51 protein-coding genes (2 of these 51 only partly in view) are annotated in these 57,671 nt (G+C 49.3%); 33 read left to right on the top strand and 18 right to left on the bottom strand.

All coding sequences use genetic code 11. The annotated features are described in order from the left end of the window. The 3 genes from J0A67_RS18445 to J0A67_RS18455 form a co-directional block, all read left to right on the top strand. A protein-coding gene (locus J0A67_RS18445; protein ID WP_206570869.1) for a heme exporter protein CcmB crosses the window boundary here: on the top strand, positions 1-406 show its 3' portion. 260 nt of this gene lie to the left of the window's left edge; only the last 406 of its 666 coding nucleotides appear in the window; the start codon falls outside the window, past its left edge; its stop codon occupies positions 404-406. A gap of 187 nt (positions 407-593) precedes the next feature. Continuing rightward, the gene (locus J0A67_RS18450) at positions 594-1,358 is read left to right on the top strand and encodes an SDR family NAD(P)-dependent oxidoreductase (RefSeq protein ID WP_206570870.1); all 765 of its coding nucleotides are present in this window, start codon (positions 594-596) and stop codon (positions 1,356-1,358) included. Beyond that, on the top strand, positions 1,355-2,104 hold the full coding sequence (locus tag J0A67_RS18455) for a M15 family metallopeptidase (RefSeq protein ID WP_206570871.1): 750 nt from the start codon (positions 1,355-1,357) through the stop codon (positions 2,102-2,104). Before J0A67_RS18450 ends, J0A67_RS18455 begins: the two co-directional genes overlap by 4 nt. A gap of 17 nt (positions 2,105-2,121) precedes the next feature. Here J0A67_RS18455 and J0A67_RS18460 read toward each other — a convergent pair whose 3' ends face one another. From J0A67_RS18460 to J0A67_RS18470, 3 genes are all read right to left on the bottom strand, one after another. Next, a complete protein-coding gene (locus J0A67_RS18460) occupies positions 2,122-3,276 on the bottom strand; it encodes a threonine synthase (protein ID WP_206570872.1) in 1,155 nt (384 codons plus the stop codon). A 52-nt stretch (positions 3,277-3,328) separates the two neighbouring features. After that, positions 3,329-4,234 carry a LysR substrate-binding domain-containing protein gene (locus J0A67_RS18465; RefSeq protein ID WP_206570873.1) on the bottom strand — a complete coding sequence of 302 codons (906 nt, stop codon included), beginning with the start codon at positions 4,232-4,234 and terminating at the stop codon, positions 3,329-3,331. A 168-nt stretch (positions 4,235-4,402) separates the two neighbouring features. Next, positions 4,403-6,784: a TonB-dependent receptor gene (locus tag J0A67_RS18470; protein WP_206570874.1), complete on the bottom strand. Its 2,382-nt coding sequence runs from the start codon at positions 6,782-6,784 to the stop codon at positions 4,403-4,405. 323 nt (positions 6,785-7,107) lie between these two features. On the opposite strand from J0A67_RS18470, the gene J0A67_RS18475 reads away from it, so the two are divergent. The 4 genes from J0A67_RS18475 (at position 7,108) to J0A67_RS18490 (ending at position 10,559) form a co-directional block, all read left to right on the top strand. Then, on the top strand, positions 7,108-7,845 hold the full coding sequence (locus J0A67_RS18475; RefSeq protein ID WP_206570875.1) for a ThuA domain-containing protein: 738 nt from the start codon (positions 7,108-7,110) through the stop codon (positions 7,843-7,845). An 85-nt stretch (positions 7,846-7,930) separates the two neighbouring features. Then, positions 7,931-8,512, top strand: a complete 582-nt coding sequence (locus J0A67_RS18480; RefSeq protein ID WP_206570876.1) for a NifU family protein — start codon at positions 7,931-7,933, stop codon at positions 8,510-8,512. 14 nt (positions 8,513-8,526) lie between these two features. Continuing rightward, the gene (locus J0A67_RS18485; protein WP_206570877.1) at positions 8,527-9,603 is read left to right on the top strand and encodes a DUF3810 domain-containing protein; all 1,077 of its coding nucleotides are present in this window, start codon (positions 8,527-8,529) and stop codon (positions 9,601-9,603) included. A gap of 56 nt (positions 9,604-9,659) precedes the next feature. Continuing rightward, positions 9,660-10,559 carry a hypothetical protein gene (locus tag J0A67_RS18490; protein ID WP_206570878.1) on the top strand — a complete coding sequence of 300 codons (900 nt, stop codon included), beginning with the start codon at positions 9,660-9,662 and terminating at the stop codon, positions 10,557-10,559. Between the two features lie 5 nt (positions 10,560-10,564). On the opposite strand, the gene J0A67_RS18495 is transcribed toward J0A67_RS18490, so the two are convergent. Next, positions 10,565-11,464 carry a DMT family transporter gene (locus tag J0A67_RS18495; RefSeq protein WP_206570879.1) on the bottom strand — a complete coding sequence of 300 codons (900 nt, stop codon included), beginning with the start codon at positions 11,462-11,464 and terminating at the stop codon, positions 10,565-10,567. Positions 11,465-11,564: 100 nt separating this feature from the next. Then, positions 11,565-12,560 carry a tRNA dihydrouridine synthase DusB gene (gene dusB / locus J0A67_RS18500; RefSeq protein ID WP_206570880.1) on the bottom strand — a complete coding sequence of 332 codons (996 nt, stop codon included), beginning with the start codon at positions 12,558-12,560 and terminating at the stop codon, positions 11,565-11,567. Positions 12,561-12,598: 38 nt separating this feature from the next. Here dusB and J0A67_RS18505 point away from each other — a divergent pair, with 38 nt between their 5' ends. From J0A67_RS18505 to J0A67_RS18525, 5 genes are all read left to right on the top strand, one after another. Next, positions 12,599-13,552: a CPBP family intramembrane glutamic endopeptidase gene (locus J0A67_RS18505; protein WP_206570881.1), complete on the top strand. Its 954-nt coding sequence runs from the start codon at positions 12,599-12,601 to the stop codon at positions 13,550-13,552. Next, positions 13,527-13,739 (top strand): putative signal transducing protein, encoded by a 213-nt coding sequence (locus J0A67_RS18510; protein ID WP_206570882.1) that lies wholly within the window; start codon positions 13,527-13,529, stop codon positions 13,737-13,739. Before J0A67_RS18505 ends, J0A67_RS18510 begins: the two co-directional genes overlap by 26 nt. Beyond that, positions 13,717-14,556, top strand: a complete 840-nt coding sequence (locus tag J0A67_RS18515) for a phosphatidate cytidylyltransferase (protein ID WP_206570883.1) — start codon at positions 13,717-13,719, stop codon at positions 14,554-14,556. The genes J0A67_RS18510 and J0A67_RS18515 overlap by 23 nt, the downstream gene beginning before the upstream one ends. A 72-nt stretch (positions 14,557-14,628) precedes the next feature. Beyond that, positions 14,629-15,906: a Glu/Leu/Phe/Val family dehydrogenase gene (locus J0A67_RS18520; protein ID WP_206570884.1), complete on the top strand. Its 1,278-nt coding sequence runs from the start codon at positions 14,629-14,631 to the stop codon at positions 15,904-15,906. Between the two features lie 76 nt (positions 15,907-15,982). Continuing rightward, a complete protein-coding gene (locus tag J0A67_RS18525) occupies positions 15,983-16,645 on the top strand; it encodes a phosphatidylserine decarboxylase family protein (RefSeq protein ID WP_206571039.1) in 663 nt (220 codons plus the stop codon). Between the two features lie 192 nt (positions 16,646-16,837). Here J0A67_RS18525 and J0A67_RS18530 read toward each other — a convergent pair whose 3' ends face one another. Next, entirely contained in the window at positions 16,838-20,347 is a 3,510-nt protein-coding gene (locus J0A67_RS18530) for a CRTAC1 family protein (RefSeq protein WP_206570885.1), read from the bottom strand. A gap of 282 nt (positions 20,348-20,629) precedes the next feature. Between J0A67_RS18530 and J0A67_RS18535 the strand changes: the two genes are divergently transcribed. After that, positions 20,630-23,689, top strand: a complete 3,060-nt coding sequence (locus J0A67_RS18535) for a SusC/RagA family TonB-linked outer membrane protein (protein ID WP_206570886.1) — start codon at positions 20,630-20,632, stop codon at positions 23,687-23,689. Between the two features lie 18 nt (positions 23,690-23,707). Next, positions 23,708-25,216 (top strand): RagB/SusD family nutrient uptake outer membrane protein, encoded by a 1,509-nt coding sequence (locus J0A67_RS18540; protein WP_206570887.1) that lies wholly within the window; start codon positions 23,708-23,710, stop codon positions 25,214-25,216. 76 nt (positions 25,217-25,292) lie between these two features. On the opposite strand, the gene J0A67_RS18545 is transcribed toward J0A67_RS18540, so the two are convergent. Both J0A67_RS18545 and J0A67_RS18550 read right to left on the bottom strand, forming a co-directional pair. Continuing rightward, entirely contained in the window at positions 25,293-25,532 is a 240-nt protein-coding gene (locus J0A67_RS18545; protein ID WP_206570888.1) for a VF530 family protein, read from the bottom strand. A 107-nt stretch (positions 25,533-25,639) separates the two neighbouring features. Then, entirely contained in the window at positions 25,640-26,026 is a 387-nt protein-coding gene (locus J0A67_RS18550; protein WP_206570889.1) for a VOC family protein, read from the bottom strand. A 66-nt stretch (positions 26,027-26,092) separates the two neighbouring features. Here J0A67_RS18550 and J0A67_RS18555 point away from each other — a divergent pair, with 66 nt between their 5' ends. Further along, complete coding sequence (locus J0A67_RS18555) at positions 26,093-27,238, top strand: DUF4221 family protein (protein ID WP_206570890.1); 1,146 nt, start codon at positions 26,093-26,095, stop codon at positions 27,236-27,238. Positions 27,239-27,269: 31 nt separating this feature from the next. Here the strand turns inward: J0A67_RS18555 and J0A67_RS18560 are convergent, their stop codons facing one another. From J0A67_RS18560 to J0A67_RS18575, 4 genes are all read right to left on the bottom strand, one after another. Further along, positions 27,270-28,211 carry a TIM barrel protein gene (locus tag J0A67_RS18560; RefSeq protein ID WP_206570891.1) on the bottom strand — a complete coding sequence of 314 codons (942 nt, stop codon included), beginning with the start codon at positions 28,209-28,211 and terminating at the stop codon, positions 27,270-27,272. A 375-nt stretch (positions 28,212-28,586) separates the two neighbouring features. After that, entirely contained in the window at positions 28,587-29,213 is a 627-nt protein-coding gene (locus tag J0A67_RS18565; RefSeq protein WP_206570892.1) for a hypothetical protein, read from the bottom strand. Positions 29,214-29,447: 234 nt separating this feature from the next. Continuing rightward, the gene (locus tag J0A67_RS18570) at positions 29,448-30,071 is read right to left on the bottom strand and encodes a hypothetical protein (protein ID WP_206570893.1); all 624 of its coding nucleotides are present in this window, start codon (positions 30,069-30,071) and stop codon (positions 29,448-29,450) included. A 66-nt stretch (positions 30,072-30,137) separates the two neighbouring features. Beyond that, on the bottom strand, positions 30,138-30,962 hold the full coding sequence (locus J0A67_RS18575; protein ID WP_206570894.1) for a Gfo/Idh/MocA family protein: 825 nt from the start codon (positions 30,960-30,962) through the stop codon (positions 30,138-30,140). A gap of 138 nt (positions 30,963-31,100) precedes the next feature. On the opposite strand from J0A67_RS18575, the gene J0A67_RS18580 reads away from it, so the two are divergent. The 7 genes from J0A67_RS18580 to J0A67_RS18605 all read left to right on the top strand — a co-directional run bounded on the left by J0A67_RS18580 (position 31,101) and on the right by J0A67_RS18605 (position 39,717). Next, a complete protein-coding gene (locus J0A67_RS18580; RefSeq protein ID WP_206570895.1) occupies positions 31,101-32,732 on the top strand; it encodes a sulfatase family protein in 1,632 nt (543 codons plus the stop codon). 334 nt (positions 32,733-33,066) lie between these two features. Continuing rightward, positions 33,067-33,810 carry an alpha/beta hydrolase gene (locus J0A67_RS23110; RefSeq protein WP_241265251.1) on the top strand — a complete coding sequence of 248 codons (744 nt, stop codon included), beginning with the start codon at positions 33,067-33,069 and terminating at the stop codon, positions 33,808-33,810. A 9-nt stretch (positions 33,811-33,819) separates the two neighbouring features. Further along, on the top strand, positions 33,820-34,245 hold the full coding sequence (locus J0A67_RS23115; protein WP_241265252.1) for a hypothetical protein: 426 nt from the start codon (positions 33,820-33,822) through the stop codon (positions 34,243-34,245). Between the two features lie 31 nt (positions 34,246-34,276). Further along, on the top strand, positions 34,277-35,239 hold the full coding sequence (locus tag J0A67_RS18590) for a metallophosphoesterase family protein (RefSeq protein WP_206570896.1): 963 nt from the start codon (positions 34,277-34,279) through the stop codon (positions 35,237-35,239). Positions 35,240-35,330: 91 nt separating this feature from the next. Further along, positions 35,331-36,149 (top strand): DUF3316 domain-containing protein, encoded by an 819-nt coding sequence (locus J0A67_RS18595; protein WP_206570897.1) that lies wholly within the window; start codon positions 35,331-35,333, stop codon positions 36,147-36,149. Continuing rightward, positions 36,146-37,156, top strand: a complete 1,011-nt coding sequence (locus J0A67_RS18600; RefSeq protein ID WP_206570898.1) for a S41 family peptidase — start codon at positions 36,146-36,148, stop codon at positions 37,154-37,156. The genes J0A67_RS18595 and J0A67_RS18600 overlap by 4 nt, the downstream gene beginning before the upstream one ends. 284 nt (positions 37,157-37,440) lie before the next feature. Further along, the gene (locus tag J0A67_RS18605; RefSeq protein WP_206570899.1) at positions 37,441-39,717 is read left to right on the top strand and encodes a ligand-binding sensor domain-containing protein; all 2,277 of its coding nucleotides are present in this window, start codon (positions 37,441-37,443) and stop codon (positions 39,715-39,717) included. Positions 39,718-39,747: 30 nt separating this feature from the next. Here J0A67_RS18605 and J0A67_RS18610 read toward each other — a convergent pair whose 3' ends face one another. From J0A67_RS18610 to J0A67_RS18620, 3 genes are read right to left on the bottom strand one after another with little or no spacing between them, the layout of a single operon-like run. Next, positions 39,748-40,698, bottom strand: a complete 951-nt coding sequence (locus J0A67_RS18610; protein WP_206570900.1) for an alpha/beta fold hydrolase — start codon at positions 40,696-40,698, stop codon at positions 39,748-39,750. 9 nt (positions 40,699-40,707) lie between these two features. Next, the gene (locus J0A67_RS18615; protein WP_206570901.1) at positions 40,708-42,228 is read right to left on the bottom strand and encodes a sulfatase family protein; all 1,521 of its coding nucleotides are present in this window, start codon (positions 42,226-42,228) and stop codon (positions 40,708-40,710) included. Positions 42,229-42,287: 59 nt separating this feature from the next. Further along, positions 42,288-43,091, bottom strand: a complete 804-nt coding sequence (locus J0A67_RS18620; RefSeq protein WP_206570902.1) for a GH25 family lysozyme — start codon at positions 43,089-43,091, stop codon at positions 42,288-42,290. Between the two features lie 121 nt (positions 43,092-43,212). Between J0A67_RS18620 and J0A67_RS18625 the strand changes: the two genes are divergently transcribed. From J0A67_RS18625 to J0A67_RS18635, 3 genes are all read left to right on the top strand, one after another. Continuing rightward, positions 43,213-44,304, top strand: a complete 1,092-nt coding sequence (locus tag J0A67_RS18625) for a hypothetical protein (protein ID WP_206570903.1) — start codon at positions 43,213-43,215, stop codon at positions 44,302-44,304. A gap of 23 nt (positions 44,305-44,327) precedes the next feature. After that, positions 44,328-44,465, top strand: a complete 138-nt coding sequence (locus J0A67_RS18630) for a hypothetical protein (RefSeq protein ID WP_206570904.1) — start codon at positions 44,328-44,330, stop codon at positions 44,463-44,465. 101 nt (positions 44,466-44,566) lie between these two features. Continuing rightward, complete coding sequence (locus J0A67_RS18635; RefSeq protein ID WP_206570905.1) at positions 44,567-45,730, top strand: hypothetical protein; 1,164 nt, start codon at positions 44,567-44,569, stop codon at positions 45,728-45,730. Positions 45,731-45,775: 45 nt separating this feature from the next. Here J0A67_RS18635 and J0A67_RS18640 read toward each other — a convergent pair whose 3' ends face one another. From J0A67_RS18640 to J0A67_RS18650, 3 genes are all read right to left on the bottom strand, one after another. Next, entirely contained in the window at positions 45,776-47,557 is a 1,782-nt protein-coding gene (locus J0A67_RS18640; RefSeq protein ID WP_206570906.1) for an alpha-amylase family glycosyl hydrolase, read from the bottom strand. Positions 47,558-47,620: 63 nt separating this feature from the next. Continuing rightward, positions 47,621-48,910 (bottom strand): M20/M25/M40 family metallo-hydrolase, encoded by a 1,290-nt coding sequence (locus tag J0A67_RS18645; protein WP_206570907.1) that lies wholly within the window; start codon positions 48,908-48,910, stop codon positions 47,621-47,623. 287 nt (positions 48,911-49,197) lie between these two features. Beyond that, complete coding sequence (locus J0A67_RS18650; protein ID WP_206570908.1) at positions 49,198-50,241, bottom strand: glycoside hydrolase family protein; 1,044 nt, start codon at positions 50,239-50,241, stop codon at positions 49,198-49,200. 87 nt (positions 50,242-50,328) lie between these two features. Between J0A67_RS18650 and J0A67_RS18655 the strand changes: the two genes are divergently transcribed. The 8 genes from J0A67_RS18655 to J0A67_RS18690 all read left to right on the top strand — a co-directional run. After that, complete coding sequence (locus J0A67_RS18655; protein ID WP_206570909.1) at positions 50,329-50,523, top strand: hypothetical protein; 195 nt, start codon at positions 50,329-50,331, stop codon at positions 50,521-50,523. A gap of 133 nt (positions 50,524-50,656) precedes the next feature. Beyond that, positions 50,657-52,363, top strand: a complete 1,707-nt coding sequence (locus J0A67_RS18660; protein WP_206570910.1) for a GMC oxidoreductase — start codon at positions 50,657-50,659, stop codon at positions 52,361-52,363. A 3-nt stretch (positions 52,364-52,366) separates the two neighbouring features. Further along, complete coding sequence (locus J0A67_RS18665; RefSeq protein WP_206570911.1) at positions 52,367-52,960, top strand: gluconate 2-dehydrogenase subunit 3 family protein; 594 nt, start codon at positions 52,367-52,369, stop codon at positions 52,958-52,960. Positions 52,961-53,168: 208 nt separating this feature from the next. Then, on the top strand, positions 53,169-53,513 hold the full coding sequence (locus J0A67_RS18670; RefSeq protein WP_206570912.1) for a response regulator: 345 nt from the start codon (positions 53,169-53,171) through the stop codon (positions 53,511-53,513). Between the two features lie 22 nt (positions 53,514-53,535). Next, positions 53,536-54,933 carry a sigma-54-dependent transcriptional regulator gene (locus J0A67_RS18675; RefSeq protein WP_206570913.1) on the top strand — a complete coding sequence of 466 codons (1,398 nt, stop codon included), beginning with the start codon at positions 53,536-53,538 and terminating at the stop codon, positions 54,931-54,933. A 54-nt stretch (positions 54,934-54,987) separates the two neighbouring features. Then, a complete protein-coding gene (locus J0A67_RS18680; protein ID WP_206570914.1) occupies positions 54,988-56,808 on the top strand; it encodes a sensor histidine kinase in 1,821 nt (606 codons plus the stop codon). A gap of 21 nt (positions 56,809-56,829) precedes the next feature. Further along, the gene (locus J0A67_RS18685) at positions 56,830-57,276 is read left to right on the top strand and encodes a response regulator (protein WP_206570915.1); all 447 of its coding nucleotides are present in this window, start codon (positions 56,830-56,832) and stop codon (positions 57,274-57,276) included. A gap of 2 nt (positions 57,277-57,278) precedes the next feature. Further along, positions 57,279-57,671 carry the start of an ATP-binding response regulator gene (locus J0A67_RS18690; RefSeq protein WP_206570916.1) on the top strand. The gene runs 1,059 nt beyond the window's last position, so the window shows 393 of its 1,452 coding nt (coding positions 1-393); the start codon lies at positions 57,279-57,281; the stop codon falls past the right edge of the window.

Below are 57,671 nucleotides of genomic sequence, written 5' to 3' on the forward strand. Positions count from 1 at the left end.
AGCCTCTCCCGAGGCCATTATTCTTTCCAAAATCATTTATAATATTGGCCTCACCCTGATTTTGGCTTTGCTTGGCTATTTGGTTTTTTCAGTGATTTTGGGCAATCCCGTGCAGGATCAGCCGCTCTTTTTGCTCAATCTGGTCTTGGGAGCAGTCGGCTTTTCGGCCAGCCTCACCATGGTGAGCGGGATCGCTTCCAAGGCCGGCAACAATGCCACGCTGATGGCGATTTTGAGCTTTCCCGTGATCATCCCCATTCTCCTGATGGCGATCCGAATTTCCAAAAATGCCCTTGATGGCCTGGATTGGAGTGTCAGCGCGGATAAGCTGCTGAGCCTTTTGGCGATCAATGCCATCGTCGGGGTGACAGCATATATTCTGTTTCCCTATTTGTGGAGAAGCTAGAGGATTTACTATTTGGGATTTTTGATTTATGGCGTTCGGTCGCACTTTTTGGTGGAAATGCGATGACGACCACCGGCAACTTTTCAATTTTTAACCTTACAACTTTCCAATCCGAATTTTTCAACCTTTCAACCCTTCGAATCCACTCAGGGTGACGGATAAATTCCAATCTCCCTATCTTTAACTTATGGAAAACAAAATTGCCCTGATCACCGGTGCTACTTCCGGGATCGGAAAAGCCTGCGCTTTGACCCTTGCCAAGATGGGTTTTGACATCATCGCCACGGGCAGAAGACAGGATCGCTTGGAAGACTTGGGAAAAGAACTAGCGCCCAGAGTCCGTTTTTTGCCACTGGTGTTTGACGTGCGGGATCGGGATAAAGTCGGAGAGATTCTCGGAAATCTTCCCGATGAATGGTCAGCCATCGACGTGCTGATCAACAATGCCGGCAATGCCCATGGCATGGACCCAATCCAGACTGGCAGCCTGGACGATTGGGATGCGATGATGGACATCAATGTCAAAGGCTTGCTCTACGTGTCCAAAGCCATCATCCCGGGAATGACCGAACGCAAGTCCGGTATGATCATCAACATCGGCTCGATTGCAGGGAAGGAAGTCTATCCCAACGGAAATGTTTACTGCGGTTCCAAGCATGCCGTCGATGCGATTACCAAAGGGATGCGGATCGATTTGAATCCTTTTGGGATTCGCGTGGTTGGCATCCATCCAGGTCTGGTGGAAACTGAGTTTTCGATAGTCCGGTTTAAAGGCGACGAGGCCCGGGCTGAATCGGTGTACAAAGGGCTGGAGCCCTTAGTCGCCCAAGATATCGCCGATATAGTAGAATTTGCCGTGAGCAGGCCACCCCACGTGGTTTTGGCGGATGTAGTAGTCCTTCCCACCGCACAGGGATCGGCGGCCTTGGTCAACAGAAACTCCACAAAATGATACGATCTGCGATAGTTTTTTTGAGCTTGGCAGCCGCCTGCTCTTCACCAGTCAAGAGTGATCAGGAAATCTTTTCCGAACAACAAAGAGAAGTCTTGGATCCGGTGAAGGAAACCGAGCTGGAGCCGGCTCTGCCTGAGCTGGAGCAAAAACTGATTTCCCAAGGCTTGGTGGATGTGCAGCAGGTCGTGCCAGGAGTCAAGATCGAGCTGAAGTATTCAACCACCGATAATTTCTTTGGAAAGGATGTGTACGGCGACCACGTACGGTGCTACCTGCAGCCCGAGGTGGCCGAGATGGTGGGAAAAGCCCAAGAAAACCTCCAAAAGGAAAATCCAAATCTTACGCTCCTGATCTATGATGGCGTGAGGCCGCTCAGCGTGCAGCAGATTCTTTGGGATAGTCTGGATAAGCCGGACAGCATCAAGCCGCTGTATGTCGCCGATCCAAAAGTCGGAGGCCTGCACAATTTCGGAGTTGCCGTGGACCTGACGATTTTTGATTCGGAAGCGGATTCGGTTTTGGATATGGGAACTGCCTACGACTATTTTGGCTATGCGGCTTATCCTGATCGGGAAAAGCAAATGCTGGCTGAGGGTAAAATTACTGCAGCCCAGATCTCCAATCGCGAGATTCTGAGAAAGGTGATGACCACGGCCGGTTTTCAGGGAATAGGCAGCGAATGGTGGCACTTCAACGCTTTTTCCAGAAAGCAAGCCGGGGAAAAATTTGAGCTGATCCAATAAACCAAGTAGACTTTCTGCTACATTGGGTATCCTGCTCCGGTATTGAGCAGCAGGACGCGCTCACTGGGTTGGATTTTGTTTTCTGAGATTAGTTTTTTCAGCCCTTCCCAAACCGCGGCGCCTTCCGGGCAGATCGACAGGTTTTCCGAAAGTCCAATCTCATTTATTCCCTTTATGATTTCTCTGTCACTCACGGTGACTACCTCCCCATCGGATTCCCGAATGACTCTTACAATCAAGTCAGCCGCGAAAGCCTGGGGAACCGAAAGACCATAGGCAATGGACATCGTGTAGTCCTCGGGCGAGGATTGAACTCCACGTATCCGGTCCGCGATCGGCGCGCAGCCTTCTGCCTGAACGGCGACCATTCGTGGAAACTTCTCGGGGCTAAGCAATCCCATTTGTGCGAGCTCTTGGAAAGCTTTCCAAATACCGATCAAGCCAGTTCCCCCTCCGGTCGGGTAGAGTATCACATCGGGCAGTTGGTCTGTGAGTTGTTCAAAGATCTCATAGCCCATGGTTTTCTTTCCTTCGAGTCGGTAGGGTTCTTTCATCGTGGCGAGGTTAAATGCTCCCCTCTTTGCTTGGATTTCACTTGCGATTCGGCCGCAGGCATTAATCATCCCAGAGACTTGGATCAGATTGGCGCCATATTTTTCACATGTTTCTTTGAAATGCTCCGGGGTATCTTTTGGCATGATGACCGTGGCGTGCAAGCCTGCTGCCCTAGCGTAGGCGCTGAGGGCTCCACCGGCATTTCCGGCCGTAGGAATGACCAGTTCCTCTATCCCCAACTCAAGCGCTTTGCTTACAGCCATGCTCAATCCTCTTGCTTTGAAGGAACCTGTTGGATTGCCGCTTTCGTCTTTGATCAAAAGATGGCGCAGTCCGTATCGGTTGGCCAAAGTGGGCCATTCCACGATTGGTGTCAGCCCCTCACCGAGCGTAACGCGGTTTTTCACATCGAAAAGCGGAAGGTAATGGGCGTAACGCCACATGGACCCAGTGTCCTCCACGACCAATGGCTCAGAGGCGAGCGCATATTCGGCAACCAAGGGCTGGTTGCAGCAGGTAGCGAAGGTCTGTAGGAGGCGCGGAGAATAGTTTTTACCGCAGGAGGGACACTGGAGCTTGCGCAGCAGGGAGAGTTGGGAAAGTGGTAGTGTAGTCATACCCGAATTTAACGGGCCTTTCCGGAGGGATAAGATACTGCTTTGTTATGGGTTATAACTTCTCGTTATAGATGGTTCTGGCTTTTCGGATAAACTTTCGCATCAGGCCATGCCTTTCCTCACCCTTTCTGGTCACGAAGCTGAATTCCCGCATTACCTCGAAGCCAGGGACGTTGATCTCCTTCAAGACTCCAGACTTTAATTCTTTTTGTACAGCCAAGCGGGACAGAAAGCCAACAGCCTCGGCTTCGATCAGGTAATTTTTGAGTGCCTCAGTACCTCCCAGCCGGGCTATTACGTTCAGCTCGAAAAGCTTGATTCCTCTTTCTTCGAAAGCTTGCGAGAGCGTAGCCAAAGTTCCAGAACCTCTTTCCCGAAGTGCCATCCGACAGTGGACCAATTCCTCAAAGGGGAGTTTGTCTTTGGCATAGGGACTGGAGGAAGCACAAACCGGAATAATTCCATCGAGCATGAAGGGCTCGGATTGATAGGCATTGGTGTGGTGAAACGACTCGACGCAGGCCATATCGATCTCTTGAGAATCCAAGGCTTTGAGTATGGTTTCGCTGTTGCCGTTAAGCAAAAGGATCTGAGCGCCTGGAATTTCGCGATGGAGAGCTGCTAGGATTTTGGGGATCACATAGAGTGAAGAGGTGGTGCTTGCCCCGATTTTGATTTCCCCTTTGATCTCCTCGTCCTTTTTCAGCGCATCGAAGTAAGTGCGGATTCCTTTCTGAATTCGCACCGCTGGCTGAAGTTCTTCCAGGAGTTGGTCACCGGCAGGGGTGAGCAAAATCATGTTCCCTTTCCTGACAAAAAGCGCCGCGCCCAGCTCCCCTTCCAATTGTTGGATATGCTTGCTCACTGCAGGCTGGGAGATAAAGAGGTGCTCGGCAGCCTTTGAAAAACTCAAATGACGGGCAACAACGAGAAAAACTTCATAGCGGTAGTCAATCACTTTGCTTGAGTTTAGGTGGGAATGGACGCTCCGCCCAAAGTTGGGACAAGCTGTCTGAATACCCAACTGTAACTGGATAAATGGACAGAGATCAGTCCATATCAAACGAAAAAGCTGCCCGGATAGTCACGGAGCAGCTTTTTTGGGAAAAGATAAATGGTTTATAGACTAAAACTTGTAGGAAACGCTCAAGCGGCTATTTCTTGGAGGATCGGTCTGCCAGTTATAGGCGTTGAGCCAAGCGTAGTAGGAGCCACTGTAGAGGTACTCATCCAGCAGATTGAACACATTCAGGTTGACTTTGAAGTTGCCTTTGCTCCAGAAGACTCCTGCGTCCAGCTTGGTGTAGGTTGGGAGTACTTCGTTTGGATCTGGGGAGGCATCCCAATAGGTCTCTCTACCGCCAAGGATAGTCAGGCCGGCAGAAAATCCAAGGCCTTGAAGTGTACCATCTTGGATGGTGTATCCCAACCAGGTGTTGAAGGTGTTTCTGGCATATCCGGGGATAATGTCTCCTTCTTGTACGACCGTCACGTTTTCGGTCACTTTTGTCACTCGAGAGTCGGTATAGGCATAGTTCATGACCAAGTTCAAGCCCGGTAGGATGGTGCCCTTCACGTCCACTTCGAAGCCTTCGGCGGTTTTTTCGCCCAACTCTATGCTCAATCCAGAGTTGGGAGGGCTGTTTGGATCGGCCGTTAGTTCGTTTTGCTTGATGTTTCTGTAGGCAGCCAGGGTACTGTTCCACTTGCCTCCGGCCCAATCTCGCTTGAGGCCCAGTTCCATGTTGTTACCAGTGATGGGCTTCACGTCGCCACCGCTCGAGAGCTGACCTGACTGGGGCATGAAGGCTTGGTCATAGAGCCCGTAAACGGAGGTATTTGGGGTCACGGATGCACTGACGCCCACTCTTGGAGTCACGCGTTTGGCGGTGATGGGAGACCCTCCATAAGCGGCCTGGGAGATTTCCGTATAGCGTGCAGCCAAAGTCAGTCTCAGTTTGTCTTCCATGAATGCCAATTCATCTTGTGCATAAAAGGCGCTGTAGCGTTGGTTGATGTTGCCGCCTTGACCTCTCTGCTCGATTGGAGTGCTGTAGTCGAAGTTTGGATAGCCGTTGACCGGTACACCGTAGTAGGGGTTTTTGGGATCAAACTCAGCCCCAATGGAATCCAGCATGTGGTATTGTCCCCAGTCAGCCCAGTAGGCTTTGTTGGACATGTCCAAGCCAGAAAGGATTTTGTGACGGATCGCTCCAGTTCGGAACTCTCCATTGACGAAGATCTGAGCCATGGTCATCTTGCTCAAAGCATCCCAGCTGCTGACCGCTCGGATCATCGTGCCATCCGGATTGACAGAAGCGGGCCACATGGAGGTACCTTCTTGGTTATAGATCATGTGGGTAGCCTGGGCAGTCAGCTTCCAGTTGGGAGAAAATTCATGCTGGAGGTTGGCAGTCAGCGCGTGGTCGTTGATTTTGGTCTCGGGCATTCCGGGAGGCATGGAGGTGAATTCCAGGGGAAGAGTGGCAAAACCATATGGGGAAAAAACATAGTAAGATCCCACATCACTCATGTTGGCACGCTGATAAGTGTACTCGAATGTCACCAGAGTGCTAGGCTGCACGCGATAGCTGATCACTGGCGCTATGGTGTAGCGGTTGTTGTGCTCGAATGGTCGATGCGATTGTTTTTGCTGACCTGCGACATTCAGCCGATATAGCAATCTGCCGTCTTTGTTCAACTTGCCGTCCAAATCCACGGCCGTTCTGTAGAGATCAAAACTACCGACGGTGAAGGAAACCTCACCTTGAGTTTGCCCTGTCGGCTTTTTGGTCACGACGTTGTATAGCCCGCTTCCGTCGCCGGAAGAAAGCATGAAGCCAGCGGGACCTTTCACAAACTCGATTCGCTCCACAAAGCTCATGTCCTCGGTGAGGGGTCCCCAATAAGAGGCCACTACATTGAAACCGTTTCTAAGCGCTTGGATCTGCGAACCTCGGGCGCTGATGTTGGTGTACAGGTCGCCCCAATGCTCAAGCCGGACGGCTCCGGAGACGTTTCGCACCAAGCCGTCGCTCATGCTGATCACTTGCTGGTCATCGAGGATGTCTCGGTTGACCACTTGGATATTTTGGGGTATTTCTATCAACGGGGCGTTGATACGGAGAGAGGAAGAAATGCGAGTCTCGGTATAGCTTTCTCGATTGGCCGAAACCAAAATCTCCTGAAGATCTCCTGAGTTTTCGGAAAGGAAAAAATCGACTACTTCAGTTTTTCCCGCACTTATGGAGACGGATTTTTCCTGTGTATCCAGTCCGACAAAGGAAGCTACCACCGTGTAGCTGCCCGGGTTCAGTCCTGTGATTTCAAATGATCCGCTGTTGTTGGTGACAGCTCCTCTGGAGGTTCCTTTGAGCTGGACGCTGACGTATTCGACGGGATTGCCGTCTGAAGATTTGACCTGTCCTTGAATTTTTCCTTTGGACTGGGCTAAGCTGCCTTGGAAAATCAAGATTAAAAAGGCCAGAGACAAGTAAAGTGCTCTCATGGATTAAAATATTTATTTAGACTGAATATCAATAATAGGATGCAAAGATGATTTGAAGAGCTTTTCGATGCAAGAAATTATTTGGAATTTTTCTAAATAAAAGAGAGAAAGAAAACAGCACTGTATTTTGCAATTACGGCTGTTGCCAGCCAAGAAGATGGGAGTGCCGGTCTGAGATTCGGGGGTATTTCGATTCCGCACTAATCCAAATGAGGTATCCTATCAAATTTCGGTTAAATACTCGCCAAGTTTGATTGGGAAACTGCGCCATAGATTTAAATTGCCGCAAATCGGAGATTTTCTTGAACCCTAAATAAACCGGAATGAATTTCAAGCCTACCTTAGTCACTCTCTTGCTGCTTTTCAGCATTTCGTTTTTATCCTTTTCCCAAGGTCAATATCGGGTCTTGGTGTTTTCCAAAACAGCAGGATTCCGCCATCAGTCCATTCCAGAGGGTGTCGCGGCAGTCAAAAAACTAGGCCAAGAGCAAGGCTTTGGAGTCTATGTGACAGAGGATGCGGGGCAGTTTACGGATGAAAACCTCGCCAAATACGACGTCGTCGTGCTCCTTAGTACCACGGGCACGATTTTCAACGATGCCCAGAAGGCCGCATTTCAAAAATTTGTGCAGAGCGGCAAAGGTGTAGTCGGGATTCACTCCGCCACCGACACCGAGTACGAATGGCCGTGGTACAACAAAATGATTGGTGCATACTTTCTCACCCACCCGCGTCAGCAGACCTTGAGACTTGAAGTAAAAGACAAAAACCATCCCGCCACTTGGCACTTGCCAAGCGATTGGCTTTGGTACGATGAGTTGTACGAATTCCGCGATATCAACCCGGACATCAAGGTCTTGATCAATGCTGACGAGTCGACCTATGAGCCAGCCAAGGGCAATGGCGCAAACCATCCCATGGCTTGGTACCATGAGTTTGACGGTGGAAGGGTTTTCTATACAGCTTTGGGCCATGTGGAATCCGCCTGGCAAAATGCCGCTTTCCTGCAGCACGTCCATGGCGGGATTTGGTATGCCGCCAAAGGCAAGCTTCCCAAGTAATCGTGGGACTATGGTGTAAAAATTTGAGGCTTCGGAACTTCCGAAGCCTTTTTTGGTTTTTCTTTACAACCAAATCCTGATTGCCATGCTCAAAGCTCAAGCTCGTCCCGTCCACCTCTACATGGAGGCCAATCCCAATCCCAACTCACTCAAGTTTGTCGCCAACTTCATGCTGGTCGAGGAGGGGATTAGTTTTGATTACCCCAGTGCGACAAGCGCCGAAAACAGTCAGCTGGCCAAGGAACTTTTCAATTTTGAAGCCGTCGAGCGGGTTTTTATCGCGGCAAACTTTGTCACGGTGACCAAATCCGAAGATGCCGAATGGCCCGAGATCCAAAACATCATTCGCGACCATATCAAAAAATACCTCGAATCTGGACAGTCTGCGGTGTCAGCAAGCTTCGACAAGGATCCACTCTTTGATGAAAATGACTCGGAGACGGTCAAAAAAATCAAGGGAATACTCGACGAGTACATCCGTCCCGCGGTAGAGCAGGACGGTGGGGCGATTGTTTTTCATTCTTTTCACGACGGCATAGTCAAAGTACACCTGCAAGGCTCCTGCTCCGGCTGTCCGAGCAGCACGGTGACTCTCAAGGCAGGCATCCAAAACCTGCTGACCCGCATGCTTCCCGAGGTAAAGGAAGTGCAAGCCGAAGGCGTCTAAATAAAAAGTGATTCATGGCAAAAAGGGACTGGTCCTGGGCTTTGTTGGGGATTTTGGCTCTTGTGGTCCGCTATTTTGCCGTCCAAAATCCAGAGGGCACAGATGAAATTTATTCCCGGAAATTTTTTCCAGGAATCAGGAATGTCATTGATCTGACACTGGGAAATCTCCCGTTTCCCAGTGTTTACCTTTTTGTTGCCACCGTTTTTTTGGTTCTGGTTGTATTTATTATCCGCTTCAAAGGTCGCTCTGGATGGAAAGAAAGGATGTTTTATACATTCAAAGCAATGGCCAATGGGCTTGGCGCCTTGGTTTTTTTCTTTCTGGTGCTTTGGGGATTCAATTACCAGCGTACGCCGATATTCCAGCAGCTCTCCCTGAAGCCGAAATCACTCAACCTCGAGCAGCTAAAATCAGAGTTGGAAATCACGCGCCGCTTGGCCGTACAGTATAGAAGCCGGATTACGCAGGATAGCGTCGCCATAGATTCTATCATGCCCTATTCGGATCTTGAGCGCTTGGTGCGGGAGAATATGCACGATAACTTGGACATTCTCGGATTGAACTTCACCGGAAAGCCGAGAACCAAAATGTTTCCCCCGCAGGGATTTATGCGTAGGATGGGCATTCTCGGGATTTATTTCCCCTTCACAGGAGAGAGCTACATCGACCCGTCTTTGCACCCGCTGGAGCAACCTTTTACCGTAGCCCATGAGATGGCTCACAGCTACGGGGTGACCAACGAGGGGGAGGCCAATTTCATTGCCTGGGTGATCTGCACCAACTCTGAAGATCCACTTTTGCGATATTCCGGGCATTTGCGGCTGCTGCAGTACCAGATTCGGGACTATTACCGGATGGCGCCTAGCGAATACAAGGAGTGGGTGAAAAATCTCTCTGTGGGCATCAAAAACGACCTGAATTCCATCCGTGAGGCGAGTGAAGTCTTTCAGCCTTTTTCGATTGAGCTGAGCCGCAAATCCAACGACATTTTCCTAAAAAGCCAAGGCGTCAAAGCCGGGGTCAATTCCTATCAACAACTTCCGATGTTGGCTTTTGCCTGGAGGCAACGGATGAATTTCTTTGATTAAACCTTGGGGTTTAGTTTTGAGTCTCTATTTTGGGGAAGATTTTTACCATCCCCCATATGCTTAGACTTGTTTTCTCTTTTCTTTTAGTCGCTTCCTTAGTCTGCAATATCTACGCACAAATTACCCTGGAGCCTGAGCGGGATTCCCAACAGAACGTGGTGATCTATGCGGTGAACACCGCCAAAATTCCCTATTCGGTGATTATCAGCTTTTCAGATCTTCAGAACATAACCATACCCGGTGGGTCAAATGTAACGTCGGTAGCCTCTCCCGGACGGTCTAAAGTGGCGACTTTGAAGCCCACCATGGCCGGGCAGAGCACAAACTACAGGTATTCTTACAGCTATGCGAAAGGCAGTATTTTTGGGAAGTCAAAATTCGCTCCCGTTTACCTCATTCCCGTAGCGGAAGGCACCGCCGTTCGTGCAAGCGTAAATACCAACATTTCCAAAGTCGTGAAGAGTGAAGTGAATGCCGATGCTTATGTGGGAGTGTCCTTTCACTTCGACGCTCCCACCACCATCGTGGCTCCCCGAAAGGGAGTCATCGCGGATATGAAAATGGACTTTGAGTCCACTAGCGACAATCTCACCTTTACGGCCGAGGAAAATTTCATCGAGATTTACCATGAGGACGGGACGCTGACCAAGCTGATCGTATTGAAATCTGGCTCCCAAAAGGTGCAGATAGGAGATGAGGTTTTTCCGGGACAGGACTTGGCGGAGTCAGGCGGGAATCACTACCAGAATGGAATTCGCGTGATGATGGTCAACCAAAAAGTAGAAAAAAGTGACATGGATAAGTTTAGGTATCTCTACTTTCCTGTTTTGTTCGCTACTGAAGAAGGAAATCAAGAAATAAAGGCTCCTACGCAACTGACGGTTGCCCACCCAGTCGAGGTTGTTACCATGGAGCTAAGCAAAAAAGAGTTGAAGCAGTTTCAGGAGGGAAAATAAGGAGGCTAGCGTCGCTTGTTTCCTACCCACACCCCCAATATCACCCCGGCGATACCGATGTAGTGTCCGATCAGCAGCACCTCCCCGTCCAATACGCCCCACATGATCGCCACGATGGGAATTGTATAAGTGACCAAGCTGGCGAAAAATGGACTGGCACTTTTCACCATGATGTTGAATAGGATTAGGGCAATTGCGGTGCCCACCATGCCCAAGACGGTGATGTATCCCAGTGCCTCCCAAGCTTGGGGATGGGTGACGAGTTTATAGGAAAACTGCGTGCCGGCAAAAAGATAAATCAAGGCCAAGGGAAGAATCATCAGAAGAGAAATCGAGGAGATTTCTATTGATTTTAGTTTGGTGAAGCGGGTTTTGATAACGTGGAGGTTAAAGCTGTAGCAGATGCAGGCAGCTATGACAAAAAGTGCGTAGGCGTTGATTCCGGAGAGCGAGTCCCAGCCTCCACCTTCCTTGTAAGTGACCAAAATGATCACACCGACGAAGGCGATAAGGAGCCCAAGCGCATTTCGCTTGGTGATCTGGGTATCAAAAAACAAGGCTCCAACCAATACCACAAATAGAGGAGTAAGCGCGTTCAGAACGCCGGTGAGCGAGCTGCTTATTTGAGTTTGGGCTAAGGGGAACAGGAATGCGGGAAAGAAACTGCCGAGCAATCCGGCTAAGATCAGGTTTTTGACTTGGGTTTTGCTCAGGTTTTTGATCTTGGGAAGGGAGAGTGGCAACAGAAGGGTAGCAGCTGCGACCATGCGATAGGCTCCTACTTCGCCTGGACTGAATACCTCCAGCCCGCGCTTGATCAGGATAAATGAGGTGCCCCAAATCAGGGTTAAGACGATCAGCAAAGCCCAGTTTTTTAGGCTGTTTTCTGAGTGGGTAGTACTCATTAAATCGAGAAAAAGAATGACGTCAGCAAAGGAACTAATTCGGCTGCAAAAAAGGTCAAAAAAAAGACCCCAGCGATGAAAATTCTGAGGTCTTTGTCAGTCAGTATTGAAACTCGTAATCCGCGTAGGCTTCGGCAACTTGTCCCAGGATTTCCGACACCTGCTCATACGTGTCGGCCGTGACCATCTCCGTACGGTAAGGTTTGAAGTTTGGCATGCCGCGGAAGTAGTTGGTGTAGTGACGGCGCATCTCCAGGATCCCTTGTTTTTCACCTTTCCACTCGACGGAAAAGTCGAGGTGTTTTTTTGTAACGGCTATGCGTTCGCTCAGATCAGGCGCGGGCAGCTTCTCTCCAGTTTCGAAGAAATGCTTGATTTCGTTGAAAATCCAGGGGTAGCCTATAGACGCGCGTCCGATCATCATGCCGTCCACATTGTATTTGGCTCGGTATTCTGCAGCTTTTTCGGGAGTATCGATGTCTCCGTTGCCGAAGACCGGGATGTGAAGTCTTGGGTTTTCCTTGACAAGATTAAGGTAGCTCCAGTCCGCTTCGCCCTTGTACATCTGCTGTCGGGTGCGGGCATGGATGGAGATGGCCTGTATGCCCACATCCTGGAGGCGCTCAGCTACTTCCACAATCCGGATCGTGTCATGACTCCAACCGAGCCTGGTTTTGACTGTTACGGGAATATTGACCCGCTTGACGATCTCCGCTGTCATCGCAACCATTTTGTCGATATCAAGAAGGATTCCCGCGCCTGCTCCTTTGCAGGCGACTTTGTGGACGGGACAGCCATAGTTTATATCCAAAATGTCCGGTCCGGCTGCCTCGGCAATCGCCGCGGCCTCACGCATGGACTCGATCTCGTTGCCGAAAATCTGGATACCCACGGGCCGCTCGTAGTCATAGACGTCCAGTTTCTGGACGCTTTTGGCGGCATCCCGGATGAGGCCTTCTGAGCTGATAAACTCGGTATACATGAGATCTGCCCCGTTTTGTTTGCAGACTGCGCGAAAGGGTGGATCGCTTACATCTTCCATCGGGGCGAGCAGTAGGGGAAACTCCCCCAGCTCTAACTTTCCAATCTTAACCACTTCTCAATTCTAAATTTGGCGTAAATTTACCCGAAATTATGGAGATATACGAAACCCGAACTGAAATTGGTAGCCGAAAGAATTGGCTCTTGTCCTTGATAGTCATTGTTTTAGTCACTTTTGGCGTACTGATTCTCCTTCAGGGTGTTGCTTTGGCACTCATCCCGACACTCTATAATATCAGCATTGAAGATCTTTTGGGCTTGATGACAGGCAACTTTGATGTGCCCAATGGACGCATGGCTATGCTTTTTGTACAAGGGATCGGCTCTGGAATCGGCTTTTGGGTAGCTGCTTGGGTAATCACAAGGTTTATAGACAAAGCCGAGCTTCATTGGGACGTGCAAAGGTCCAGATTCAATTCGAAGAGTTTTGGTGTGGCACTAGCAATTACCTTGGGTGCAATGTTTTTCAATGGCTTGCTAGTCTATTGGAATGCGCAGCTGGATCTGCCCGAATCCATGGCAGGGCTGGAGAACTGGATGAAAGAAATGGAAACCCAGCTGATGGAGCTGACTAGGTTTTTGACGGATTTTCAGACGATTCCGGAGTTGCTGACGGGGATTTTGGTAATTGGGGTCTTTGCGGGGATTGGAGAGGAAATGTTTTTCCGCGGGGTACTCCAGCCCAAAATGAAGCTTTACACCAATTCGGCCCATTGGGGGATATGGCTTACCGCCATCATATTTTCTGCGATCCACGTGCAGTTTTACGGTTTCTTGCCGCGGGTCTTCCTCGGAGCGCTCTTCGGCTATCTCTACCATTACTCTGGCAGCTTGCTTTATCCTATCCTCGCACACGTGTTTAACAATGCCCTGACCGTGCTGGTGATTTATATGGCTAATCAGGGTCTGGTCGACTTTGACTTGGAATCGACGGACGCCGTCTCCTACCCTGCTGCGATCACTGGTCTGTTGGTTCTTATGGTTGGATTCTTTTACTTTAAAAAAATCAATCCAGCAAAAGATGGAGAATTGGATCAAAGTGTATGAGGATCAAAACCAGATTCGTGCAGAGATAGTCAAGGCAGTACTGGAAGAAAACAAGATTCCCGCGGTAGTGATGAGTAGTAAAGAAACCATCTATAACGTGTTTGGGACGTACGAGGTGCTGGTGGTCCAGGGAGACGCGCTGGCGGCAATGCAATTGATTCAAAATGAGATCACGTTTCAACATTAATAATTATAGTAACCTGGGCCAGCGTGCGATCACCGCGGCAATAGGGGCGGTGATTGTCGTTTCGGCCGCCATCTATTCCGATTGGACCTACTTTGTCGTTTTCGCCGCGATTTTGGGATTTTCCCAGATGGAGTTCTATAAACTTACCGGTCTGGATGGCATGCTTCCGCTGAGAAGTTTCGGGACTTTCCTGGGCATCATGATTTTCACCTTGACCTTCATGATCGAAAAAGAGCGGCTGCCCAATGAATACCTTTACCTGATTTTTCCGATCGTTTCCCTGACATTTTTCATCAAGCTTTACAAAAAGACGGACAAAAAACCCTTTACCGGTGTCGCGTATACGTACCTGGGTATTTTCTATGTGGCGCTGCCTTTTTCTTTGCTGAATCTGGCGGTCTTTTCGGAAGGTAAGGTGTACCACTATGAGATTCTGATCGGTTGCCTGCTGATCCTGTGGGCCAGTGATACGGGAGCCTATTTCGCGGGAACCAAATTTGGCAAGACCAAACTCTTTGAACGAGTGTCCCCAAAGAAGTCTTGGGAGGGATTCCTTGGTGGAGCTTTTGCGGCGATCGCCGTGGCCTTTGTCCTTTCGCAGTATTTCCAGGTGATCGAGGACTGGAAGTGGCTGGTCATCGCCGGTATCATCATCATTGCAGGTACTTATGGAGACCTGATCGAGTCGCTTTTTAAGCGATCAATAGAAATCAAAGACTCCGGAAATCACCTTCCCGGTCATGGCGGTTTTATGGATCGTTTTGACGGATTGTTACTTTCGGCACCCTTTATCACCGCTTTTTTGAAAATCTTTTAACGCAAGCACGGGCGCTCTGAAAATCTAAGTAAGTTTGTGCAGCATTTCACAAACCAATTTAAGAACCCAAATATGGCTTACATTGAACCGGCTCCGATAAAGGATAAGGAAAATCCCCTTGAGTCAATGATGGAAAGATTCAACATCGCTGCCGAGAAACTCGGACTCTCCGATGAAGTTTACAACGTGTTGAAGAATCCCGCCAAGCAAGTAATCGTATCTCTGCCGATCACCATGGACAATGGCAACATCCAGGTTTTCGAAGGGATTCGGGTCATCCATTCCAACATCCTCGGCCCTGCAAAGGGCGGAATCCGCTTTGCGCCCGATGTGCACCTAGACGAAGTCCGCGCTTTGGCTGCCTGGATGACTTGGAAATGCGCAGTGGTAGACATTCCCTACGGTGGAGGTAAAGGTGGGGTTCGATGCAATCCACGCGAGATGTCCAAAGGTGAAATCGAGCGCCTGGTCAGAGCCTATACCATGGCAATGATCGACGTCTTTGGCCCGGACAAAGATATCCCAGCTCCCGATATGGGGACAGGGCCAAGGGAGATGGCATGGTTGATGGACGAATACTCCAAAGCCCATGGCATGACGATTCCTGCCGTGGTCACCGGCAAGCCGCTGGTACTTGGAGGGTCTTTGGGTCGAACCGAAGCTACTGGCCGCGGGGTGATGGTATCAACCCTCGCAGCAATGCAGAAATTGAAAATCAATCCATTCTCAGCGACATGCGCGGTGCAAGGTTTTGGTAATGTGGGTGGATGGGCAGCCCAGCTCTTGGAAGAGCGCGGGCTCAAGATCGTCTCCATCTCGGATCATACTGGGGCATTCTACAACGCCGCGGGTATCAACATACAGGAAGCGATCAAGCACAAGGACGCGCACAATGGGACTTTGGAAGGATTCAGTGGCGGTGATAAAATGGACAATCCAGGCGATCTGATGACGTTGGATGTCGACGTATTGGTGCCTGCTGCCATGGAGGACGTGATCACGATAGCCAATGCGGACAAGATAAAGGCAAAATTGATCGTGGAGGGTGCCAATGGCCCGACCTCCGCAAAAGCAGATGCCATCATCAATGAGAAGGGCATAATGGCTGTTCCCGACATCCTCGCCAACGCTGGAGGAGTGACCGTCTCCTATTTCGAGTGGGTTCAAAACCGCCTGGGATACAAGTGGACCGCCGACCGTGTCAATCGCCGCTCCGACAGGATCATGAAAGATGCCTTTGACAACGTCTATCAAGCGTCCGTGAAATACAATGTGCCGATGAGAATCGCCGCCTACATCGTGGCGATCGACAAAGTTGCCAAGACCTACAGCTTCCGCGGAGGCTTCTAAGGCTGTTTTGAAGCAAAAGTTTTAACTTTGAGGCGTGGGGAACGATTCCCCGCGCTTTTTCGATTTAAGAAACATGATGACAATTCATAAAGAAGGAAGGGTTTTGCTGTTTTGGATGATGATCATCCTAGTGGCGCTCAACTACCTCCTATATTATTATCTCCCCGAGGAAAGGCTCCTGATCAACCTAGCCGTCATAGTCAGCGTGGTGCTGTATCTGATCGTATTGCAGTTCTTCAGGAACCCGATTTTCCCCCTCCCCAATGAAGAAGGGATAGTATATGCGCCAGCCGACGGCAAAATCGTAGTGATCGAGGAAGCCTTTGAAGACGAATACTTGAAGGAAAAGCGCAAGCAGGTTTCCATCTTCATGTCCCCGATCAATGTTCACGTAAACCGCTCACCGGTAAAGGGCGAGGTCGAGTATTTCCACTACCATCCAGGTAAATATCTGGTAGCCTGGCATCCCAAGTCAAGCACCGAAAATGAGCGTACCTCCATGGTGATCCGCGATACGAAGGGAACCAAAATCATGGTCAGACAGATCGCCGGAGCGTTGGCGAGAAGAATCAAATGGTACGTGAAGCCAGGATCTCGGCTCGAACAGGGCGGCGAGTTTGGCTTTATCAAATTTGGATCGCGTGTCGATGTGTTTTTGCCTTTGGATGCGGAGATCCTCTGTACAATGGATCAGGTAACCAAGGGGGCGAGGACGCCCATTGCGAGGATGAAGTCGTAATCGAAAAAACAACCTATCGCGTTTCCTCCGTTTTTTTGAGTTGACCTTTTCGGCAAACCGAAAGCGATTTGAACTTCAAGGGCTGTATCCACCTGGATCCAGGTAGGAAAAGCTTAGAATCTCCTTCAAAAAAATGCGTAAAGGTAAAACGATTTAAATCAGCCTAGAGACAATGCTACGCTCACACCGAGGCTAGTCTCTAAGCAATATTGTACGCTTTTTTCCCGAAAAGGAAACCAGTTGCACGGAGTCGATCTCCTGCGGTATCCGGACTTTACGGGAAGACTGGCTAAGGTATCCAGATCCATAAAACAACTCCTGTTGCTTCACCGCTTTACCCGCCTGATACGAAATGACCAAACGTTCGTCCTGATTTGCAGCTATTGAAGTTCCCGGACTTGGAGAGTTTTGTACGAAAGCCAATAAAGGCTGATTGTATCGACTGACCAGGATCAGCTGACTACTGTCTGGACGGGTCAGCAGCGCCATCGCCCGAGCTTCTCCGTCAATGCTGAAGCCACTTGCTGAGGAAGGCTGGGCAATCATTTTTCCCTCAAGGTCAAATGCGATTAGTCCTCCCCTGCTGGCATCCGACCTTCCGGTGACGGTTTCGTTGCCAAAGTAATTCCCCAAATACAGCATGCCTTTATCAGTTTCAAGCATTCCGAATATCCTGGAGATTTGTGCCGTCCGTGGGAATGCTTCAAAGCCGAAATTTCCCGAATAAATCCCCGAATTGAATTCTGGAGCGAGTAGACTTTCTGCATTTGCGAGTTCTTCTTGGGAGAAAAAGCTTTTTCGCTCGATGGTTGCAAACTCCCGATAAACCAGAAATTTGGTCTTCCATTTCGGGATTTGGGATACGAGCTGATTTCGGCTCTGCACGGTAAATTGCTGCTCGCCAAAGTATTGGAAAAGGATGGGGTCGAGACTTCCATTTGCGTCAAAGTCCCCGAAAACCAATTCTATTGGTTTGTTCTGACCAGATCTCCAGCGGGTATTCAGCCCTACGTTTCCCAAAGTATAGCGCGGCCTTTGCCCGGGGACCAATGAAAGTGCCGCAAGACTGTTCCACCAACCCCGGGAATCCCAGCTCGAATCCGACAGGCTTTTCCGTGTAAGCTTGACTTTGCCGTCAGGCTCTTTATTGGTAAGGAAAACCGTCAGCGGCATCCAGTCGCCTACCAGTATCAGATCGACCAGACCGTCTTGGTCGTAGTCCGACCAAAGCGCGCTGGACACCATGCCTCCCTTGGCGAGTTCAGGAGCAAGTGACTCCGTCACATCTCCGAAAGTGCCGCTTTTATTTTCAAGCAAGTAGGATCGGGGAGTTTCAGGATAGCGGCCAGGTGTGACCCTTCCCCCTACGAAAAGATCTAAATCCCCATCCCCATCAAAGTCTCCCGCAACCACAGCGGATCCGGAGCTTTGAACTTTAGGGATCATTTCTTCGGTTTCGACGAAATTGCCCTTGCCGTCATTTAGATAAAACGAATCCAGATAGTGGCTGTCGCCAGCTGGAAAGCGGCTTCCGCCGCTGACCACATAGAGATCCAGGTCACCGTCATCATCCGCATCAAAGAGGAGGACCCCCATTTCGTCTTTTTCACCGGATCCCACTAGTGGCTTTTGACTGAATGTCCCGTCAGGTTTTTGGAGAAAAAACTGGCCTGAGCTGCCAACGGAACCAGCGAGATAAAAGTCATCCAGCCCGTCTCCGTCCACGTCTCCTACGGCTAAGCCTGGGCCTAAATCGCTGTTTTTGCGGGACAAGAGCACTTGATGGTTAAAGTCATTGAAGGGCACCGGAGTCGGCTGATGGTGAATTCCTAGCTCGTCGGAGACCTCCCGGAATACCTGCGATGGCTTTTTCTCAGTAAACTCTGCGGGCTGGCTATCTGAATAGTCGAGTTCTAGAGTCTTGTTTGATGTGGTTTTTCCGGTTCGCGAGATGTTGCCGTCAGGCCATCGGACCACCACAGAGTCAATGGATGGCAAGTCTCCCAGTCCAAAAAGCGAAGGTTCAAGCATCGAGGACTTGTAGCCACGGGTAGGCTGGACTTCCCTTCGTATCAGATGGCTTTTCCCCTCTAACGCTCCGTAAACACTGATGCTGGCACCAAAGGCGAAGGGGTTTTTGGCTGGGCCTTTCAGTTGGACTTTGAGCCAGTTTTTGGCGGAAATCGATTCCGAGTTAATAAGCTCGTTTCGATAGATGCCGGCCTCTTGGTTTAGGTTGTTGGTGACCAAGTCCAAGTCCCCATCTCCGTCTAGGTCGGCATAGGCCATCCCGTTGGCGATTCCCAGATCGTCGATTCCCCAGGTGGCAGAGACATCTTCAAAGCCCAAATCGCCCTTGTTGCGGAAGGCGAAATTTTTCAACTTGACTTCTTTGAGGATGTTGAGGCCGTCGAGGCGAAGCTTTTTCTTTTCCTCCGGCGTCATAAAGGGCCCGAGATTGTTGGTATAGTTGATGTAGTCCAGATCGGTGATGTCCTTGCCGTATCCGTTGGATATGATCAGATCCTGCCAGCCATCCAGATCAAGGTCCGCGAGTAAAGGAGACCAGCTCCAGTCGGTCTGAGAAATGCCCGCCATCTCCCCGATTTCGCCAAAAGTGCCGTCTCCTCGGTTGAGCTGGAGCACGTTTCTGACGTATTGGGGCTCGTAGCCTTTGTCCAGGTTGGCTTGGTAGAGGTTGTAGTTTTCTGTGGGGGAAAACATGGTCTTTTGTCGGAAATTGTCCGGTGGGAACATGTCCACTACGACTAGGTCGGGCCATCCGTCAGCATTGATGTCCCCCGCATCCGCACCCATGGAGTTGAAGCTTTGGTGGTCTAGGCGGTTTTTGATCTCGTTTTTGAAAGTCCCGTTGCGCTGGTTTAGGTAGAGGACATCGTTGGTGAGGAAGTCATTGGCGACGTAGATGTCGGGCCATCCGTCCTGGTTGATATCGGAGATCAGGAGGCCGAGCCCATATCCCTCGACTTGGATTCCAGCGTCGAAGCTCACATCTTCGAACATACCGCTTCCATCGTTTCTTAGCAGGATATCATTGCTTTTTCCGCTGCCATCCGTGATGCGAGGCCGGCTGACATTTCGCTGAAAGCTTTCCAGCGCATTGGCTAAGAGATAGCAATCTAGGTCCCCGTCCCGGTCAAAGTCAAAGAAGGCGGCTTGGGTGAAGTAGCCCACCTTGTCCAATCCGTAAGTAGCCGCTTGCTCTTGAAAATTTGGCATCCCCCGTTCATCGTTTCCCTGATTGACGAAGAGCAGGTTGGGATTATTGGACTCATTTCGGTTGGAAACGGAAAGATAGATATCCAGCAGGCCATCCGAATTGATATCTACGAAGGTCACACCCTCCACCCATGACGTGGTCTCTACTCCTGCCACTTCGGTGATGTCTTCAAATTCGAACTCTCCGAGATTTCTATAAAGCCGGGACGAGACTTGGTTTCCCCCAAAGAAGATGTCCGGTAGCCCGTCTCCGTTCAGGTCGGCTATACCCACACCGGAGCCATTATAGATATAGTCAAAGTCCACAATATTAAACGTGTCGGATTCGGTGAGCTGATTGTTGAAAAAGATTCCGGTTTGGGATGTCGGCAGGATTTCAAACAGGGTATCAGGCTTTTTTTGGCAGGAGTAAAAGCAGGCGAAGACCGAGAGCCAGAGCAAACAAAAAGCGTGGGGTTTCAATTTTTGGTGTTTTGAACTAAGATGTAGAGAAAAAGATTGGAATCCGAATGCAAAATTGCGGTAGTGTGATATTGTAGAAATTTTTTAAAAGTCAGAATTATTTGAAGGACTTTTTAAAGAAAACATGAGTTATTTAGTGAAGATCATTTAAAAAACATCTTTTTCATTTAGTGATTTGGGATAAATAGTATTAAATTTATCGTAGTCTGACGACGTATAAGTACTTTAAATCCATCTCAAACCTGGCTAGCCAAACGGGCTTGCCCAAAAATTCCAACGTTTATGTCAAAAACAATTTACCCAAAAACCAGGGTAGATGCCTTGTGGCAGAAAGTGCCATGGCTTCTCTTAACCCTATTGTTTGTTGTCTGCACATCCGAGCAGTCTATGGCTCAGACTCTCCGCGTGGAGGGTGTGATTACTTCTTCCACAGGAGAGACCATGCCAGGGGTCAATGTACTGATCAAAGGCACAACAACCGGTACTGCCTCCGATGTAGATGGCAATTACAGCCTTTCGGTTCCTTCTAGTGAATCTGTTTTGGTTTTTTCTTTTATTGGCTACGTGACTAAAGAGGTCACGGTCGGAAATGCAAGTACGCTGAATGTGGTGATGGAGGAAGACCTTGCTTCGCTTTCGGAAGTAATTGTAGTCGGCTATGGTACCCAAGAGCGTGCTAAGGTGACGGGCGCTATTTCTTCGGTAGGTGCTGAGGATATCAGTGCCCTGCCAGTGACCAACTTGGCTGCTTCTCTACAAGGACGAGCGGCTGGTGTAGCCGTCACGAATACCGGCTCCCCGGGTACAGATCCCATTGTGAGAATCCGAGGTATAGGTACCGTGGGAAACAACGACCCGCTTTACGTCATAGATGGGATGCCCGCTGGCGGACTCAACCAGATCAATCCTGCCGATATTGAATCCGTGGAAATCCTCAAAGATGCCTCTACAGCGGCGATTTATGGCTCGAGGGGTGCCAATGGCGTGATTCTGGTCACTACAAAAAAAGGTAAAGTAGGTAAGCCAATGGTCAGCTTGGATGCATACTACGGCTCACAGAAAGCCTGGAAGACTCTAGACCTCCTCAATAAAAACCAGTATCTGGCTTTTGGAACTGAGCTTTTAGAGAATGCAAACCAGCCCCTGCCTGCCAGATTTGGTGACCTTGGCGAGTTTGCCAACGTGGAGACGGATTGGCAAGAGGAAATGTTTAGAACTGCCCCGATACAGGATTACAACCTGAGCGTTGCCGGCGGCACCGAAAATGCGATCTACAATTTTTCGCTAGGCTATTTTGCCCAAGACGGAATCATGAGAGGGACCGACTTCGAGCGTGTTTCCCTTCGCTCCAATTCGGAATTCAAAGTCAACAAGAGAGTAAAGGTAGGGGAGACGTTGACTATCGCCTATTCCAACCGAAACAATGAGCCTTTCTCCGGAGGCAGAAGCCAGTTGGAGCATATAGTAAAGTCAGTGCCTTATATTCCGGTGTATGACGACACTCGCTTGGGAGGATTCCGCGCTACAGACCGTGTCGATGGTTCAGATCCTGAAAACCCCGTCTTGAATGCTACGCTTCGAGAAAACAACAACCAAGACTACAAGATACTTGGCTCTGCCTATGTCAATGTCAACATTCTGGATGGCTTGAACTATCGCTTTTTGGTCGGCTTAGACGTAGCCTTGGGCAATACCTTTCAGTATACGCCATCCTTCAATGCAGGGGATTTCAGCGTATCGACTTTTGCTGCTATTTCGCAGACTAGGTCCACCTTTGTTTCCCCGCTTTTCAGCAACCAGTTTACCTATACCAAAGACATAGGAAAACACCATTTCGATCTGTTGGCTGTGTTGGAACGTCAGACCTCCACATTCTCCAGTCTGACAGGCAGCGGACAAAATAGCCTGACTAACGACGTTAGGGAACTTCAGGGAGTGGAAAACCAAACCACGACCAGTAGCAAAACGGAATATGCACTGATATCCTACGTAGGAAGGGTGAACTATGACTATGCCCAGAAATATCTGTTCAGTGCCAGTATCAGACGGGACGGAGGATCCAGGTTTGGCCCGGATAACAAGTGGGGAACCTTTCCATCCGTTTCGTTAGGCTGGAGAGTAAGTCAAGAGGGTTTTATGCAAGGATTGACCGCCTTGAGTGACCTGAAACTTCGTGCAAGCTATGGCGAAACGGGTAACGACAGAATCGGTGACTATGTGTATCAGGCCACGCTTAACTCCAACCTGTTCTATAATTTTGACGGGTCACTCCTCTCAGGAAGTACCATCACTGCCCTTGCCAATGCTGACTTGAAATGGGAAACGACCAAGATGAAAAACATCGGTATTGACCTCGGATTCTGGTCGGACAAGTTTACCCTGAGCTTTGAATGGTTTGAAAACACCACTGAAGACATGATTTTGGGTGTTCCCATTCCCCACTCCTTGGGCTACGACGGAGCACCAGTCGCAAACGTAGGTACCGTGAAGAATGACGGAGTCGAGTTTACCTTGGGATACCAGCTCAATGCGGGGGACTTTTCGCTTGTATTGGATGGAAACATGGGGTTTGTCAACAATGAACTGATATCTCTGGGTACGGGCAACACCATCTTCGGCCCTTCCTTTCAAGGCGATGCGATGACACTGACAGAAGAAGGACAGCCTATCGCTTATTTCTATGGCTGGATAGCCGATGGCTTGTTTCAGTCGGGTGAAAATACCAGCATGCAGCCCAATGCCGCTGCGGGCGATATCAAATTCAGGGATATCAACGAGGACGGCGTCATCGACGCAAACGATCGGACTAATCTGGGACATTATCTTCCTGATTTTACCTACGGCTTGAATGCGAAGGCTAACTTCAAAGGTTTCGACTTTACGATGTTTTGGCAGGGGGTCTCTGGCAATGAGATTTTCAACAACCTCCGCTACCACACCGAGGGCATGACCCGACTGTTCAATGCCAGTACAGTCGTACTAGACAGGTGGACACCTTCCAACACCGACACCGATGTGCCGAGAGCAATCAACTCTGATCCAAACCGAAATTCCAGAGCGAGCTCGAGATTTGTGGAAGATGGCTCTTACCTGCGCTTGAAGAATATTTCGCTGGGCTACAGCTTCGGGGCAGACAAGCTTTCCAACTGGAGTAAGGGACACGTTTCTGGCGTGAGAGTTTATGTATCTGCCCAAAATCTGGTGACGATCACAGACTACAGCGGATATGATCCAGAGATCGGTGTCCGGACCGGTATTAACTCTTCCTTGGGAATGGGGATAGACTATGGCCAGTTCCCCGCGGCCCGGACGTTCTTGGGAGGTATTCAAGTGTCATTTTAACTGCTAACGAGAAGAATCATGAAATCAAGATCCACATTTCTTGCTATAATGCTGTCTGCGGGTTTAGTGGCCTGTGACGAAGAAATATTGAACCCCGTCAACCCCAATCAGCTGGGTACGGAGACTTTCTATAAAACAGGGCCTCAGCTCGTAGCGGCGGTAAATGCTGTATACGCAGGCTTGCAAGCCAACAATTTGTACAACCGAGAGTATTTCTTCCTTCAAGATCTCCTCTCGGACGACAACCAAAGCGGTGGCGCGCAGCTTGAAGCTCCCAGAGCCCAAGTGCTCAATCACGTCTTTGACGCGTCCAATCCCCTCGTCGAGGCCAACTGGCGCGGCTGGTACCGGATCATCCATCGAGCCAATCTCGTGTTGGAAAATGCTTCCCAGGCGACCGACGATATCACCGAGGACTTAAGAAATCGCGTAATCGGAGAAGCCTATTTTCTTCGTGGTTTGGCCTATTACGAACTTTCCACGCTTTGGGGTGGGGTGCCGCTGATGACGGTGAGCGCTGTCTCTCCAGAAGGTTCTCCCAGGTCTTCCCAGGAAGAGTCCTTTGACCAGGCAAAAAATGACCTCAACGAAGCCATTTCCCGTCTTCCTCTCAAAAGTGCCTATTCTGGCAGTGATGTAGGGCGTGCGACGAAAGGCGCGGCACAAGCGGTGGCGGCAAAGCTGGCACTTTTCAGGGGGGATTATGCTGGCGCAAAAGCTTTCCTTTCGGAAATCATCAATTCGGGACAATACGATCTCACCGCCCGCTATTCGGATAATTTCGAGGAGGAAAACGAAAACAATATCGAGTCCGTCTGGGAGATTCAGTTTTCCGAGGATTTCGGTGCCAATGGAGGCTGGAATGCTGACGGTACAGATATCGCAGAAGTGACTTTCCGAGGTCAAGAATACGGGCCAAATGCCTGGAGAAACGTCATTCCTGGAGAAAACCTTGTGAATGCCTTCGAGACAACTCCGAAAGAAGACCCCCGAAAGGGCTTCAGTTTCTACCGATTGGGAGATACGTTCAATGCCGGAGCAAGCGTGCTGGATGAGTCATCCGTGCAAGGGGACAATTCCAAACCGAGCTGGAAAAAGTACCAGACTATCTACAAGCGCGCCAACGAGAATACGCAATCGGGTATCAATTTCCGGGTCATCCGATATGCCGACGTCTTATTGATGATGGCCGAAGCGGAAAACGAAACCTCTGGGCCAGCGGCGGCACTGCCGTATCTGAACAGAACCAGAAATCGCGCCGATGTCATGATGCCACCCTATCCGACCGCCCAATATCCAACCGGCACCAAGGAGCAGACTCGCATAGCCATCCAGCACGAGCGTCAAGTCGAGTTGGGAGGAGAGCAGGTACGAAACCGGGATATTCGCCGGTGGAGAAGAGCGGGATTTCTGCAAAGCGAACCTATTGCAGTCTATGCCGAGCGCTACAATCTCCTACCTCTTCCGACGGCTGAGCTGGATAACAACTCCGCACTCACCAACGCGGACCAAAATCCGGGCTATTAAAGGCCTTTCCCTACCAAAATCGAAAAAGCCAGATGGATCCTTGATCTATCTGGCTTTTCTGCTTTGAAGCAAAAGCTTATTCTTTTCCCCCTTTTTTAGCATCCCTCAGTGACTTGAGGTAGAGCCCCTCGACGCGCTCCCTTGCCCATGGAGTTTTTCTCAGAAAAGTCAAACTGGACTTGATCGATGGATTGTGAGTAAAGCAGCGGATCGGGATGCGCTCTCCCAGCTCCGGCCAGCCGTAGGTATCCACGAGGTGGGAGAGAATGCTGTCCAGCCTCAGGCCGTGAAGAGGATTGTTGGGTTGGGATTCCAATGGTATATATCGTTATCGTAGAACAAAAATAGAAAGTATGGAGTCAAGAAGCCAATGGAGAGAACAGCGAGAGCAAGCCTGCCTACTGTATCACTGAAAACTGAAAACTAGACTGGCTGGATCAAATCCCAAAGGTTCCCATATAGGTCTTTGAAGACCGACACAATTCCATAGGCTTCCTCGGCGGGGGCACGCAAAAATTCCACGCCTCTATCGGTGTATTTCCGATAGTCTCGCCAAAAGTCGTCTGTATAGAGAAAAAGAAAGACTCGACCCCCTGCCTGATAACCAATTTGGTTCACCTGAGCTTCATTTGCGGCTTTTGCGAGCAGCAGATGGCAGGCCGATCCGGGCGGTGACACTCTTACCCAGCGTTTGGTTTCGCTCATCGGAGTATCTTCCAAGAGTTCAAAGCCTAGAATCTGCGTGTAGTAGATGATCGCTTCATCGTAGTCTCTGACTAAAAGAGTGAGTTGACCAAGTTGTTGTTTCATAAATAAACTAAAAAGAGCTTTGCGATTTATTTTGATAGGTTTAGTTTTAGGCCTTACGTTTTTACCATGTTCAAAATTAATTACCTGCTTCTCATTCTTGCGCTGGCACTTGCATTTTCCTGCAAACCGGATAAACCAACCGCTGATCTTTCTTGGAGCTTAGTGCCTTCCGGAGAACAGATAATCTTTTCTCTGGATGAGAAGACCTCCAATGTCAGCTTTGGCTTGGAATATTTCGAGGAGAGCAAGCCCTTGTTGTTCAGTGCAGACCAAAATTCCAATTCTCTTCTGGTCTTTGATTTGGAAAACCAGAAGCTCGAAAAGAAGATCACGTTTGAGCGTGAAGGAGATCAGGGTGCCAGGATAGGCTATTTCCATGTACACAGTTTGGACAGCATCTTCATTTTTCCCCAGATGAGTCCTTTTATCATCCTCACCGACACCTCCGGTCGGATCAAAAACCGTCTCCGCTACACCCTTTCAGAAGGCTATCCCATGATTTTTCCCCACAACAGCTACTATGTCTCAACTCCAAGCGTCGCTGGAAAGGAACTAGTGGTTAAGTTGAGGGCTGATGGTAGGATCACCGACTTTACACAAGAAAAGCTGGACACAGTCGCTTTGCTGGCAGCCATAGATTTGGAGACGGGAGGGTGTAGATTGTTGCCATACAGATTTCCAAAAGACTACCTTTCTCGTGGCCTGAAACAGCTGGAATATAGTCTTGTAAGCCGGGAAGATCGCATAGTTGTTTCCTTTATGGGGGACCACCGAATTTTCACGACAACACTGAATTCGGGCGATTGGGAGTTAAGAGAGGCGGGGAGCGGGTTTTTGGAAGAAACCATGCCAACCTTGTCGAAAGACGTGGACGGAAGAGGCTTCAACGAATATTTCTTTGCCAAGTCCCGATACGAGTCGCTGATTTATGATTCTTATAGAAAGGTCTACTACCGCTTTGCATTTCCCACAGTTGCCGTGGAATCAGACGAACAGCTGAGCGCCTTGCGCAGCAGTCCAGGGGCTTTTGTTGTCATGGTTTTGGATGAGGATCTGAATGTGCTGACGGAGCGGAAGTTTGAAGCAGGTAGCTACCTGCCCAGCAATTTCTTCGTCGGGAAAAAAGGGCTTTACCTTTCCGTCAACCACCCTGACAATCCAGAAAATAGGGAAGACCTGCTGGCTTTTGAATTGCTCGAGTTGAAGAAATAAACGAAGGCTATCCGATGGTAGCCTTCGTTGCCTACGCGTTTTGCAAAGTCCTGCGTATCATGTCCAAATTGACCCGGATCTCTTCGATACTTTCCCACTCCCGGCCTTCTGTTCCATGTTCTATTCCCACATAGCCGTGGAAGTTGTGCGCCATTACGATCTTCATCATACGCTCATAGTCCAGAGGATGCTCTTTCCCATGATCGTCCCAAACCGTAGGCTTGAGGCTGACCCCTTTTGCACTAGGCATCAGCTCGTCTACACCTCGATAAGAATCGTAACTGCTGACGACACCATTTTCGGTATGGATTCTAAAATTTCCAAAATCGGGCAATGTGCCGGCTCTGCGGTGTGCGGTTTCTTTAATTAGCTCCGCCAGCCACTTGCCATTGGAGGAATACCCACCGTGATTTTCGATGATTACATTGATGTCAAAGTCTTCGGCAAACTCACATATTCGGCGAAAAGTGGAGCTGCAGACGTCGATGGCTTCCTTGGCTAGCTTGGGATCGGTACTGTAGGGAACTGCGGTATATGCGTTGACCCGAATCGCATGGCAGCCGAGAAACTTCGCCGCTTCGACCCACTTCTTGTGGTTCTCAACGGTTTGTTGGCGTTCGTCCGGCTTTGCGGCGCCGAGCTGGCCCTCGCCATCGATCATGATCAAGACTGAGGTGACGCCTTCGCCATCCGCTCGGGTTTTCATTTCCTGCAGGTAAGCTTTGTCTTGGGCCTTGTCCTTGAAAAACTGGTTGACGTACTCGACCGCATCGATCTTGTGTTTTTTTGCCTCGATGGCGAAGTCCAAGTGGTCGAGTTTTTTGCCAAAAAGCATCTTGTTGAGCGACCACTCGGCTAGGGAGATTTTAAAAAGCTCGTCTTTGGGCCTTGCAAAGGAAAGGTGGGGCATACCAAAGCCAATCGCCGCGGAGGCGAGGCCTGCTGTCTTAAGGAAATTTCGTCTGTTTGTCATGGGGAGGGAAAGAGGTTATTGGTTAAAAGTTATTGGCTACCAGAAAGCCATAAGTTAATGATTCGAAACTCTAATTCCATCCCGGTAGCTAGATCATGTGTAGTCGACAAGGAATTGATGATTTTGCCTTCAACTGGGAAAGGAAGCATAAATTTCTCAGCATTAAGTCCGAGTCAGTAGTTGATTAGTGGTTTCGTCGTGGATAAACTTTCTGTATTTTGAGTCAAAACCACCTTGTTGCCTTTTCCTTAAGCCCGATAAATTGGAATAAAACCATCTATTCGGAAAGCAAGAAACCAAATAACCTCAACCCGAAGAGCCAAAAGCTCTGGGATTTCAATCATGACTTGAATCTGGGTTGGTAGCGTTTATCTCTTAAAAACTAATCCCTATGCTGACCCCGATTCCAAAGGGTACAAAGCTATTTCCATCTTCTGAGTCTTCAATACTTGAAAAAGCCACAGAAGGAGTGTAACTGGCTCTGAAAAAGAGGCCTCCGGTTGGTTTCTGATATCGATATCCAAGCCTAGGAACAAGAGATTTATGCCAATAAGGTGTTTCACGTATGTTGTTCGGGAAGTCTTCATCAAAAGCGTAACTTTTTTGATGGGAAGTATTGAAGCCAAGTCCCAATTCCAGATTATGCTTTGACTTTCCGTAGAAAGATGAAAGCTCCGCGGTAAAGGCGGGAACTATATATCCAGAATGCAACGGCTCATCTTCACTTTCGAATAGCAAAGAAAAACCGGCACTTGCAGCGAGCTTCAAAGCGTTTTTTTGGTAGAAGATGCGCCCGTAATTAAGCGAATAACCACCGGAATTTCCCCAGAATTCGGCAAAAGCAGAGTTTTTAGCCGTAAAAACTTCAGCCTTGCTCTCTGTTTTTTTGGGAGTGGTTTGCCCAAACAATTGTTCCGCAAAAATAAATGACAAAATGACAAATAGAATTCCCTTTAGTCTCAGTTTTGAACGAGTTTTGTGTGGGGGGGGGGTAATTTTCATAGGTAGTAGATTTTGGGTTTTTAGCCAATTAAATAAAAAAAACTAAAATTAGAGACCAAAAGCAGATTTAATTTTCAGGCCTCAAGGGTTGTCATTTTCTTGCAGTCAAATTTTTAAAAGATTTGAAGATAGCTATCAAAAAAATACTAATAGCCCAGAACACTGCCGCTCCAAAAGCAATTTCTTTCGGCAGTGCTGAGAATTGGAAAGTCGCCATAGCGTTAACAACTCTGCTTAAATTTCACAGCCCTTTCGATAAGTCCGGGTCAGGAACTGGTTGGCGGCTTCGTCGTTGGTGATCCTGAGCAGGTTCGCGTCGAAGTCCACCTTTTTGCCCGATCTCAGCGCGATCGCTCCGAGATTGATCGTGTCGGTGATGCACTGGGCACGGACAAAGCTGCCGGGAGTCTGCCTGCCTTCCAGCATGGAGTCCACCCAAGAGTCGGTCATACGCTCGACTTCCCGTGAGTTGATTCGCTCGGCGTCGCGGCCAGCCATCAGTTTGCTCTCAGGCAGCAAGACCGGATTTTCTCCCCGGAATCCGCCCAGGATTTTTCCTTTGGTGCCCATGAGCATCAGACCTTCCTCCGGCGTGTCTTTTCCGTCCATTTCGAGCTCCTCTGGCGCAAAGGGCTTCATGCCTCCATCGTACCAAAACAGGTCAAATGCAGGCAGCTTCTCCTGCTCGGGAAATTTCCACTTGATCATACAGCTGGCGGGAAAAGCCACGTCGTTTTTCACCCACTGGTAGACCTGGTTGACTTCTTCGCGAGTCGTGGTGCCAAAGGCCTTGGCAGAAGTTGGACTTTTGGTGATCCCTAGTGTTTCAAACAGAGGAAACAGGCTGTAATGTCCCATGTCTGCCACCGATCCGCCGCCAAACTCATACCAGCCCCGGAAGACGTTGTGTGTGTAGTTCTTGTGTTAGGGCATGTTTGGCACCGGGCCGAGCCATAGTTCCCAGTTGAAGCCATTGGGGACGGGCATAGGTGGTTCCGGTCTTTTGGTCCATTGCTGCCAGACGGGGCGGTAGGACCAGTTGTGGATTTCCTTCAGCTCGCCGATTAGGCCTTCGTCCATCCAAGCCTTGATCTGCCGATATTCAGGACGGTCCGACCAGGCCAAGAGATGGGTGATCGTTCCACTGGACGTGGCTTTCTCGATGACCTTTCTTCCTTCCAAAAGCCGATTCGAGATGGGCTTGTGGGTTACGACATGCATCTTTTTGTCCATGGATGCAAGTGCAATGGATGCATGGGTGTGGTCGGGAGTCATGATCTTGACCGCATCGATGCCTTTTTCTTTTGTCAACAGCTCGCGGAAATCCTCGTAGCTCGCGCAGCCTTTGTATTTGCCTGAGGGCTTATTTTTGGCGTAGTACTTTTCGACATAGTCTTGGCCTATGTCCCTGCCGCCGGGAATTCCGGGTTTGCCTTCCCACCAGGTCGGATCGCCCAACACTTCCCGGATGTTGTCACGGATGCCATTGGCCGACCAGTCGATGTAGTCCGAGGAGCTCTTGTTTACATCGCAGACGGCAACCACTCGGACCTTGGGGTTTTTGAGCATCTCTCCCATCTCTCTGAGGCCCTGTGTGCCGCAGCCGATGTTGGCGACGGTCAATTGGTCGGAGGGCGGGATGTGTCCCGTCCCGGCAATGACATGCGAGGGGACGATGGAGATGGATGCGGCGATAGTAGCTGCGGAGCTTAAAAACTCTCTTCGGTTAATTTTTTCTAAGAGAGGCATAGCAACATTTCTGACGAAAATTGAATTTAATCAGGATGCGTGAGTAAAACAATCTTTGTTATTTTTAGGAATCCCGCCCCATTTTTCCTTGAAATGAGGTTTTTTTATTCTTTCCTTTTGACCCAAACTGATCTGAGAATGAAATATACTGTCCTGCTTTTGTCCATTCTTGTTCTTTTTTCCTGCCAGAGAAAAGAGAAGCTTTCCGAAAGAGTTAGCTATCCTGAGCGGCCTAATATCGTTTGGATTGTTTGCGAAGACATGTCGCCCGAGCATCTGGAGAGCTATGGGGGCACCGGGGGAAAAACGCCGAATCTCAACGCCTTGGCAAAGGAGTCACTCCAGTATAACAATGCCTTTTCGACCGCCGGGGTCTGTGCGCCAAGCCGCTCGGCTTTGATCACCGGGGCCTATCAGACTTCCATCGGGGCCATGCATATGCGGACGTTGGCGCCTTCAGCGGCTGCGGGCGATGCCTATCCTCCGGGATTCAAGGGCTATTCCACGCTATTGCCGGAGGGAATGCTTCCCTATCCCATCTACCTGCGCCAAGCAGGCTACTATGTGACCAACAACTCCAAGGAAGATTATCAATTCAGGAGTCCTGTGGGCATGTGGGACGATAGCAGCAACAAGGCACACTGGAGAAACCGAACCGATCCAAAACAGCCCTTTTTCTCTATCTTCAACTTTACTACGACGCATGAGTCCCAAGTGTGGGCGCGGGAGGGCAAAGACAGTTTGCTGGTAGATCCAGATTCGGTGACCGTGCCGCCAGTCTATCCGGATGATTCGCTTACCAGAAGGACATTGGCGCGCTTCATCACCAACGTGATGCGGATGGATGAGCAGGTCGGCGAGGTGATCGCACAGCTCAAGGAAGATGGCCTGTATGACAACACCATCATTTTCTTCTATTCTGACCACGGGGATGGCATGCCCTATTTCAAGCGGGAATTGTACGATCGGGGCCTGAAAGTACCGCTTTTGGTAAAAGCGCCCTGGCTGGATGGAGGAACGAAAACAGGGGAATTGGTCAGCTTTGTGGATTTTGGCCCGACGCTGCTTTCGCTGGCGGGAGTGCCGATACCGGATACCATGCAGGGGCAAGCTTTCCTAGGAAAACAGAAGGCCGAACCCAGAAAATACATCTATGCTGCGCGTGACCGTATGGACTCGGAGTACGACCGTGTCCGAGCTGTCTCAGATGGTCGCTATAAATACATCCGAAATTACATGCCTGAGAAGCCCAACTATCAGAACATCCGCTACCGTCTTCAAAATCCGCTGATGGGCCACCTTTTGGATTTGCACGAGAAAGGCCTTTTGGATCAAAATCAAGATCGCTGGTTTGCGCAAACTAAGCCAGTGGAAGAGCTTTACGATACCCAATCTGATCCTTGGGAATTTGTCAATCTGGCGGAAGATCCAAGTCACGCTGAAAAGCTAGCAGAGATGCGAATGGCGCATGAAGAGTGGCTGCTGGCCTATGGCGATCTAGGTGCGCTAAATGAAATGGAAATGGTGAGAAATTGGTGGAACGGGCAGGATACGCCCCCGGTCACCGAGGCTCCAAAAGTAGATTACCAAGGAGGGAAAGTTAGCTTGAGCTCGGCGACTCCCTCTGCTATTATTTCTTACAAGAAAGCCAAAAGTGAGGGATGGCAACTCTATTCCAAAGCTTTCGAGGCATCTGTGGGCGATTCAATTTATGTGAATGCGCATCGGATTGGCTTTGAGCCAAGCGAAATCGCAACGGTGGTTAAATAAACCAACCACAGAGAGAAAATGTGTGCTTAGCGACTTTTAATAGTCCCAGATGTACAACAGAGGAATGACGTGAACTTGGGTAGAAAATGTTGGAGAAAATGCCGTAGGCATGAATCATTTGCTAGCCAGCCATTTTAATGGCTGGAATTCAAAGATGACAGGTTTTGAAAAATGCCGGAGGAATGGCCGATTTTCCAAGGTTTCCGAAATAAGAAGATCTGTCATTAAGAGAAAAGCAGGAGCTGTCGGTCCTACCCTGATCCGTCCGCTGTTGACCAAATAGACACTAGTCCATTTACCCCATCTTGAAGTCTTTAACACATACCCTCTAACCATGAAAAAGCGAATCGGAATCATAGCCTTTGCGATAGCCGCAATCCTCCATACACCTATCGTCCAAGCCCAGGAAAATATGCTTTGTCAGGGCGCCTACTGGACCGAAGACGAGGCTAACGTTCACATGAAACAGTGGGCAAAGGATTGGACGACGAAAGCCGATTGGGAAAAGAGAAGCCAAGTCATCCGAGATGGTCTCGTACGGGGTATGAAGTTGGATCAGATGCCAAAACGGGACACTCCCTTCAATGCCATCATCCACAGTACGCGAGAGATGGACGGCTATATCGTCGAAAACATTGCCATCGAGAGCTTTCCAGGATTCTACATCACGGGCAATCTCTATCGTCCGATTAGCAAAGAACCTTTTGCGAAAAGCCCAGGCATCCTCAGCGTTCACGGACATGGGACCGATCCCCGCTTTGGCGAAAGCGTCCAGACCCGGAGCGCAGCCTTTGCCCGGATGGGAGCGGTGGTCTTTGCTTACGACATGATCGGCTATGGCGATTCCAAACAGGTGGAGCACAAGTTGCCGATTGCATTGACTATACAAACCTACAATTCCCAGCGGGTCATCGACTATCTGGTGTCTAGGCCCGATGTCGATCCTGAGCGAATTGGCGTGACAGGAGAGTCGGGCGGAGGCACCCAGACCATCATGATTACCGCATTGGATCCGCGCATCAAAGTCTCTGTGCCAGTCGTCATGGTTTCGGCTTACTTTTTTGGCGGCTGTACCTAAGAAAGTGGCATGCCAGTGCATAAGAGCGCCCATCACCAGACCAACAACGTGGAGATCGCCGCTTTGGCGGTGCCAAGACCAATGCTGCTGGTCTCAGACGGCGGTGACTGGACAAAAAATACTCCGAGAATCGAGATGCCCTACATCCAGAAAGTTTATGCGCAGTACGATGCCGAAAGCAAGGTAGATAACGTCCACCTTCCGGCTGAGCGTCATGACTATGGGCCGAGCAAGCGGGCGGTGGTTTATAATTTTCTGGCGCAATACCTGGGCTTGAATGCGGGAAAAATCCTGGTCAAAAATCAGTTTGACGAAGGTTTTGTCACGCTTTTGCCCAGAGAAGAACTGATGGTTTTCAACGAACAGCATCCGATTCCGGCAAATGCCCTCCATGGTGAAAAAGCCGTGATGGATTTTCTCCAGTTCAAACCCTAAACCTCAGTTTAATATCTCTTCCAAATCTTCTATGAAATTCCTTTCCACCCTTTTGCTATTCACCGGATTGGGGATCGGTACTTCTGGCTTTGCCCAAAAAGCGAATGTGGTCACTTTTGGCCTGTGTACCGATGTCCACATTCCGACCATGCACGATTCGGAGTACCGCATGACGACGTTTATCGATGCGATGAAAAAGGAAAAACCTGACTTCATCATCGAGTTGGGGGATTTTAGCATTCCTAAGCCTGAGTATCAAAAGGCCTACGATATTTGGAATTCTTTTCCCGGAGAAAAATACCACGTGATCGGTAATCACGAGATGGATGGGGGAACGACCCTGGAAAAGGCTTTGACCTATCGAGAGATGACCTCGAGCTATTATTCTTTTGACAAAAATGGGTTTCACTTTGTCGTGCTCGATGGCAATGACAAAGTCGATCCAAGCAAAAAGGGCTATCAACAACTGATCGGCCCGGAGCAACTTGCTTGGCTAAGGCAGGATCTGGAAAAGTCTCAGTTTCCGGTGATCCTCTTTTCCCATCAGGGACTTTCTCTCTACAAAACCCACCAAGAAAGCTACGGAGTAGAAAACTTCGAGGAGGTTCAGGCTTTGCTCCAAGCCCACAACAGCTTGCACCCAGACCGTAAGGTCATCGCGTCTTTCAACGGTCACACCCATACGGACTATACCGAAAACATCGGCGGAATCTGGTACATCTCCACGACTTCGATGGCTTACCATTGGTTGGGGGAAGACTATGAACATATCCGCTACAGCGCCGAAGTGGACAAAAACTACCGATGGATCAAGTTTACGGCACCCTTCAAAGAACCACTTTTTACGACCGTCACCATCTCGTCCAAAGGTACGATCAAGATTGCCGGCAAGAAGACCGAATGGGTAGGGCCATCGCCTTTTGAACTGGGCTTTCCCGAAAATCTGAAGCCCTACGTCCATCCCGAGATCAGCAAGAAAAAGCTGAGGTTTTAGCCATTGGACAAGTTTTGCCCAAGGTTTTCGAACACATTCTTCGGGATCTGTTTTTATTGAAATACTTTTGTAGGGAATAAACAGATAGCCGGTGAAAAAATACTTGTCTCTCATCCTGCTTTGCTTTTTCGTTTCCATTGACCCTGCTCAGGCACAGGAATCTCAAAAGGAGACTTTTTGGGGAATGGCAGTGGGTATTCGCTCCCAAAATTTCCAGGACGAACTCGTCACCCAAACCAAGTACAGCGGAGGTCTGCTCTATTTCATGATCAACATGGAAAAGAACAAGGCCAACACCTGGCGGAAATTCAACTTTGAAGCAGCCGTTGGCAGCATGAAGAGTAAAGCCTTTGAGATCGGGCAGGTGCCTTCGCGTTACCTTCAGCCGAGTATTAGCTCCTATTGGAACGAGCTCAGCTACAGCTATCTTTTTCAGCTTAAGAGCGATGATAAAAGCGCGATCTATGTTGGTTCTGGCCTCTCCAACGTGATTTCCGTCCGCTATTCCCCCCGCTGGGACAACAGCCAGATCAATTACGAATTTACCGGAAACCTCCAGGCTGAGGGGCGCTATCTGCGGAACTTTGATCTTTGGGGAAAAGCGATGAAGGCGAGCTTTACCCTCAAACTGCCGCTGATCGGTTATATTTCACGACCAGGATATTCGGCGGTGCCGGAGTTTCTGGATCACGAAAAGGACTTCGTATCCTCTCTCTTTGACAATACGTCAGTGAGCTGGCTAGGCAATTTCCCCCGAATCCAGTTTGACAACTACGTCGAATTCCCCATCGCCAGCGGCAACAAGATGCAGGTGGTCTACAACTGGGAATACTATTCCTATCAAAACCCCGTGCCGGTGCACGCCGCCGCGCATACCATTGGTGTCAACTTCCTGATGAAAACCAAATGAGAAAGTTCGGATCCATACTTCTGTTGGTGATTGGGCTGGGCGTCACTGCCTGCGAAAATCTCTTTTACAGCTCAGAAAAAGAAAACAACAACGCCGACAATTTCGATGTCCTTTGGCAGGCGATGAAGGATCGCTATGCGCTTTTTGAGTACAAGAAAATCAATTGGGACAGCATTCAGACGGTCTATCGCCCCTTAGCTCTCCAAGCACAAAGCGATCAGGAGCTATATGACGTGATGGCGGCTATGCTCAATACGCTCAAGGATGGTCATACCAATCTCCGGACTCCCTTTGACATCAGCCGCTACCTTCCGTATCTGGAGGCGCCAGCCAATTACAGTTTCGATGTGCTTGAACGAAACTACCTTGGCGACTATCGCATCACCGGATACCTGCTCAATCAGGAGATTGATGGGGTAGGCTATCTCCACTACCGGAGTTTTGCCACTCCCATCTTGGAGGATGAACTGGACTTTGTGGTCGACCGCTTCAAGGGTTTGCCCGGTGTCATCATCGATATCCGAAACAACGAAGGAGGCAATCCCGAAAACGGTTTGAAGATCGCCGCCCGGCTGATCAAGGAGCGCACCAAGATCTATTCCTTTAAGACCAAAAACGGCCCCGGGCCCAGTGACTTTTCCGAAGAAAAAGACATCTTCCTGGACCCCAATCAGCAAAATCCCCACTTTGAGGGACGAATAGTCGTCCTGACTAATCGCAAGGTTTATAGCGCGGGCAGCTATTTTTCGGCCTATATCAAAGGCATACCCGGAGCTATCCTGATGGGTGACGACACGGGTGGAGGCTGCGGTGTACCAGCAGGCTATGACCTTCCCAATGGCTGGTATTTCAACTACAGCTCGACGATCGGCTACACAGTGGATGGCCTGAATTTCGAAGGTGGTGTGCCCGTGGACATCCGGGTGGAGATGACTCAGGCGGATATCGCAGCTGGCCGGGATCCGATCTTGGAGAGAGCCATTCAGTACATTAAGACAGGAAGTTAAGATCCCCCCGCCCCCTTGAAAAGGGGGAGTTGCGTCAAAGTGTAATCGAAGGCATTGGAAGATTGAAGCGGTTTTTTCATGTCATTCTACATTATCATTTGACATTTCCCAAGACATATCAATCCGATTTTTTTTGTGACCGAAGTTCTATTGACCTAATTCCTTCTTCTTAAGGAGGCTAGCGTGATTTGTCCCGAATCGCTTTTTTCTGCGGGAGACTAGTCCAATAGTCTGATTTTTGGGTTTTTCAGTTGGCATTTCTGCTTCCACCTAAACCTGTCAAAATGAACTTTCGGCTCTCTTCCACTGTCCGCCGTGGACTTTCTGGGTTTTCTCCTGCAGTAGCATTTTTGCTTTTTCTTTCCTGCAAAGGTGAATTACCTCAGGAGAATAGAGCGGCCCTTGAATCCCCTTTTTCTGACGAAAACTTTATTCAAGAAGTCCACGAGGCCTTTTTCGTAAGTGATCTTCCGGAGGAAAACGAGGTAAGGGATATCCTGGTCGAGCAGGACAATCAGGTTTGGATTGCGACGGCTGGCGGGATATTTCGAAAGCCAGAATCGGACAAAGCTTGGATTCCGATGATCAATGGGACTGATCGAGGTCCTGCCTATGCAGTGGAAAAAGACGAGGCTGGCTCAATTTGGTTGGGAACCTGGGATGGACTTTATGAGGCCAAGAGTGATGGCGTGAGCAAAATTGCTGACGTCCTAGGGCCGATCTCTGAGCTTGCTTCTGCAGGAGAGGAGATTTACGCCTTGGGGCCAAAAGGAATTTGGCAAAAGAAGGGAGGGGTCTGGGAAAAAACTTCCTACGCGATTGCCAGATCCGTGCGGGATGCCATCGCCGATGACAAGGGGCAGCTATGGGTAGCCACTGATGCTGGACTTTACCTTTGCGCGGGAGGTTCGGCGATTCTATACCAAAATACAGACGAACTGATCAGCTGCTATGCACGTGCGCTTGCATTTGGGCCTGAAGACCAAGTTTGGGTTGGAGCGATGGGCGGCGTGTCGGTACGGGAAGGCCAAAAACTCAAACACAATCTGACCACCAAGGAAGGCTTGCCCTCTATCCACATTCAATCCATTTCCCGATCTCCCGAGGGAGTGATGTGGGTGGGGACGGATCGGGGGGTAGTCCGGTACTTTCCCGACGGCAGCCGATCCCTGCTCTTCAGCCGTCGCTGGCTTATGGACGATCAGGTCAATCAAGTGGCTTTTGACAAAACAGGGGATGCCTGGGTAGCGACCCAAAATGGTGTCAGTCACATCCGGAAATTCCCCATGACTTTGGCCGAAAAGCAAAGCTATTTTTACTCTGAACTTATGGACAAGCACATACGCGAACCCTGGATCTGCGGCGTGCTTCGCCTAGAGGCTCCCGGCGACACCTCTACCTGGAAACACTCCGATGATGACAACGATGGGGAATATACTGGCGGCTATCTGGCGATGGAAAGCTTCCGCTATGCGGTGACCAAAGATACCGACGCACTGGACAAAGCCAGAAAGGCGTTTGGGTTTCTCAAGCTTCTATTCGACGTGACCGGAACGGATGGGCTTTTCGCCCGAACCATCGTCCCTGCAGACTGGACCCAGCTCCACGATCCCAACCGCAGTTACACTGAGCGGGAGTTGGCGGAGGCACTGGTGGCCGATCCACGCTACAAACCTGTCGAACAGCGCTGGAGACTTTCAGCGGATAAGAATTGGCTTTGGAAAGGCGATACCAGTAGTGATGAGATGACGGGACACTTCATGAGTTACTTCTACTTCTATGAGTTTGCGGCTACTGAGGAGGACAAAAAGGAAATTCGCACGCATGTGGCCAGGCTGATGGACGCGGTAATCCGAAACGGCTATAACTTGGTCGACATAGATGGAAAGCATACGCGCTGGGCAGTTTGGTCGCCGGATCGGCTCAATCGTGATCCGGATTGGGCTTCGGAGAAGGCCATTAATTCCTTCGAAATGCTAGCCTATCTAAAATTTGCCGCAGCCATTACAGGCGATGAAAAGTACGAGAAGGAATACCGAAGACTGATCGAGGAAGAGGACTATCTGAAAAACGCGTCCCAGCTGAATCGCAAGAATCCCGCTTGGAAAATTTATTTTGACTTGACCATGGAGGGCTATCTTTTCCCAATTCTGCTGAAATACGAACAGGATCCGGAGATCCTCAAAGTCTATCAAGAGCTCGCCGAGGAATGGATGGGCACGCAGACCGAAGGGGAGAACCTGATCAATAACCTAAGCTATTCCCTCGCCACCGGCAAAAAAGTCAACGTGTCTCAAACTGTCGCTTTCCTGAGGGAAACCCCTCTGGATTTGGTGGACTGGCCGATTGACCACTCGAAGCGCGAAGATGTGCAGCTGGTCCATTCACCAATTCTGGAGGAATCGCAGATCTCACAACTTCCCCCGCCCGCTATTCGCGCTACCGTTCGCTGGGACAAAAATCCCTGGGCAGCAGTGCAGGGCAATCCTTCCCAAGTGCGGGAGCCGGTATTTTGGCTTTGGCCGTACTGGATGGCGAGGTATCTGGACATGATTGAGTAGAGGTGGTGGCAACTGAATGAATATATAGGTTCAGAAATTCGGTGAACCGGGCATCGGGATTTTTAGCAGCTGAAACGTAAATTCCTTGGGCTCTTGACTGGGGATTTCGTGGGTGGATTTGTCAAACCAAACCAATTCTTTTGTCGGAGCTTTCAACTGCTCGTAGTAGATGCCAGTCACCTTGGCATTAGAGACTAGATCTTTCCTTGCGACAAAAAAATAAACCGGACAATCCAGCTGAGGAGCGTGTTTGAGATAGTCCACTTTCGAGGCCTCTAAGAAGAGCTGAAACCAGGTTTTGTTCCAATTTTCGAATATGTGCATGGGATAGGTTTTTGGAGTGACCTTCACTCCGCTGAAGTACGCTGTCCATTTCCTCTGGAAATACAAATCCTTCCAGTTGCGGAAGGGGATTTGGATATCGGCTAGTTCCTGGATCGCCAATGCATTGTTTTCTTCCTCAGCTCGCTCGCGTATCTCGTCAAGGGTCAGTTTTTCGGAAAGTTCAGCAGCAACCATCCCCGAGACGTGCACATAGGCAAGCAGCTTTTCCGGGTGGTTTTTGGCATATTCCAAACCCAGAAAACCGCCCCAGGAGAATCCGACGAGCAGGAGCTTCTTGCGCCCAAACCTTTCCAGCAAGTAATCCACGACTTGTTCCGTGTCGTGGTGGAAAAGCGTGGGCGCTAGCGGAACAGGGGAGGGATTCCAGGCCAGCGTGTTTCCGGTTTCCCGCTGGTCCCATTGGACGATAATAAAATCTTCTTGCAGGGATTTTTTGACCTTTTCCAGGTAGGGCCTCGAACTGAAGCCCGGTCCGCCATGGAGAAATAATAGAATGGGCTTCGAATCATCTTTGGTATCTACCTCAATATACTGCTGAATACCGCCGATTTCCATTCCATCTTTGGTATGGATAGCTTGTTGCGCAAAAGATGTAAAGCAAAGGAGAAAGAAAGACAGAAACGCGGCCGGCTTCATCCTGCTTGGTTATTGATTGTTGGAGGACTGGCAAGGGATTCCATCCTTTGCATCCGGACCGAAAGGAGGCTTGATCCGATAATCCTGGATTTGCTTGGCGACATCTGTGTCTTTCATCTGGTAATCCGGAGTGTAGCGCAACTCATCCCAATAGGTTGACTTTGGGTTTTCAAACCGCGGATCACCAGTCGCTTCCATCCAGTCAAGAAGCTGTTGCCGCAGTTCTTTTTTGATGTCGGCGAAGTTGGATTGGGCGGCCAAATTGTTCAGTTGATAGGGATCCGAAACTACATCATAAAGTTCCTCTTCTGGTCTGGCACCAAATGCCAAAGAAAAGTAGTCCGGCTGGTCCGCAGCCGTTTTTCCTTCCATCTCCATGATCAAAAATTTTGTGATCGAGTGATCTACGTCACCATACTGTCCGACCGACTGGTGGACACTGGGATCTCCGGCGGGATTTCGCTCCGGCATGGGATTCCAGATGTAGAGGAATTGCTGGGTCCGGACCGCCCTCATGGGAAAGCTGAGATCGCCTTTTCTGACATTGGCATGGCGCTCCCGCTCGAGAAATACTTGATCCCGATCTAGGCTTTCTCCATCCATAAAAGCCCAAAGTGATAGCCCACTCATATTTTCAGGACTTTTTTCGGCTGCATCCAAAAAGCTCGGGGCAAAGTCCACAAAACTCACAAAGTCATGGATGACAGTGCCTGGCTTGACCTTTTTGGGCCAGCGGATCGCCAATGGCATGCGGGTGCCGTAGTCGTAGAGATTTGCTTTTGCACGGGGAAATGGCATGCCGTTGTCGCTCGTCATCACAATAATGGTATTGTCGAGCTCGCCGATTTGCTCCAGCATGGCGATCAGCTGCCCGCATTCCCGATCAAAGCGTTCGATCTCAAAATAATAATCCAGGATGTCGTTTCTCACACAGTCGTTGTCGGGGAAAAAGCCGGGAACGACCACATCTTCCAGCTTCGTTCCCGTTTGGATACCGGTGTTGGGAATATACTCCCGATGCGGGTCAGAGCTTCCAAACCAAAAGGTAAAAGGGGCTCCATCCGGACGATTTTTCAAGAATTCGGCAAAATCCGAGTAGCTTTTGCCCGCGGGATTGTGCTCCAAACCCGAAATTTTGAAGTCTCCCGGTCCCCAGCCTTTGCGGGTCAAACCCGTGAAATAGCCCATTTCTTCCAACAAGCTCACATAGGTGGGATATTGGGCTGGCCACTCTGACCAAAGGTTTCCTCCGCTTTCGTTTTCATGCGGATAGCGCCCGGTGAGGATGGAAGCTCGGGATGGGGAGCAGGAAGGGGACGCCGTGTAGGCATTGGTGAAAAGCGCTCCTTCTGCTGCCAACCGGTCAAAGGTTGGAGTTCTAACGACTTGATCTCCATAGACGCCAGCATGCGGATAAGACCAATCGTCAGCGATGAGGAAGAGGATGTTGGGTGGACTTTCCAGTGGAGCTTGGGTGTGGGAGGAGGTGAAAAGGCTTAAAACAAGAAGCAAAAAAGGAGTCAGGATCATGGTGGGTTCGTTCTATCCTTCTCAAAATAAGGGCAATCGGAGGATTGTGCAAGGGGTATTTACCCCGGAATGGTCAGAGACGACAGATACTCGCTTCCATTCTGCAGAATGTTCAGATCAATGCGCTCCGGGATTCCCGGTAGGCGGCCTTTTTCAGAAAACTGCCAGATTTCCCAGTTTTCGGTTTCCGGCTCCACGATTCGATTGTAATTCGCGACCCAAATGGGATATTCTTCAAAGCCTTCTTTGTGCAAGACTTCCCAGAAAAACCGGTCGCCGGTGTAGATGATGGGTTTCACTCCGTAGTGCTCCTCCACGATTCGCAGCCAATTTTTCAGCCCTTCCCGCAGTTTTTCCCTAGGCTGTATGGTACTGTGTCTTTCGATGTCGAGGACAGGGATGAGGTCGCCGGGTTTTAGCTTTGCAATTTTGATGAAGTTTCGGGCCTGCTTCGTGCTGTTTTCATTGGGCCGGTAGTAGTGGTAGGCGCCGCGTTTCACGGGCATGTTGCCAAATCCGTCCCAGTTTTGAAGATATCTTTTGTCAACGCCGTCGTCCCCCATAGTGGCGCGGATGAAGACAAACTCGATGCGGTGGCCTTCCAGCTGGAGCTGAAGTCCTGCAAAGTCGATTTGGTCTTGGTATTCCGAGACGTCAATGCCTAGACTACCGTCTGGATAATTACGAAACACATGTTGGAGTTTGAGCTCTTCGGTTAGAGGTGGAGAATTTCGGGTAAAATTGCCAAGCCGCTTTTCCAGCTTTTCTCTAAAAATATACACTAACACTACGGAACCCAATGCAACCAAAAAGACGCAAAGGAATACGGCAAACCAAGAAGGAGAGGTTCTCTTACGGGGCATAAACTGGGCAAAGTTCGAAAAAAATCAAACTCCTCGCCATTCCAAGGATGGATACCAAACTTGGTTTTCGTAATTGATTGGTTTTCTTTAGATTGATCTGAATTGAATTTTTCGATAGGCTATGACTTCAAGACTGTTTGCCGTATTGGCGGTAGTTTTATTTTCTTCCTGCAAAGACCCTACAGAAGAGACACTTTCGTATGTACCGGAGCGCTCTGATAGGCCACTGTTGGTGAGTGAATTCGCTGATCGCTTGGATGTTTTGGAAGTGCAGACTCCCTATCCTATTTCCGGCGTTCCAGTGATTCTGAGGTCAGATCGGTATTTCTATCTTTTCGAGACCGAAATGGTCACGACATTGTACCAACTCGACCTCAAAGGGAAGGTGCTACGAAGCCTGCAATTCGAAGAAGACGGTAGATTGCCCGCGGCATATATTACCCAAGTAATTCTGGAGGGGGATCGGATCGGGATCATTTTGTCCGGTGACCGAGTTACTTGGCTTGACGAGAAGCTGAACGAAATTGGTGAGGAAATATTGCCAGTCAAGGCTAAGGTTCATTTTCAGGATGATTTTGGGAACATTGCGTTTACCAATCGAATTGAGGACGGTGATTGGGAGATTTTGACGTATGATTCTGTCGTGCGATCACGCGCTTTGCCGGTAGATCGGGAAGCCTATAGTTTTTACAATCATACCTATTCCCAATTTTCCCAATGGAGAGAAGGGGTGCTGTTTTCCCGAGCATTCAATGATACCATCTATTTCTGGGAGGGCGGTGAGTTCCGTCCATTGGTGCATATCGATCTCGGAGCACGGGCCTTCCCTCGGGAGAAACTCTATGGAGTGACCCATCCGCCTGATTTTGGCAAAATCATCCGCTCGCCAGAATACAGCTATCTGATTGGAGAAGTTTTTGGTTTGCATGGGCAGCGGATTATGTTTCAGCTGATGGATGAATCTAGGCGAAAACTGGCTTTGATGGATCTTTCAAGCAAGCAGCTGACATTCTACCCAGGGATCATTGACAACTCCATGACTGGGATGAACCTGGTTTTTCCTCAATTCTCCGAAGACGGGATCCTGTATTTTGGGATTTCGGGCGAGGAAATCCAAGAAAACTACGGTGCACTCCCGGCGTCTTTTAAGCATAGGTTGTCGGAGACCTACGACGAGTCTTATTTTATCTACCTGCTCAAGGTGAAAAAGTAGTTCTAGCGTTAATAAGTGCTAGAGTGCTAGCCAGAAAGTCCTACGTCGAAAACACCACCCGAGCCTATCTCAACCGGCTTGTAGTGCAGGAAAGCTCTAAAAAGCGGAAAATCAGTGGCGACCACTGCTTCCTGAATCTGGAGCAGTATCGGATTTTGTAAACTTAGACAAGTCGAAATTTTTCGGCCAACATGTTGTACCGAATTGTTACTTCGCTATATTGGATTTTTAGTTTTTCTGCTTTTTTTCAAAAACCAACCTAATGACAACAACCAAGACACTGCGTAGCTTTGTGCTGATGGTTTTCTTTTGTACAAGCTGTGGCCCTAAATCCCCCGAATCAAGTAAGGCGGTTAGTCTGGCCCTAGAAGTGACCGACTCCATCCAGGTCGACTATCTGGGAGAGATGCGCCTACAGGACTACGACCCCGGATCGGATCAATACCTTCTGGTCAGCGATTTGTTCCAAAACTACCTGGAAGTGGGCGCAGATGGCAAGGTCATCCAAGACAAAACCTTGGCTGAAGATGGACTGGACAATATCTCGACAGCCATGGGTCTATCTTACTTGGATGGAAAGGTGATTGTTCTTACTCCGGATCAGGGCTATGTGAAGTTTGAAGATGGCAATCGCATGGACAACGTGAAAGTGCCATATCCCTATTCTACCTTTGTTTTCTATCCCAAGCTTGGTTTCCATGAAATCGATGGCAAGGCGATCTATCCCAATCTCTGGCCCGAAAGCATGCAGATGGGCTTCGATAATCCTGAATTCTATTTGCAGCTCTATCGCAGACCGATCATGCAGATCCAGGATTTGACCAGCAAAGACACCCTGGGGATCATGTCTCTGCCTCCGTCCTCACCGCTCAGCGATGGGAGAATCCATGGCATCCCTATACCAATTGTGACTCAGCGCGGAAAAGATTGGCTCCTTGGGATGTGGCTGGAACCCCGATTTTATGTCTATCGCGAAGAAGCGGGCAAATTTGAATACCTAAAAACAGCGGAATTTGATGTGCCCAATTGGGCGGGATATTCCCCGGTGGAGCCAGCCCAAGCCGGGACTTTCTTTGACCAGATGCAGACCTTCACTGCGGCTACGGTGGAAGATCTTTTGGTCATGGGGGATTATGTACTAGCTGTTTATAGAAAAGGCGTTTCCCCAGAACGGTACGCCGCGTTTGACCGAAAAAAAGAGGAGGATAGGATTGAGATCCATAAGATCAATCCCTACTACGTGGCGGTCTTTTCGAAGGATTATGAATTGATTCAGGCCGATCTAAAATTGCCCGCAGGTGTGCACGGCCCAACCGTAGTAAACAACAACGGCGAGCTGATGGCCTCCAAAAATCCCAGTCTCTCCGAGTTGGAAGATGAAGGGCTAATCCTCTACAAGATGAAACTGGTGGAAAAGGAGGAGTAGCTTGGTCTTTGCATTGTCTTTCGGACCTCCATGCCTCTTCTCATCCTAGCTGCCGAGTTCAAACACCGCCGACTCCAAGGGACCGAAGTCTAGCTCTAAAAAAGCCTCGTTTTCATTGACGTGGAGGAGCGTTTTCTTTTTTCCAAACATCACCTCGTGCACTTCTTTGGTTCCAGTCACCAGTTTCCATTTTCTGAGCAGCTCTTTGGGAAGCTTCAGGTGGGTCATAAAACCATGATGCTCGTCAAAATTGCAGACGACAATCAACTTCTGGTTTCCTTCCCATCGGGCGAAGGCAAATTGCTTTTGTCCGTAGCCGGAATGGGGTCGGCAGTTCAAGGTATGCAGCTCCTGATATTCTCCTCTCAATGCAGGAGCAGTCAGGGTAAAGTTCAATACTTCCGAGTAGTAGTTTCGCAGTGCTTTTTCATTGGCGGAAAGCTGCCCCCCGTCAAATTTCCCCGCGTTCATCCACTTCTGATGTTGGGGTACGCCGATGTAGTCAAAGATCGAGGTACGGTTAGGATGGCCAAAGCCTGCCCACTCCGCTGCAGGTTCGCCGACTTCCTGGCCAAAATAGATCATGGTAGGCGAAGTGCTGACCAAGGCGGACAGCACCATTGCTGGCATGGCTTTCCAGGGATTTTTAGCAAATTCCGGACTTGCAATCCTCACTTCGTCGTGGTTTTCCAGAAAGTGGAGCATGTGGTGTTCGATGTTCTTCAGCCCTTCCAGTATCGCCAATAGCCGGTCGGTGTGGCCGTGGCCTAGGACAATTTCTTTGAGCGTATCGTAGAGGCCGACTTTGTCATAGAGGTAGTCCACCTTCCCCTTGAAGATAAAATCGCGGTAGAGACTGGGGTTGTATACTTCGGCTATCTGTATAGCATCGCTTTTCTGGGACTTGATATAGGAATTCAGATAGGACCAAAACTCAACCGGTACCATCTCGGCCATGTCATATCGGAAACCGTCCATGTTTTTTTCCAGCCAAAAAAAGGTGATGTCCCTGAATTTCTTCCAGGTGTCCGGCACGTCTTTTTCCTTCCAAAACTCCAAGTGCTGGGTCAAATCCCATTTTGCGGATTCCGGCGGCAATTCCGGAAAATCCTTTCCGCCATCCGGTCGGATTCCATAGTTGATCTTGGCGGTCTCGTACCAGTCATAGAAATCCGGTTTTGCCTGTCTGGATCCGTTTCCTGTCCACTTGGCGGGAAATTCCCTATATTCCTTTTTCAGTAATTGATGCGGCTCACCGCCGAGAGGCTGGTAGCCGTTTTGGGGATCCGGCACCTCAAATGCTTCACCGGGGATATAATAGAAGTTGTTGTCCCGGCGATAGCTGACGGAAGTATCATCGTCAGCTCCAAAGTCCCGGACTCCGGGAGGGTTGTTTCGGCCCTCGTAGTGTCGCGAGACGTGATTGGGGACGATGTCGATGATTGCCTTCATACCGTGGCGGTGGGTGCGGGCGATTAAATCCTCGAATTCCTCCAAGCGACGGGACGGATTGACTGCCAAGTCCGGATTGACCTGATAGTAATCCCGGATGGCATAGGGTGAGCCAGCCCGGCCTTTGACTACCGCGGGATGGTCGGAGCCGACCCCGATCTCGGGGAAATCGCCCACCATCGCGTGGTGCAGTACCCCCGTGTACCAAATATGCGTAACGCCCAGTTTCCTGATCTCCTCCAGTGCTTTGTCTGTGAAATCATCGAATTTTCCGACGCCATTTTCTTCCTTGGTTCCCCAAGGTTTATTGTTCGTATTCTTGTTGCCGAAGAGCCTGGTAAAAACGTGGTAGACGACAAACTTTTGAGGCTTCATTGCTGATGGTTTTGGAAAAGCTGCCGCTGGATTTAGGTAGCGGCCAAAGACGGATTCATCAGGTTATCGGGTCAATCGGTACAGCAAAATAGTATTTCTTTTGATCAAATCGGGATATTGCTTCATGTTGATGGTTTCGCCTGGAGCATGGGCACCACTGCCGGAGGCCCCAAGTCCGTCTAGGCAATCCATGAATTCTGCCACAAAGGAAATGTCACCGGCACCCCGACTGCCGGGATCTCCGGGCTTCACCTCGCCAAAGCCCATATCCAAGCTGACTTGGTTTAGGATCTTGGCCAAGGCATAGTTTCCTTCACTGGACACCATGGAGGGAAGGGCGTCTTTGAAGGTGATTTCCGCGTCGGTCTGGTTGAGGTGTTTTGATACGATTTCCTGCATTTTTACCCGGGCAGCTTCTTTTTGGACTTCGCCCAAAAATCTCAAATCCCCAGTGACGAATGCCTCTCGCGCAACGATATTGGTTTTGCCGAGGGCTTCTCCCTTTCCACTGACTTCATCGTAGCTGATGTCCGAGCCGCCTATGATCTGACCGGGATTGAAGGTCAGGTATTGCTCGGAGGCAAGTGTTTCCTGAAACTCCGTGAGGATTCTTGCTGCTTCGTAGATGGCTCCATAGCCCACCGACTCGCGAAAAACTCCGCTGGAATGGCTTTGCCTTCCGCTTGTTTTTAATGTCCAGGTGCTCGCGCCCCTTCTTGCTACCGTCACGGTGCCAAAGCCTTGGGCGGTCTCGTAGGCCAAGGCAATGTCATGTTGTCTCGCCCGCTCGACAAAGTCCTTTCTCGAAACAGTGACATTGCCGGAGCTTTCTTCATCTCCTGTGAAATACACCGTGATCGTGCTGTCGTCCAAAAGGCCAAGTTCATTCAAGGCTTTCAGACTGGCAAGAATCAGGACATCGCCTCCTTTCATGTCATTGGCACCTTGGCCGGTGGCGGTGCTGTCATTGAGCCAAGTAAAAGGAGAGAAGGGCATATCTTTCTCAAACACCGTGTCGAGATGACCGATCAGGAAGAGTTTTGTTCCTTTGCCGCCTGTACGGGAGGCGATGAAATGTCCCGCACGATTGACCTCAACCGGGAGCTCAAGCCATTCGGTCTCGAAGCCAATTTTTTGAAACTCCCGCTCGAATACCTTTCCTACCTGCCGCACGCCCTCCGGATTTAGAGAGCCGGAATTGATGTTGATGACTTCTTCTAAAAGGGCAAGAGTCTCCTGGTAGTTCTTATCGATCAGTTCGAGGAGTTTTTGCTCATCTCTGGACAGGTTTTGCTGCGCAAAAGAGAAAAGCGGCAATACCGCGAAAAGTGTGTATAGCGTGAATTTTTTCATGTGTGAAAAATAGGCGAAAAAGCGAGTGGGGACAATGTTGGGTTTTCAATCAGATGGAATTGGCGGGAAATTTATAATGGATCTTGCCGTCGGCACTCCTAATCTATTTTTATGCCTAAACCCAGAATTGAATTCTGGGCTGTTACAAGAAATGCCATAGGTATTTATCCAAAGTAATCATTCGAGGTAACATCAGCGCTGAAGGCGCATTTTGTACCAGCCCCAAATTTGATTTGGGGATATTTGGCAAATAATTACACCAGAGTCCTGAAGGGGCGATCTGTACCTTATTTTCGTAAATCCTCAGAAGTTGCCAAGGCGATCACTCTTCCCCGGTCCCCCACCGCATTGTAGAAGTGATAGACGATTCCTTTCCATTTGATCACCCAAGGCTTATGGGCATACTGCCTGTCGTAGGGCTCTGAGGACGCGACCAAATCCGCACCTTCCCAATCCGTCCAGTGGACCAAGTCGTAGGAGACAGCGAAACGCTCAAATGCCCCCGTCTTCCAAAACGCTCCGAAGTAGAACATCACATAGAGATTTCCCATTTTGACGATCTGTGCGTCCCCGCAAATACCTTGGTGTTTTGTAATGACCGGGTTTTTTCCATAGCGCTTCCAGGTTTTCAAGTCCTCGGACACGGCCATGGCTATGCTTTCGTACTCTGCCGTGTCGCCTTTCGCATTGTAGTACATCACAAAGGGATAGCCGGTATGAAGGTCTCGGTCGCGGATGACATAGCTTTTGTAGATGGTTTTGTTCTCAAACCACCGGGCATCTCCATCCTCCGGCGATAGAAGCGGCTCGTGTGCGGTATTCCAGTGTCGGACTTCCGTCAGACTTGGTGAGCTGGCAAGTCCCACCTTCAAAGTGCCTGCTTCGTAGCCGCTGCTACTGCCGCCGAGATAGGTCATCCAGTAGCGATCTTGGAATTTTTCCACCTCATAGTTCCCTCCCCATTCCGTCTTGACCAGCGCGGGATATCCGGCTTTTTGGTTGGCGTCCCAGGTGCCTTCGGTGAATGAGAGGATTTTTCCCTTGGACTCCCAGTGGAGCAGATTCTCGCTTAGCGCCAGCCAGGTCTCATAACCCTGCCCATCAAAGACGATATAAGTCATGTACCAAAGCCCGTTTTCCCGAAAGATGGTGGGAGAGTCTATCATCTTGGTAGTGTCGGGATGTTGGAACACTATGCCGTATTTGAAGGGCGTTTTGACTTTTTCGTACACTTCCTCCATCACTTGCGAGGAAACTGGTTTACCAAGGGTTTGGGCTTCAGTCGAAAAAGAAAAAGTCAGGACTAAGAGCGTAAGAAAATGGGATTTCATAGGGAAACGGAAATGATGAAGATAATTCCTGCACGTTTGGTAAGCAATTGTATTTGGCCTCGAGCCTAGCCCAACTCATCCTCTATTATGGAACGCTCGTTTTTCGCTTTTTCCAAGACAAGTCCAACGGAATTTGAATTTGACCAATCCTACGAAGTCTTGGCTGCCCGCAACTTGTCCTGCTTCAATGAGGGGCAGTTTGTCGCAAACGACTTGGAAACGGTTTTGCTGATCTTTACCTTTTCGGTAAACAAACTAATCGTTTCCTGTCCCAAGGCGTAGAAGGGTGGATTTTTTTATTGAAACCATTGGCAGATCTTGTGCTTGAAACAAATGATCCCCCATTTGTATCGATTCGATACCCAAGCTTGTTTTCAGGATTTGGCTAACTTATGCCCCCAAGTAAACTCAAAATATGGCCAACTTTAACATAGACGCAGACAAGAATCTGACCTACGATGCGATCGTCATCGGCTCGGGAATCAGCGGGGGCTGGGCGGCAAAGGAACTTTGCGAAGCCGGTCTCAAAACCCTCGTCCTAGAGCGGGGAAGAATAGTGGAACACGTGGTAGACTATCCGACCATGAACTACGACCCATGGGAAGTGGAGCTCCGGGGCAGCCTTACCCCTGAGCAAAAAGCCAGGCATCCAAAAGGGGGGAGGTCCGGCTTCATCGGATCGATGAACGAGCACTTCCACTCCAATGATGTAGAAAACCCTTACACCGAAGTCAAACCCTTCCTTTGGGTACGCGCCCACCAGATGGGCGGACGCTCCCTGCTCTGGGGCAAGCAAACCTACCGCTGGTCGGATCTGGACTTTGAAGCGAATGTCAAGGATGGACATGGAGTAGACTGGCCGATCCGATACAAGGATTTGGAGCCTTGGTATACCCACGTTGAAAAATTCGCCGGAATCAGTGGGGAAGCTCTGGGTCTACCCCAACTGCCTGACTCACACTTTCTCCCTCCCATGGAGCTCAATTGTGTGGAAAAACACATCAAGGATCGTATCGAAAAGGAGTTCAAGGGGCGACATATGATCATCGGTCGTGTAGCCCACCTGACCCAGCCGCATAATGGCCGCGGCCAATGCCAGTCCCGCAACAGATGCGACCGGGGCTGCCCTTACGGCGCATATTTCAGCTCCAATGCGGTGACCCTGCCTGCGGCAAATGCAAGCGGCAACCTGACGATAAGGCCCTATTCTATCGTCCAGTCCGTCGTGTACGATGAGCAAAAAGGCAAAGCCAGCGGCGTGCGCATCATCGATGCGGAGACAGGGGAAGACCTGGTGTACAAGGCGAAAATTGTGTTCGTGAATGCGTCTACGCTGAGTACGACCCAGATTTTGCTCAATTCCACTTCCAGCCGTTTTCCAAATGGATTGGGCAACGACTCCGGTGAGTTGGGACACAACCTGATGGATCATACCTACCGCATCGGGGCGATGGGCACCGTGGATGGTTTCGAAGATCAATACTACAAAGGCAGACGGCCGAATGGTATCTACATTCCCCGCTATGTCAACCTGAAGGACGGGCCGCAAAGCGACAAGTTTGTGCGTGGCTATGGCTTCCAAGGCAGTGGTGGTAGAGCAGGATGGGGAGCCGGCAGCAATCAGGAAGATTTTGGAGGCAACTTCAAGGACGGATTGATGAAGCCAGGTCCGTGGGAGTTTTTCATCACCGGCTTTGCCGAATGTTTGCCTTACCACGAAAACAAGGTGTTTCTGAATAAAGACGTTCAGGATAAATGGGGGCAACCTACGCTTAGTATCGATGCCCAATGGGGTGCCAACGAGCTTGAACTCAATAAGCAGATCCGTATCGATGCCCGCGAGATGCTCGAGCGTGCTGGATTGAAGGACATCATGGATTTTGACAAGGAGCACGAGATGGGTTACGGTATCCACGAGATGGGCACCGCCCGCATGGGCAAAGACCCCAAAACCTCTGTACTCAATGCGACCAATCAGGTCCACGGCTGCGCAAACGTGTTTGTGACGGATGGGGCTTGTATGACTTCTTCCTCATGCGTGAATCCCTCCTTAACCTATATGGCACTTACCGCCAGGGCAGCCAACCATGCGATTTCCGAACTCAAAAAGCAAAACCTCTAAGCCATGAACAGACGAGAAGCAATAAGAAAAACAGCTTTGGGGCTAGGCACTGCCGCGGGGGTACCTACCTTGCTGAGCCTACTTCAAGCTTGCGCCAAGGAGGATAGACTGACTTGGACGCCACAGTTTTTGAAAGAAGACCAAGCGTTATTTGTCTCCTCCTTTGTAGACTTTCTTTTACCCAGGACCGATACACCGGGAGGCTTGGACGTGAAGGCCGATATCTTCATGGACCTCATGTACGCTAAGGCTTATGATGAAGATGGTCAAAAAAATGTGGTGGCACAGATAGAAAAGTTCAACCAGGACTGCAAAGCAAAGTACGGAGCGGTCTTTGCCGAGATGAGTGTCGAAGATAAAGGAGCCTGCTTTCGTGAGCAGGAGGCCAATTCTCCCAAATTTCCCAAAAACGTTTGGGGTACCTCCGTTGGGCCGAGTGAGCCGGTTGGGTTTTATCGTAGTTTGAAGTCGATGGCGCTTTGGGCCTATTTCAGCTCGGAGGAGATTGGAAAAAATGTCCTGAGCTACGATCCGATTCCAGGCCCGTATCAGGGGTGTATTCCGCTTTCTGATGTGGGAAACACCTGGAGCTTGTAAATTTACGTTAAGTTTAAACCAGAGTAGAAGTCTTTCGCCAAAACGGTGAGAGACCTCTAAGTTTTTTGACTGTAGAAAAAACTCCACATTTTTTTGTGGAAAATTTTCCGCAGCTATGCCGCATTGGCAGTCTCAGGGTCGGTTTTTTTGTGGCACGGATTTGTTCTACTCTTGCTCAAATTGGGATGAGTAACATGAATAGCGATACATGAAAAAGGCGTTGATAATTGATGATGAGGTGGATTTATGTATGCTTCTTTCTATGCAGTTAAGATCCCTGGGGATTCCAAATGAATATGTGAACACGATAAACGAGGCCAAAGAGAAGTTTAAAAACAATCAGTATGGTATCATTTTCCTCGACTTGAACCTGAAGGATGGAACTGGGTTTGATATGCTGAACTATATGAGCAATTTTCCAAAACTTCAGAAAGTGGTTGTCATTAGCGCATATGACAATGAACGAAGCAAAGTGTTGGAAAGTGGTGCAGATTTTTTTCTCCCGAAGCCTTTTACCAAAAAAAAGGTAGCGCAAATCATTGACTCGATCTAAATTTATAATCTATCCTACTCCCATGAGCAACCAAATCCTAGTAATAGACGACGACCAAGACCTCTGCAGGGTCTTATCCAACTTCTTAAAAAAGTCGAATTATGATGTCGACGTGGCATATAAGGCGGAAGATGCCTTGCAGCTTCTCCGGGGTAAATCTTACGATCTGATCCTCTGCGACTACAAGCTGCCGGACATGACTGGAGTGGAAGCACTGCAGAAAATAAAAGTTCTCAGCCCGGAGGTCGCAGTGGTTATCATCACCGGATACAGTGATGTCCGTACCGCGGTAGAGACCTTCAGGTATGGTGCAAATGACTATGTGACCAAGCCACTCTATCCTGATGAGCTACTGGTCACAGTGAAAGAAACCATTCAGAAAAATCAGGAAAGAAACGAAGCCCGAAGCGGCAAGCCCGTCCAAAAGGCGAAAGTTGAGGGGAAAGGCACAGAAAACGTCCCCAAATACCTATTTGGGAAAAGTGAAGCATCAAAGGCGATTCAGCAATATGTGGATTTGATTGGGCCCACGGACATGTCTGTGTTGATCATTGGGGAGACGGGAACAGGCAAAGAATTCGTCTCCAATTCCATTCACAATCAAAGCAATCGTGCAGGTCGGCCTTTTGTAGCCATTGATTGTGGGGCCCTGCCAAAGGAGCTTGCGGGAAGCGAGCTTTTTGGTCATATGAAAGGTTCATTTACCGGTGCAATAGCGGATAAGCCGGGAAGCTTCGAAATGGCCAATGGAGGGACCGTATTTTTGGACGAGATTGGAAATCTGAGCTACGAAAACCAGGTAAAACTCCTCCGGGTGATACAAGAGCGGAAAATCAGGAGAATCGGCGGGCAAAAAGATATCAGCATCGATGTGCGTATCATCGCCGCAACCAACGAAAATCTGACCCAGGCGATTCGAGATGGCCGTTTTCGTGAGGATTTGTACCATAGAATCAATGAATTCAAGATAGACCTCTTGCCGCTTCGTGAGCGAAAGGAAGATATTGTGACCTTTGCCGAGCTTTTTCTGAAGCACGCAAACCAGTCCCTTAACAAGGAGGTCAAGGGTTTTTCAGATGAAGTTTTGCAGCATTTCATGAATTATGAATGGTACGGAAATCTGCGTGAGCTAAACAATGTAGTCAAACGAGCCGTGTTGCTTTCCAAAGGCGAAATGGTCCAAGTTGATGCACTTCCAGATGAGATCTCCCGCCCTAGGTTTTTTTCCGCTCAAGAGACTCCGGATTCCGCGGAAGACAGCCATACGCTGCGCTCGGTCTCGGGTGAGGCAGAAAAACAAGCCATCATCAATGCACTCGAAGCGAGTAGATACAACAAATCCAAGGCTGCAGATCTACTTAGGATTGACAGGAAGACGCTTTACAACAAACTCAAGCTCTATAAAATCCAAGATTACTAAAGTGGAGGCTGCGATTTTTACAAACACCTCCTCCTCTCTGAAATATACTTCCCCATGAACCTCAAAAGATTAAGGATTTTATTCGCTCTTGTCATGGGGTTGCTTATCCTCCTGTGCGTATGGACCTATTGGAATATCAACAGCTACATTAGGACCGTTGGCAATATCAGACAGACGAATCTCACCACCCAGACGACAACACAAATTCTCTCCCTGATCAAGGATGCCGAGACCGGTCACAGAGGGTATCAACTCACAGAAAATGAGGAATACCTCCAGCCTTACTATCGGGCAAAAATTGATATCCCCGGTCAGCTTTCCAAATTGGATAGTCTCTCCGAATTCATTCCAGAGATCAAAGCACCCGCAGACCAGTTAAGGATTTTGGTCGGCAGGCAGCTTGACATTATCGAGCGAATATTACAGGCGACCAACTGGGAAAACTCCAGTATGCAGGCTGAAGAGATCCGGCTGATGGGTGAGGGAAAGGAGAACATGGACGAGATCCGAAATGTGGCGGATCTGATCACAAAAACAACGAGAAAGTTGGTCTCTGCCGCTTTGGAAGATGAAGGCGGCTTTAAGACAGTCACCCCTATCAACTTGCTGGTGATCGCTCTCATCGCATTTGGCGGCATTCTGCTTCTGTTTACAAGGGCTGTGATGCTGCTTGAGGATCGGGACAAGAAATCCAAAAATCTGGAAATTGCGATACAGGATCTGAAGGAGGAGACCCAGAAAAGGGTACACACGGGAAATCTCCTTCGAAATGTGTTGGATAATTCGCGTGACGTTGTGATGGCCTCCACCGCCGAGCGGGATGAATCGGGGCAGATCGTAGACTTTAAGTTCATTCTGATCAATGATGCAGCTGCGAGGTTAACTCGTCAGAGCCAAACGCAGATGCTTGAGAAGAGATTTTCCGAGATCTTTCCCAAAAACCACGAGCAGCTTTTGCCGGAGTATAGGAGCGTCGTGGAGTCTGGGGATGATTTTCGTCGGGAAGTTGAAGTGGACTTGGACGGCCACCCGGTGTGGTTCAAGATTCTGGCGGTCAAATTCAACGACGGCGTGGTGTTTACCTTTTCCGACATTACAAAAGAGAAGGAGATTGAGCTGCAGCTTCGCAACTATACCCAGGAGCTGAAGCGGTCCAATGAGGACTTGGAGCAATTTGCCTATGTGGCTTCCCATGACCTCCAGGAACCTCTTCGAAAGATCAGGTCTTTTGGCGATCGGCTGATCACCAAATACCATGACAAGATGGACGAGACTGGAAAGGACTACATCGAACGGATGCAGCTCGCCTCGGGACGGATGCAAAATCTGATCGAGGATCTTTTGTCGTTTTCCCGCATCACCCGCAGCAGTGAGCTTCCCGGAAAAGTGGACATGAAAAAGCTGCTTGAGGAGATATCGGACGATATTTCCGATCAAATCTCAAGGGAGAATGCAGTCTTGGAGTTTGAAAAGATGCCCGCGATACTTGGGGTCAAGGGGCAAATCCTGAGGCTTTTCCAAAATCTGATCAGCAACGCGATCAAGTTTAGGAGGTCAGACGAGGATCCTCGGATAAAAATCAGCGGAGAAAAACTCTCAGCGCTTGACTTGACCAAGGAGTTTTCTTTTACCCCCCGCTATAGGAATTACGTGAAGATCACCGTTTCGGATAACGGCATCGGCTTTGATGACAAATATGCAGAGCAGATATTCAACGTGTTCCAACGACTGCATGGCAAAAACGAATTTGAGGGAACTGGCATAGGGCTTGCCATCTGTAAGAAGATTGTGACCCATCATGGAGGAATTATCACAGCCAAAAGTATTGAAGGAATTGGCTCTGAATTTCTTGTTATATTACCTGCCCTAAACTGATAAGATATGTCAAACGTCCCTATGAATAAATTGAACAATAAGGTCACGATCCTCATGGCGGACGATGATGCTGATGATCAGCTCCTACTACAGGAAGCGTTGAAAGAAAACAATATTCCGAACACCGTCTATTTTGTTGAAAACGGGGAGGAGTTGATTGATTTTTTGAACAAAAGAGGAAAGTTTGAAGGAGTAAATTGCACCCCCGGGCTAATCCTGCTGGATCTCAACATGCCCAAGATGGATGGAAGGCAGGCACTAAAGTTGCTCAAGGCCGATCCGGCACTTAAAAAAATACCCATTGTGGTCCTGACGACTTCAAGGGCGGATTCGGATATTCTGGAATGCTATGATCTTGGTGTCAATTCCTTCATCAGCAAGCCGGTGAATTTCGCGGAGCTCGTGGAAACCACTAAGGAAATCTCCAACTATTGGCTGGGAACCGTCACATTGCCCGAATCAAAATAGAAATGCTAGTAGAGGAAATCAAAATCCTGCTGATTGAAGATGATGAGGATGATGCTTTCTTGGTAAAGGAGTATCTTTCAGACGTTAAAAATTTTGTATGCGTGCTGGATTGGGAAGCTAATCCAGAGCGCGGCAAAGTCAAGATTCTCGAGGGAAAGTATGATCTCTTTCTGATTGATTTTTATCTGGGAAAGTCCACTGGTCTTTCGATCATAGATTTTATCCAAAAAAACCAAATCCTGACCCCCGCAATCCTCCTCACGGGCAGAAACGATGCCCAGATAGATGTGGATGCAAGTATGGCGGGAGCCTTTGACTATTTGGTCAAGGGTGATCTCAGGCCGGACATCCTGGAGCGGTCGATTCGATATTCGATCAAGCAAAGCCGAATTATC

It is taken from the genome of Algoriphagus aestuariicola (assembly GCF_017254835.1).
Lineage (GTDB): Bacteria > Bacteroidota > Bacteroidia > Cytophagales > Cyclobacteriaceae > Algoriphagus > Algoriphagus aestuariicola.

Bases quoted from the DNA above. Each gene is read 5' to 3' on its own strand.
- J0A67_RS18450 (WP_206570870.1), top strand. From the start codon at position 594: ATGGAAAACAAAATTGCCCTGATCACCGGTGCTACTTCCGGGATCGGA.
- J0A67_RS18455 (WP_206570871.1), top strand. From the start codon at position 1,355: ATGATACGATCTGCGATAGTTTTTTTGAGCTTGGCAGCCGCCTGCTCT.
- J0A67_RS18460 (WP_206570872.1), bottom strand. From the start codon at position 3,276: ATGACTACACTACCACTTTCCCAACTCTCCCTGCTGCGCAAGCTCCAG.
- J0A67_RS18470 (WP_206570874.1), bottom strand. From the start codon at position 6,784: ATGAGAGCACTTTACTTGTCTCTGGCCTTTTTAATCTTGATTTTCCAA.
- J0A67_RS18475 (WP_206570875.1), top strand. From the start codon at position 7,108: ATGAATTTCAAGCCTACCTTAGTCACTCTCTTGCTGCTTTTCAGCATT.
- J0A67_RS18480 (WP_206570876.1), top strand. From the start codon at position 7,931: ATGCTCAAAGCTCAAGCTCGTCCCGTCCACCTCTACATGGAGGCCAAT.
- J0A67_RS18485 (WP_206570877.1), top strand. From the start codon at position 8,527: ATGGCAAAAAGGGACTGGTCCTGGGCTTTGTTGGGGATTTTGGCTCTT.
- J0A67_RS18490 (WP_206570878.1), top strand. From the start codon at position 9,660: ATGCTTAGACTTGTTTTCTCTTTTCTTTTAGTCGCTTCCTTAGTCTGC.
- J0A67_RS18495 (WP_206570879.1), bottom strand. From the start codon at position 11,464: ATGAGTACTACCCACTCAGAAAACAGCCTAAAAAACTGGGCTTTGCTG.
- J0A67_RS18505 (WP_206570881.1), top strand. From the start codon at position 12,599: ATGGAGATATACGAAACCCGAACTGAAATTGGTAGCCGAAAGAATTGG.
- J0A67_RS18510 (WP_206570882.1), top strand. From the start codon at position 13,527: ATGGAGAATTGGATCAAAGTGTATGAGGATCAAAACCAGATTCGTGCA.
- J0A67_RS18515 (WP_206570883.1), top strand. From the start codon at position 13,717: ATGAGATCACGTTTCAACATTAATAATTATAGTAACCTGGGCCAGCGT.
- J0A67_RS18520 (WP_206570884.1), top strand. From the start codon at position 14,629: ATGGCTTACATTGAACCGGCTCCGATAAAGGATAAGGAAAATCCCCTT.
- J0A67_RS18525 (WP_206571039.1), top strand. From the start codon at position 15,983: ATGACAATTCATAAAGAAGGAAGGGTTTTGCTGTTTTGGATGATGATC.
- J0A67_RS18535 (WP_206570886.1), top strand. From the start codon at position 20,630: ATGTCAAAAACAATTTACCCAAAAACCAGGGTAGATGCCTTGTGGCAG.
- J0A67_RS18540 (WP_206570887.1), top strand. From the start codon at position 23,708: ATGAAATCAAGATCCACATTTCTTGCTATAATGCTGTCTGCGGGTTTA.
- J0A67_RS18550 (WP_206570889.1), bottom strand. From the start codon at position 26,026: ATGAAACAACAACTTGGTCAACTCACTCTTTTAGTCAGAGACTACGAT.
- J0A67_RS18555 (WP_206570890.1), top strand. From the start codon at position 26,093: ATGTTCAAAATTAATTACCTGCTTCTCATTCTTGCGCTGGCACTTGCA.
- J0A67_RS18560 (WP_206570891.1), bottom strand. From the start codon at position 28,211: ATGACAAACAGACGAAATTTCCTTAAGACAGCAGGCCTCGCCTCCGCG.
- J0A67_RS18565 (WP_206570892.1), bottom strand. From the start codon at position 29,213: ATGAAAATTACCCCCCCCCCACACAAAACTCGTTCAAAACTGAGACTA.
- J0A67_RS18570 (WP_206570893.1), bottom strand. From the start codon at position 30,071: ATGGGACATTACAGCCTGTTTCCTCTGTTTGAAACACTAGGGATCACC.
- J0A67_RS18575 (WP_206570894.1), bottom strand. From the start codon at position 30,962: ATGCCTCTCTTAGAAAAAATTAACCGAAGAGAGTTTTTAAGCTCCGCA.
- J0A67_RS18580 (WP_206570895.1), top strand. From the start codon at position 31,101: ATGAAATATACTGTCCTGCTTTTGTCCATTCTTGTTCTTTTTTCCTGC.
- J0A67_RS23110 (WP_241265251.1), top strand. From the start codon at position 33,067: ATGAAAAAGCGAATCGGAATCATAGCCTTTGCGATAGCCGCAATCCTC.
- J0A67_RS23115 (WP_241265252.1), top strand. From the start codon at position 33,820: ATGCCAGTGCATAAGAGCGCCCATCACCAGACCAACAACGTGGAGATC.
- J0A67_RS18590 (WP_206570896.1), top strand. From the start codon at position 34,277: ATGAAATTCCTTTCCACCCTTTTGCTATTCACCGGATTGGGGATCGGT.
- J0A67_RS18600 (WP_206570898.1), top strand. From the start codon at position 36,146: ATGAGAAAGTTCGGATCCATACTTCTGTTGGTGATTGGGCTGGGCGTC.
- J0A67_RS18605 (WP_206570899.1), top strand. From the start codon at position 37,441: ATGAACTTTCGGCTCTCTTCCACTGTCCGCCGTGGACTTTCTGGGTTT.
- J0A67_RS18610 (WP_206570900.1), bottom strand. From the start codon at position 40,698: ATGAAGCCGGCCGCGTTTCTGTCTTTCTTTCTCCTTTGCTTTACATCT.
- J0A67_RS18615 (WP_206570901.1), bottom strand. From the start codon at position 42,228: ATGATCCTGACTCCTTTTTTGCTTCTTGTTTTAAGCCTTTTCACCTCC.
- J0A67_RS18620 (WP_206570902.1), bottom strand. From the start codon at position 43,091: ATGCCCCGTAAGAGAACCTCTCCTTCTTGGTTTGCCGTATTCCTTTGC.
- J0A67_RS18625 (WP_206570903.1), top strand. From the start codon at position 43,213: ATGACTTCAAGACTGTTTGCCGTATTGGCGGTAGTTTTATTTTCTTCC.
- J0A67_RS18635 (WP_206570905.1), top strand. From the start codon at position 44,567: ATGACAACAACCAAGACACTGCGTAGCTTTGTGCTGATGGTTTTCTTT.
- J0A67_RS18640 (WP_206570906.1), bottom strand. From the start codon at position 47,557: ATGAAGCCTCAAAAGTTTGTCGTCTACCACGTTTTTACCAGGCTCTTC.
- J0A67_RS18645 (WP_206570907.1), bottom strand. From the start codon at position 48,910: ATGAAAAAATTCACGCTATACACACTTTTCGCGGTATTGCCGCTTTTC.
- J0A67_RS18650 (WP_206570908.1), bottom strand. From the start codon at position 50,241: ATGAAATCCCATTTTCTTACGCTCTTAGTCCTGACTTTTTCTTTTTCG.
- J0A67_RS18655 (WP_206570909.1), top strand. From the start codon at position 50,329: ATGGAACGCTCGTTTTTCGCTTTTTCCAAGACAAGTCCAACGGAATTT.
- J0A67_RS18660 (WP_206570910.1), top strand. From the start codon at position 50,657: ATGGCCAACTTTAACATAGACGCAGACAAGAATCTGACCTACGATGCG.
- J0A67_RS18665 (WP_206570911.1), top strand. From the start codon at position 52,367: ATGAACAGACGAGAAGCAATAAGAAAAACAGCTTTGGGGCTAGGCACT.
- J0A67_RS18670 (WP_206570912.1), top strand. From the start codon at position 53,169: ATGAAAAAGGCGTTGATAATTGATGATGAGGTGGATTTATGTATGCTT.
- J0A67_RS18675 (WP_206570913.1), top strand. From the start codon at position 53,536: ATGAGCAACCAAATCCTAGTAATAGACGACGACCAAGACCTCTGCAGG.
- J0A67_RS18680 (WP_206570914.1), top strand. From the start codon at position 54,988: ATGAACCTCAAAAGATTAAGGATTTTATTCGCTCTTGTCATGGGGTTG.
- J0A67_RS18685 (WP_206570915.1), top strand. From the start codon at position 56,830: ATGAATAAATTGAACAATAAGGTCACGATCCTCATGGCGGACGATGAT.